Below are 46,033 nucleotides of genomic sequence, written 5' to 3'. Positions count from 1 at the left end.
TTAAGTTGTAATATCGTCACTGGAATTATGCTAGGGTTTGTCACCTTAGTCATTGGCCGAATATGCAGCGGTGAGTGGCGTAAACTTCGAGTGGGCGTTATCGCCATAACCCTTGGTTTAGTTGTTTTCTACATGGGTGGTTGGGCAATTTAATACCCTTGCTTACGATAGCAAGGCCAACTATTGACGTTGGCCTTTTTTTCTTTTTGTTAATGTTCAGCCATAAAAAAGCCTATCCACGCAAGGTGGCGGGCAATTCAATAGCCCCCTCTATCACTTCTGCGCATAACATCACTGTATCACCATTAACCACGACGAAAAGTCGACGACGAATGTGAAAAATACCAAGTGTAAACCAAAGTAAAGTTAGTTGATAAAGTCAATTAACTTAGGGTAAATTGCGCTGATTGCAGCAATCTATTTTCATGTCAGTCAATGAATATGAATCGCTAATTGGGATAATAAAATGTCATCGATGATGGTTAATGGAAACTTGATAAATGAAAACTTGGAAAGACGATTTAGGTAAAACACTCTACGTCATGGATGCACTACTGTTAATTGGATTTATATTAGTTTGCGCCCCTAAAGCCACAGGGGTTTTATTGCACGAATGGTTAAGCTTATTGTTTATAGTCCCTTTGGTTATTCACCTATTACTGCACTGGGACTGGTTAAAGTCACTGCCTAAAAAGTTTGTCAGCCAATTATCTGGTGAAGCCCGTTTTAATGCTGTGTGGGATTTTATTTTCTACCTAGCAATGCTGATGGTTATTTTAAGTGGCTTTTTGGTGTCAGAAGTGATGCTACCTCAGCTAGGGATTCATTTTGACATCCTTCCGGTATGGTCAAAAATACATCACGACCTAGGCAATCTATTGATGCCTATGCTAGGGATCCACTTAGCAATGCACTGGAAATGGATTAAGGGTATGAGTAAAAAGTTTTTCAAAAAACAAACAGCAAAAAAGGCCTAAATTATGAAATACCTTAGCCACAAATGGATAAGCCGTAGTTTTATTATTCTGTCAATTTCACTGCTATTCACCGCTTTATTGTGGACAGTATCCCTGAGTGAGTGGGCGACAACTATCAATATGGTTATTAGTGAACCCCACTCAGAACCGAATATTTCACCATTACTTATCGGTGTTATTTCACTTGTCAAAGTCACCTTGTTAACACTGATACCGGCTGTGTTGTGTTTTGGAATTATGACTTTTGTCAGTTCAATATCGCGCTTTTTAAAGTTTCGTTCCCACAACATGAAGCTAAAATCCTAAGGATTAATACCTTGCGCTGGTAATTAATTGCCACAGCCGAACTGTAACATCCTCAATCCACAACTTACTTAAGCCATAGCAAAAGTAAGTTGTGTTGCTTTTCTCTTTATCGAATCGACCATTCAACTGCACCAGCCCTTATAACTTCCTGCGTCTTTGTTTACCAGAGTACCAATAGCTGATCTTGTCATTTATAACCCGAAAAACTAAAAGCTCCCCCATAGCAACCAAAAACGATTTAAGTTATTGTAGTACAAATAGGTATAACTCGATGATAGTCCCTGTAAACGTTAGTAGTGCAGTGTGAGCTAAGCGCCTGTCAATAAGCTTATTGAAGCGATTATTCAAGATTGAAATATGGTTATTTAGCCTATTATTCAACGTTAACGCCTTCTATAACTTGATTAAATTTACAACTTATTCTGTTTTTAACTGATTTAACTTAACCGCATTTAAGGTCTAGCCGTGCCCTCTCAGTCCTATGTAAAAAAGAACCTTTCCCTTGCTTGGCCATTAGCATTAAATGGACTGCTGATGCAGTCCATGTTGATGATAGATACCTTATTAGTATCGCCTTTAGGCGAAATCCCCTTAGCGGCTATGGGCATAGCCACTGCTATTGTTGCTGCTATTTTGGGTATTCAAATGGCATTGGCCAATGGTACCCAATTGGTGTTGAGTCGCGCCGTTGGCTCTGGCAATAATCAAACACTATCAAAAGCATTCTGGTCTGGGATGATGATTAACTGCTCGGTGGGCTTGCTTTTTTGGATATTGCTAACCCTGTTTGATCGCCCTTTAATTGGCCTGCTGACAGACAATGTGTTGTTACAACAAGAAATTGCCAGTTACTTAGTGATTTCAAAATACATCATACTTTACACTGCACTAACCCAGGTGATGATTGCCCTGTTTAATGGCTTGGGTCGCACTAAAATTCCCTTTAAAGGGTATCTCATTGAGTTGCCCATTAACGCCGTCTTGTCCTATTTACTTATTCATGGTTATCAGTTTAGCGATACGATCGCAATTGAAGCTATGGGCGTTCAAGGCGCCGCACTAGGTAGCATTATTGCCATAAGCGTGCGGCTTATGTATCTGGGATCATATATGAAATTCAGCCCTGTAATCGAAATCACGCTGCCAGATAAAAACACCTCAATGAGCCGCAATATTCGGCTGCATTTTATTGAGATATTCCCGATTGCAGCCAACGTCACTATGCTGATGATAGGGGTGACTGTGTATCAGTTGCTGTACTCACAGCTCGACATTAATGCCTATGTCGCCATCACCTTGGTGATGCCTTGGATTAAAGCGGGAACCCAATTTATTGCGGCTTGGTCGCACTCATCAGCCATTACCATTAGCCAAGCGATTGGTTCTAATAAGATGGATGATTTGAGTAAAAACGTTGATACCAGTATCGATATTGCGGTGGTTATTTCAGTGATTTGCGCAATGCTGTTTGGTCTTATGAGCATTTTTATTGCCGATATTTACCCACATTTAGATGCAGCAACCTATCAAGCGTTAGCTGTCATTGCGCCGCTATATATCTTTTTGCCCATCGTGCGTGGTTACAACACGGTTCATGGCAATATATTACGAGCAGTGGGTAAAACTACCGCTGTATTCAAAATTAACTTTACTGGCCAATGGGTGATTTCAATCCCCTTATGTGCACTGATCATTTTAGTCTTTGATGGGTCAATTTTTTGGGCCTTTGCTATTCAGCCATTTGAAGAAGTCGTTAAAGCCCTGCCGTTTAGGCAACTCGCCAGAAAGTCGCTAAAAGAGTTCGATCATAAAAAAGCCCAAGCATTGATGTATGACTAAAACCTTTGTCTACAAAGTGCTGCTATTGTCAGTGACAAGTAGAGAATTGATACACTCAACAGGTTTAGATTTTTTCAGGCGCTATTGAGCTAGGCAGATTTATTGCCTTTACCAGCTAATCCACCATTTTATGATCTCGGCCAAATTACCAAATGCTAATACTTGCTAGTATCGCGGCAAATTTCACTGAGTAATAAATATGCAATTAGATTTAAATGGTATGACGCCAAAACAGTTTCTTGAACAGTATTGGCAAAAGAAACCACTAGTGATCCGACAAGGCTTTAAACACTTTGAAGACCTACTTTCACCAGAAGAAATGGCAGGGCTTGCTTGCGAAGACGTGGTTGAATCTCGCCGCGTGTTTAAAGCAAACGATGAATGGCAAGCTGAGTTTGGCCCATTTGAATCCTATGAAGAGCTCGGTGAAACTGACTGGACCTTAATTGTCCAAGCCCTTAATAACTGGGTGCCAGAAGCTGAAGAACTGCTCAAATGTTTTGATTTTATCCCTCGCTGGCGCTTAGATGACGTCATGGTCAGTTATGCGACACCGGGTGGCGGAGTTGGTCCTCATATCGATCTCTATGACGTATTTATCTGCCAAGGTTCTGGCCGACGTCGTTGGAGAGTTGGCGATCTTGGGCCGCACAAAGAGTTTGCAGCTCATCCGGCATTACTGCACACCGAAGCATTCGACCCGATCATTGATGTTGAATTACTCCCTGGCGATATCTTGTATCTGCCACCAGGCTACCCTCATGATGGGGTAACCCTTGAGCCATCAATGAGCTTTTCTGTGGGTTACCGCACTGCATCGGCAAAAGATATGATCAGTTCAATGGCCGATCACATTATCGACAAAGATTTGTGCAATGAGCAAATTGCCGATCCTGACCGCGCCTTAAGCGAACACTCAGGTATTGTGAACAGCAGCGATCTTGAGCGAATTAAACAGCAACTTTTTGCCACCCTTGATGACAAGCTAGTCAGTGAATTTAGCGGTCGCTACCTGACTCAGTCTAAGTGCGAACTTGATTTACCCGAAGAGAGTTTAGGGTTTCAAAGTTTAGATGTGACTGAGCAGCTTAAGCTGCAACCTTTAGTAAAGCTTGGCGGCCTGCGCACGCTGTACTTTGAAACCAGCGTTGCTGATGGCGTGCTGTATATCAATGGCGAGCAACTGCAATTATCAGCAGATAAAGAAGCCTTAATCGCACTGCTATGTGATACCCAAGAGCTTAGTGCACAAGACCTAAGTCCATGGTTAAACGATAACGATGTGCTTGAGCAATTAACCGCTTGGGTCAATGCTGGTTACTGGTATTTTGACGACATCGACTAAATCAGATTGGCTCAGATAAGCTGCAGTTGATGACATTAAGTTAGTGATCAACTGAAGAAACAGTCTTTATCATGCAATCAACAAAAATGGTTCAGCGACATCAGTCACTGAACCATTTTTTTACTGTTAGATTTGCAATAATTTAATGCCTAGCCAAATTCAGTAACATGCTAATCGGTATTTAAGTTAATGGCGGTGGCGTTTTTACCGTACGTAATGACACGGATGTATGAAACTTGCGAATGTTAAAATCACAACGCAATGTGCTATCAATAAATTTTCATAGGCTTGTATGTCCGTAACGCAGACAATAAGCATGAAATCGTAACTGCCCGAGATTTGATAGCACTGAGTGACTTCAGGCGCTTTCATGACAATTTGTCGAAATAATCGATAGATATCATCCCGGTCGCGATCCATTTCAATCGACACAATCAAAGTCAACTTATTGCCTGATAACTCAGGGTTAATCAAACAAACATCACCAATAATGATCCCAGCCTCTCGTAAGCGTTTTATCCGCTTCAAACACGCAGGCGGCGACAGCCCCACTTCTGCAGCGAGATCGATATTCTGAATTTTATTATTCGATTGTAACTGCATCAAAATGCGCCGTTCGATCCTGCTGGCTCATGGCTTACCCATAGAAGCGAGCATTGCAAAAAAGCCGGGGGTTCCCTATGGGCAACATTAGTGATCCGTATCGGTGGAAGTTTTGCCCTTGCTTGGCTATAACACCAGTTTTATCGCTATAGCGAATAGGGCCAAGAGGCTGCGGTCATTGTATGGCAACAGGAAGGTAAACAAGGTATTGGCTATCTAGCATGGTTTGTGGAGCAGCTAGAAAATCTAGCGATGACTTTTGTGGTTATCGCAGCACTCATGTTTGTGCTTAAAATATTAAAACTAACAGGTTTTGAACGCCTATTAACCATGCTTCTGAAGCCATTATTCAAATTAATCGGCATCGGCTATTTACCTCAACAATACCTGTTCATTCAATATCCTAACGCAGATAAAATCGGTAAGTTCTGTCAATTTTTTGTTAAAGATGTCCCCGTTACAGTACGAGGTTTAATCGAAGGCCATGAAGCCTCTGTGATTGCTTTTCAAGCAACCATAAAACAAACCCTCAGCACACCTGTAAAAATGTTAGTGCTGAACTTTCCTGACATTATGGTCATTCATAACCTACGTTCTGCGAAAAGAGTATTAACTGAGTTACCTTGCAAGGTTACATTTAAAGACCAACAACTTGAGGCCACCATGACTGATGTGAGGCTGTCAGACTGTCATATCAACATTATCAACGGCGGCTTAGATACATTAGCAGCATCCTCAACAATTACCGTCACAATAAATGATGACGATAATGAAGACAAAGAGGCTTGTTTAAGTGTGACTTGTAAAATTTGTAACCTAAAACCCTTTGTCAGAGGTGTTGAGTTTGGTGGGGAATTTGAAGCAGACCAAGCTTCAATCATTGAATCGATTATTCACATGGCCTTATTGTCAGAAAGATAGCTTTATAAAGGCTGACTTAACATAAATGCGCCCGCACAAAGAAAACATCTCAAGAACAACCAAGAAACAACATTGCTACATGCGCGCAAACTTCGAGCAAACAAACCATTAGTCACATTAAAACAACTATTAACCTCACAGAACAACACAATAATCACTCATAATAACAACCTTCAGGCCGATATAGCTAACAATTACAATTAGGGACAACCTAAGCCACAACACGCTGTCAGTTTGCCAGGGTGTAGGAGTCAATATTCATGAGCTTTCTATCAACATTATCCATTCGCAATAAATTAATCACTGCCATGTTAATTGCGGTAATAGCATCAACCAGCATCGTGGCCTACGTCGGACAAAGCAGTGCTAAAAATGTCCTATCAACAAGGTTAGAGCAATCTGATATGCCAAACCTGGTGCAGCGTATTCGTAATGCTATTGATGGTGAAATCAACCAAATGAAGATAATGACCGAATCAATTGCGTCAAATAGCATGATAAAAATGTGGATCGATCAAGGACAAAGTGCTGAGGGTGAGCAATACCTCATCCAGTTTTTAGCACAAACTGCACGTGATAATGGCTTCAGTAAAGTCTCATTTACTGACAACAACAACCATAAACACTGGAATCAAGATGGTTTTTTACGCGAGCTAAAGCCAGATCATGATACTTGGTTTTTTAACTTCCGAGACAGTAATAAAACCGAATCAACTAGCATCTATAAAGACAGCAAGGGTTTCACTGATATCTATATCAACGCCCAACAACCTAATGGTTTTGGGGTTGCTGGAGTGTCTGAATCATTTGATGAAATGGTTGATTACCTCAACAGCTTCAAAATAGAACAATCTGGTTTTGTGTATCTCGTCGATGGTAACGGCGTCATCAAGGTGCACCCCAGCATCGATTACAAGGCTAAACAAACCATTAGTGACTTATATCCGTCAGTTAATACCCATAAGCTGATAAATAAAAGTGACTATGCCTCCGTTATGGTGGATCAACAATTGATCGCATCGAGTTACATTGCCAGTTTAGACTGGTACATTGTTGCACAAGTCCCTTTAGAAGAGCTTTATGCTGGCTTAGATACGTCGCGCAATAACATTATCATCACCTTTGTCGTGATAGCCGCATTATTTACACTGATCAGTGTTTATTTAGGGAACAGCTTAGTGCGCCCGATAAATCAGCTGGCCGATACATTTAAAGAGTTGGGTGAAGGCGAAGGCGACTTAACCCAACGACTTAATGAAAATGGCAACGAAGAAATGCGCCGACTAGCACAAGGCTTCAATGCTTTCATTAGTAAATTAAACAATGTTATTCAAGAGCTTGCTACCACTACTTTTGATGTTAATAGTGCATCTCAACAAGTCTATACAGATGCGCAGCACTCTAAAAAGCTCACTGATGTTCAGCGTGATGGCGCTCATCAAGTGTCGGTAGCCATTAACGAAATGGGCAGTACTATCGCAGAAATTGCCAATAATGCTTCAGTGGCCGCCCAAGCAACTACTGAAGCAACGCAAAAAGCACAACGCGCACAAACGGTAGTACAAGAGTCAAATTCAACTATTAATGACATGGCCAGCAATATGGAAGGTGTGTCGATGAGTATTGTGACTTTAGCCGAAAAAAGTAATGCCATTTCAAGCGTATTAGATGTGATCAGGGCTATTTCAGAACAAACTAACTTACTGGCCCTTAACGCAGCCATTGAGGCTGCTCGCGCAGGTGAGCAAGGTCGAGGCTTTGCGGTGGTTGCCGATGAAGTGCGTAACCTTGCTAAGCGCACTAGTGATTCTACCGATGAAATTCACCTTATGATTACTGAGTTACAAAATGGCGCGAATGCTGCGGTATCATCAGTTCAAGAAGGTCGTGAGCAAGCTAAACTAGGTGTTCAAGCGTCACAAAGAACCTATCAAGCTCTTGAAGACATCGCCGAAAATGTGATGCAAATTTCAGAGCTAAATATTCAAATTGCCGCTGCCACAGAAGAGCAGTCTGCAGTGATCAATGAGATCAACCAGCATGTGGTAAATATTAGTGACAGCAGTGACAGTAGCGCTCAAGCCTCGACCAGTATCGAAAGCTCTAGCGAAGCATTAAAGTCAATGGCCAATGATTTAGATGGTTTGGTTAAACGCTTTAAACTTTAATCAGCAAAGATGATGGCGAGTAGTGGCAGAATGATTTAAACGCTATCACAGATAATCCTCCTAAATTTGACATTTTAAAAAGCCAAACGATTAAAAAGTTTGGCTTTTTTGTGTCAACAACATACAAGCTGTACTTAAATCAATTAAGTTAAAAACCCGCAATCGTAGCTTTTCGCTGTTTATTTACAATGCAAAAATTACCGCGCTTAGTGCGGCATTTTGAGCAGGTTTCACATAGGGCTTGAGCTCTATCACCATTGTGCCAACGCTTCACTAGATCAGGCTCTGACAATAATGGTCTTGATAGGGCAAAGTATTGAATATTGGTATTCGCGGCAATGGTTTCTATGGCATCAATGTCCGTTAGCCCGCCTACAGTAATAACTGGTATATTCACTTCACGACTTATCACATCGCCATATTTATGAAAATAACCCTGTGGCTGAATGGTATGCCCCTCAAACGACTCACCAATCATGTCATTAGCTTTACCATGAATATTGCCAGAAATGATAATGGCATCAACGCCAATGGCTGCAAGCTTTTTACAAATAACACGGGTTTCAGCAAAGGTTAAACCACCTTCAAAAAAATCACAGGCGGTTAATTTCACCAGTATCGGGTAATCATCACCCACCAGCTTTCTGGTTTCCGTATAGATTTCAACTAAAAAGCGCAGGCGGTTTTCTAGGCTGCCACCATATTGATCATCTCTTTGATTGTAATAAGGGCTTAAAAACTGATTAATTAAATAGCTGTGGGCCCCATGAATTTCAACCCCATCAAAACCTGATTGTTTTGCCCGTAAACTCGCTTTCGCAAATGCCTGCACTATGTAATCTATCTCGGCAATGGTCATGGCTTTACCTAAGGTTTTTGTGCCACGCTCGCAAACCTCACTTGGGGCAAAAATCACTCTTTCACCCACGTTGTAAGTGGTTTTGGTGCCACCATAGGCCAGCTGCATGGCTATTTTGGCGCCATTACGGTGAACTAAATCCGTTAGCTGTTTATATTCCTCGATAAAGGAGTCGTCGTATATGCCCATCATGCCCGCATTGGGTTTTTCTTCTGCGACGATATTGGCATAACCTGTAATGATCAGGCCGACTTCACCTTGAGCAAGCTCTTTGTATATGGCGTATAACTTTTCTGTCATATGGCCATCTTCAGTTGCCATATTTTCCCAAGTCGCACTGCGGATAAAGCGGTTCTTTAACTGCATGCTGCCAATGTGGGTTTCTGTATACAAAGTGCTCAAGTTACATCCTCTAAAAAGCGTCATCGATTAAACGGCGGCATTATAAAGGGCGTTGTTCAACAATCAAACAACTACAAGTCAGAAGTGAGACCTAGCTATATAGTCCAAAAGAGGTAATTAACTAGGGCGATTGAATAAGAATATCCGCTAAGGGGGCGGCTGGTGTACTACATGAGGTTGATCTAAAGCTCTTTTTACGAAAAGCGTTATGAATGATGGCGCTTTGCCGTATTATTCAACATAGCAAACTAAATAGTCAATTAAGCCAAAGCAGCTATCTTTGCGAGCAAAACAGCTAAAAATAAGTATCGCGGTAAAGTGTTAACTATTTAAAAAGGCTAGGCAGTTAACTGCCTAGCCTCAAAACCTTTAGCTAGCATCAAAAGACAAAGTTCACCGTCAAGCTTAATAACTCAACATCGGTACTTTCACCCCAAATAATTGGTGGTGCGGCAAATTGCGCTCGGTTTATTGGATTATCCCCTAAAATGGACTGGTACTCAGCATTAAGTGAAATCGATGAAGTCACATCATAGCGAAGCCCTATAGTCACCCCTTGACTCTCTCTAAGCTCACGACTCTCGGCATAAACCACATAGGGAGTAAAATCATCGATTGCATAACCAACACTGGCGTACCAATTACTTTGCAGCTCATCATGTTCAAATTCAGCCATAAACTGCCAAGCATCTAAACTGTATTCTGCCCCCAAAGTAAATACACTTAACTCATCAGCAATAGGGGCTGGGCGTAAAGTATATTTAGACCGTAAAAATCCAGTATGGATACGATAATTAAACCCAACTAAATCGACATATATTCCGGTGGTATAGTCAGAATCAAATTGCATCAATATCGGCCCTAAATTCACCTCAGTTAAGCGGCCGAAACCATAATAAGGTGAAACGGTAAGTGATATTTCATCAGATAATTCATATTGCCAAGCCAGCGAAACACCATCGTATGAGGTGGTACCTAAAATCGAGTCGTAAATCTCACCCGGCGGCCTTGCCCACGCATAGGCTTGGCCAACAAAATAAAACTCAGAGACTAAAAACAAGGGTAAGCGCAATCGGCCAGCCCTTACTTTAAAGTCACTAAATTCATAACTTAGGTAGGCCCATTCTAACTCAGGTTCGCTCCATTTATCTTGGGTGCGCTTAACCACTTGAGCTGATGCATCAAAGCCCTCAAACACATCTAAATCAAGTTGTATTCCAAATAAAGTATCACAGTCATAACAGGTTTCATCTGTTATTTCCCGGTTAATAAATAATGGCGCTTTATTGTCTGATTTACTGATAGATGTTGAACCAAAACCACTGATGGAAAAGTTGTCAGTCAGCTCTATCGCAGCTTGTGCATTGGTTGCCATGCCAAGGGTTAATAGTAAAATTATGTATTTTCGGTTTAATAACATGGCTACTCTCCTTGTGGCACTGTGATTAAGATATTAACTTCTTCAGGCACCGACTCTATCGGAGCATATGCAATACCATTAGGATTGTCGTTCAGCCATTTGAGGATCTTCTTTATATCATCACTGTCTAACTCTTCTGGTGGCGAGCCTTTGCCGGAGAAAGCCAACCCGGCCCAATAACCATTCATTTGTGAGACCGATTTACCCAGCAACATGCTATAAAACTCTTCGCGGTGCATGGAGGTTTCAGGTAGATCAACTAAGACAATTTTAAAGCTACCTCCGACTTTTTTAGACTTACCTCGATATAACATTCTCGCCTTACTTTTACTTAAAGGCGGCATGTCATCATTAAGGCTAAAAATAGCGAATTCGACCTCAGAGCTTTTGCTGGTATCAGCCTCTAAAGCCCAAGTTGATGGGGATAAAATTAATGCAGTAAGAAAGATAAGCCGCCTTGTGCACAATCGACTCAAAAAAAAATGCTTCAGGCTCAATAAAAAGGCTTTGTGGTTTAATCCATTAATCATATAAAAACCTTCATTCCTAGATAGTTTTTGTACTATGCTAAACATAGTCAGAAGTTTTACTAATCTAAACTTAGCCAAGAACCCTACGATATACAACTTTATAGTTAACTTTTTTATGGCTAATTTTTACTCAAGGAGCTGAGATGAATTTATTGAATCGTATTTCAATAAAAGCAAGGATGTTGGCACTAGTCTTGTTACCATTGGTTTTTGCAGGTTTTTTATCAGCGTTTGAAATCCAAAAACAAACTGATAATGTGCAAGCTTTAAACAGCCTTAACAACAAAGTGACCTTTTTAGAGTTATTTTCCCAGCTTAATCGGCAAATTACTCAAGCGCAAGACGCGCTCAGCGGCCAAGATGAGCCCTTTGTATTATCCAAATTCACATCTATTACGGAGCAACTGTCTGCGTTATTACCCACAAGCTTTAGCGCTCAACACAGTGAAGATATTCAAGCATGGTTTAACAGCACTGAAGAAGCCTTAGCTGAATCGCCAGCCCTTACCAAAGAGGATTTATTTGATTGGTCAATTTGGATGAACGAATTGCAAAACCAAGGGTTGATGACGCTAGAAAAAGATAAGCTTGATGTACCTGAAAAAATTAACCAGAACTTGACGATTTTATTTCAATTGCAATGGCTATCACTGTGGTCTGCAGAAGAAAAATGGCTAATGGATCAACTGATAACGAATCGAGGCGACGAAGATCTGCTGAGTCAATTGAATATGAGCGCTGAAAGACAACAACTGTATGTCGATCGCTTTATTAATATTAGCGCCAAGCCTGAGCAAGTAGACCTGTTATTAACTACCTTTTCAGATCAAGCATTCCAACAAAGTTATCAGCTGCGCAGCCAATTTCTGCAAGGGAATGAAATTGTTGATAATACAGATGCTAACTTGGAGGTGTTTAATCAGCGTTTGAACTTAATTCAATATGTTGTCACTACCATTTCAGAGCAATTATCCACCAATATTCACTCTGAAATAGCAAAGTCTAAACAGCTTATTATTATGTTCTGCGTTGCATTGCTAATATCGCTCGTTACTATTGGCACCATTGGCGCAAACCTTTACCGCCGCATTCTAAAGTATCTGCATCATGTGATTAAAACCATGTCAAAAATTGAAAAAACACATGATTACTCAAATAAGATAAACGAAAGTGGTAAAGATGAATTAAGCTACTTCTCTAAAAAGCTCAATAACCTAATTCATGAACGCTTTTTAAATGATGCCAAAATCTTGCAAGCAAAATCAGATGCAGAAAGAGCTAACCAAGCCAAAAGTTCTTTTTTGGCCAATATGTCCCATGAGATTAGAACACCGTTAAATGGCATTATTGGCATGTCGGAGATAATGTCAGGCACAAGGTTAACTCCTTTGCAAAATGAGTACCTGCAAACCATAGAAACATCCTCACATACCTTATTACTATTGATTAACGATATTCTGGATCTTTCTAAAATTGAGTCGGGTAACCTGTCTATTGCTTACAACGACACCAATATTACCGAGGTCATCTATGACACCCTCACTATGGTGTTAGCTAAAGTCGTTGAAAAGCAACTCGACCTTAAAATTGAAATCCCTGAACATATGCCTCACTTAGTATCACTTGACGAACATAGAATGCGCCAAGTATTAATGAACCTTCTGTCAAATGCAGTTAAATTTACCAATAACGGCTTTATTAAAGTCGCTGTGAGCTGCGATTACGACGAAGCTAACTATGCCAATATGAAAATTAAAATATACGATAGCGGTATTGGTATTAAAGAAGAAAATCACCAACAAATCTTTTCACCTTTTATCCAAGAGGATGGCACCATCACTCGTGAATTTGGTGGTACAGGGCTTGGGCTGGCAATTTGTAAACAGCTAGTGGGGTTAATGGGCGGCGATATAAAAGTTAGCTCAGAAAAAGGTAAAGGCAGTTGTTTCAGCGTTGAACTTAAAGCCCGCATCATTACCAAAGAGCAGCCTAAAAGAGACGAGTTTAAACACCTGACTACGGCAATTATTTCCAGTAATAATGATATTATTGATGCTATTGATGCTGCCTGTAGTAAACATGAATTTAGCATAAATTACCGTTACCCATCACCGTTTGACTTGTTACAGGATAAGCAAAAGTTTGATCTGTTATTTATTGATAATGCCTCAATGAACCGAGAGGCTTTAAAAGCATTACCCGAATTACTCATGCTGCAAGATAGTTTTTCCATTGCCATTAATAGCCCTTCTGAGCAGCGAACATTAGATAACATTGACGCCTCTATCACCATACCACTGCTTGGCAGGCGCTTTAGCGATGCCATTCGTAATGGCATCGAAAGTCGTACTCTGCGCAACAAAGTCACCCCAGCTGAAAAAAAAGCCGCCAATGATGGTATTGATAAGCAAGAACAACCACGCACCATTCACGGCATGATTTTGATTGTCGAAGATAACCTCGTTAATCAAAAGGTCGCCTCAGTGCTAGTCAAGCAAGCGGGCTATAACTTCGTAATTGCTAATAATGGGCTTGAGGCGTTTGATTTTATTAGTGATGGCAAAATATTTGATGCAATCTTAATGGATTGTATGATGCCCATTATGGATGGTTTTACTGCCACCCAAAAAATCAGAGAGTGGGAGCAAATAAACCCATCTGTGCAACGGCTGCCAATCATTGCACTTACCGCCAGTGTACTGGATCAAGATATTGAGAAATGTTATGAATCAGGAATGGATGATTATTTGGCAAAACCATTTGAAAAGCATGTTCTTATCGAGAAAATAAAACAGGTCACCAAGCTTGCAGGTTAGCTGTAAGAGTATTTGCAGTAATTGAATTTAGGCTAACACCAATAAGCTGATTGTATAAATGCCTGATCATATAAATGCCTGATTTGCTGACTGTATAAATATCTGATTATATAATTGGCTGATTACCTGATTGTATGAATGCCTGATTTGCTGATTATCTTGAGATGCAACCAAACATCGAAAAATCACTAATCGCTATCAATTACCTTCATATTAAGCGTTTCTGCTGCAATAATTTTTGTTTTTCCTTTTGTTTTTTATCTCGTGATAAATGTTTTGAACTTTTTAGGCCGACACATTTATCACGCTTAAAGCGTCGCCAGCAGGGCATTTCATTACTGGCAACGCTATATTTTGCGATTAAAATCGCCACTGAATTATAACCTGAGCTATACCTTAACCTTAGCAGCGCCAAAGCTATTTTCAAACTCTTGATCTAGACTGGCATTATCAACTTTATTGCCCTTTAAACGCTCAACCACAAGGTAATTTACCGGAACCAAAATCAAGGTGATAAAGGTGGCAAATATAATCCCAAAGCCCAATGATATCGCCATTGGAATTAAGAACTGCGCTTGGGTCGACTTCTCTAATAATAGCGGCATTAGGCCGATAAACGTGGTTAAACTGGTGAGCATAACCGGTCTAAAGCGTTTGGTACCCGCCGTTAATACCGCCTCCGCTAATGGCATACCATCGGCGCGTTTTTTGTTAATAAAGTCCACCAGCACTAAAGAGTCATTGACCACAACGCCCACTAGCGCCAACATCCCCAATATACTGAAAATGGTCAGTGGCGAGCCCATTAACCAATGACCTAGTACTGCGCCAATTAAGCCAAAGGGGATCACGCTCATCACAATTAATGGCTGAATGTAAGACTTAAACGGAATTGCGAGTAGGCTATAAATCATAAACAACACAAACACTAAGCCCCATTGCAACGACCCAAAGCTGTCTCGCTGTTCACGAGCTTCGCCTTCAAGTGAGTGCCTTACTCCAGGGTATTGCTGCACTAAACCATCAAGGTACACCTTAAGATCTGCTTGTAGCACAGTCATATTGGTATTGTCTTTATCCACGTCGGCAGTGACATTTAACACCCGATAACGATCGATGCGTTGAATACTTGATGGGCTCTTACCTGAGGTCATTTTAGCCACATGACCAAGCGGCACTTGCGCGCCCTGACTGGTGGTAATCAGGACCTTTTTAAGGTCATCTAATGACTGACGTTCATCTAGCGGCAAGCGCAGCATTACTCGCACATCATCACGGCCACGCTGGATGCGCTGCACTTCTGAGCCAAAATAAAAGCTTCTTATTTGACTTGATACTTCCTGTCGAGTGAGCCCTAGCGCTTTACCTTGCTCGGTTAACTCAATTAGCAGCTCTTCTTTACCGTTAGATAAACTGTCGGCAATATCAAATACTGTCGGGTAAGTTTTTAAATGCTGTTTAACCTGATCGGCAATCTCACGTAAGGTATCAAGGGAGTTTGCACTGAGCTGCACATCAATAGGATCAGAGCTTCGGCCAATTTCAGCGCGGTAAGTCACTGACTCAGCCCCAGGAATTTCACCAACACTTTTACGCCATTCAGTTAATAGTTGCCTAGAGGTAATATCTGATTCACGCTTCTCTGCTGGGGTTATTTCAAAACGAACCCCACCTGCATTTGAGCTACCGCCGCGACCACCCGTTGTGGCCAAAATATTGATGATCACGCTTTCACCGGTTTCTTCATCACGATACTTTTCTTGCAGCGCCTCCGCTTTTGCAGCAATGCTAATGATATGGCCATTGGTCACTTCAAATGGGGTACCCGCTGGCATGGTCAAGTTAAGCCTGACGGTTTCACTGGGAATGCGCGGGAAGAAGGTAAACTTAGTCCACCCCGTGGCCAACAGTGCCGCTATCACTAACAACACACTGAGAAATAAGCTCAAGGTGGCGGTTTTATGCTTTAGCGCTATGCGTAAAAATGGTTGATAGAACTGAATGATTGCTCGTTCAAATCCATCAGCAAACTTTTGCTGAAAAATCTCAAACTTATTATAATTTTCCTTCTCGCTGCGCATCTTAATATATTTAAGGTGAGCGGGTAGCACAAACTTAGATTCGATTAACGAAAACAATAATACTGGGATCACCACTATCGCAATTTGACCAAATATCGCCCCGCGAGTGCCTTCGATAAACAACATAGGTAAGAAAGCGGTCACTGTGGTTAAGATGCCAAAGGTCACTGGCGCGGCCACTTCTTGGGTACCAAGAATCGCCGCTTGCTCGCCATTGGGCGCAGTCTTAAGGTGGGTGTAAATATTCTCGCCAGTGACAATGGCGTCATCGACCACAATCCCCAATACCAAGATAAAACCAAACAGGCTGATGACGTTTAACGACACATCAAAAAATGGCATCACAATGAATGCGCCCATAAACGAAACTGGAATACCAATAAATACCCATATGGCAATTGATGGACGTAAAAACAATGTCAGTAATAGCAACACAAGTATGCCGCCCTGCAGCGCACTGCCTGTTAGGGTAGCAATACGGTTTTTAACGATTTCAGAATCGTCATCCCAATAGCTAAGGCCATAGCCTTCAGGCAAGGTTGCCTGACGAGAATCAATGTAGTCTTTCACTTTATCAGCCACATCAATCGCGCTTTGCTGACCAATACGATACACATCGATAAATGCTGCTTGTTGACCATTAAAGCGAGTTCTTACAGGGGTTTCTTCAAAGCCATCAACCACATTTGCAATATCGCCTAAACGAATAATGGTGCCGTCAGCGGCAGATTTAATGGCAATATTGGCAAACTCATCTTTGTAATAAGCTTGGCCTTTAGAGCGCAGTAAAATGTCGCCACCCTGAGTTTTTAAATTACCCGCAGAGATATCAGTACTAGAGGCATTAATCGCCCGTGATACTTCACTCAGAGTTAAGTTGTACTGGCGTAATTTGTTTTGCGATAAGGCTAATGACACTTCATAGTTACGCACCCCGCTTAAATCTAGTTGGGTGACACCCTCTAGGCGCAACAATTCATCGCGCACCACTTCAGCAAACTCGATGGTTTCTTTTTCGCTATATTTGCCGGTTACCGTTACTGCGATGACTTCACGCTTACGCTGGGCAAGGGCAATGACAGGTTTTTCGGCATCAACCGGAAAGGTGTTAATGGCATCGACGCGGCTTTTAATGTCCGCTAGCATTTCTCGGGGGTCGTAACCACTGTCAACTTCAATGGTGACCTGCGATGATGCCTCTGAAGAGCTAGAAGTGATTTTTTCTATACCTTCAAGGTCTTGCACCGCCTCTTCAATACGAATTGTTACCCCCTTTTCAACATCTTCAGGGGTCGCGCCACGAAGCGATACTCGAACAGAGATCCTTTCAGACTCAACTGTCGGAAACACTTCAAGTGGGATCTGCGTTGACAGTGAACCTAAACCTAATACCAGCAGCAACAACATTAATAAATTGGCCGCTACGTGATTTTTAGCAAACCAAGCAATCATGGCTGTGACTCCTCTTTACTAGCAGGTTTGGTTTTACGCTCGCCATCAGGCTTACTGCGAGACTTGCCATCGGCTCTGCCCTCACCTCTTGGGCCTCGCTGTGGTTTAACTTTATTCGTTGCGCCAACAACAGTGACAGGGGTGCCTGAACTCACTTGTCCAAGGGAGGTAATAACCAGTTCATCGCCACTTTTCAAACCTGTTCTAACTACCGAATCTTGGCTGTTTTGCCATCTAATGGTCACTTCTCTGCGTAATAACTTGCCATCATTAACCACATACACATAGCTACCTTGATAGATTGCTTTAGTCGGGATTACGATCGCTTGGCTCAGCTTTTTACCGGCAATATTGGCTGTCAGGTATTGACCAATTTTCAGTGGCATTTGCTGATTAGCTTGATAATCAAATGGATCATCAATTTGCGCCACCACATACAACTGCTGCGAGTTACTATCGATTGCACCTTCGGTGCGAATCAACTGCCCTTCCCATTTTTGCAGGCCTATTAAGTCAGACTCAAAACTCACTTTAGCCACCACAGACTTACCTTGCTCAGGTAGTTCTACCAGTGCTAAATCACTGTTATTGATTGGTAAACGTATTTCCACATAATCGGTGGCGTAAATCGTTGCCAGCTGACTATTGGTCGAAACCACCCGGCCTACATCAACATGTTTTTCTAAAATTCGCCCAGAAAAGGGGGCAACAACTTGGGTACGTTCCAAGGCCAAGTTGGCTTGTTCAAGTTTCGCTTGGTTAGATAGCATTGCCGCTCGCGCTGCAGCTAATTGCGGCTCACGCAACACCAGCGATGTCGGCTCGCGGCCATTACTCAGGCGCTGCCAATCTGCTAAGGCTTGATTAGTACGTGCTTGTTCTTCTAATAATTGTTGCCTAGCCAACATTAACCCAGCTTCAGCAATTTTAACTTCAGCTTGATAATCTCTATCATCAAGCTCAACTAACACTTCGCCAGTTTCAAAAAAACCACCTTCACGAAAGTTGGGGCTAATAGATAGAATTTGACCTGAAGCCTGCGTCACTAACGAGCTTTGGGTGCGCGGTTTTACCACCCCAAAACTGCTCACCTGAATTTGATAATCTTGTGGCTTAAGCACCTGAGTTTCAACCGACATGGCAGCTACAGCCATCGGTTTGCCACGCTTAGTGGTAGGTGGGTTTGAGGTAATCACCATAATAGTGGCAACCGCAACCGCAACAATGCTTACTGGGATCAGGTATTTCTTATTCATCATATTTTTCTTCTTCTGTCACACTGGCATCTAAATCGCCACCTAAAGCAAGGTGTAATCCGATACGGTTGGCAATGATTTGGTTTTTTAAGCTGATAACCGAACTTTGGGCCACAAAGGCACGATTTTGGGCATCCAGTACTGTGGTATAGCTGACAAGGCCGATTTGGTATTGCTCAAATGATAGGGTTTCAGCTTGGAGGGCATTGTCTTGCGCTTGTAAAGTTGAGCGATATTGCTGCTGCAAACTGGCATCAAGATCAAGGTTGTTTTCAACTAGCTCAAAGGCACTAAACAAAGTATTTAAATACTGCTGCTCTTGCTGCTTTAATTTCAGCTTTTGCTGCTCGGTTTGTGACTTTAAGCGACCGGCGTTAAAAATCGGTGCGGTAATACCGGCAAATACTGACCATGAACTGTAATCACCACTTAATAAGTTAGCAATATCATTACTGGCGGTGCCAATATCAGCCCCTAAACGTAAGGCTGGATAACGCTGCTTTTGAGTAAAGGCCACGACGGCATCTTGAGCGAGCAACTGATACCAAGCGGCTTGCAGTTGTGGTTTACGTTTAACGAGCTCGCTGGGGACGCCAATTTTAATCCCTTGTGGCAATAGCGGCAGTGTTTCATCTATCAGTAATTTACCTGCTGGATAGCCGCCTAATAAGCGCTCTAAGGTTCTAATATCTTTATTGCGCTGACTGCGCTGTGCCAACAGGTTTGAGTTTTCACTGTGAAACTCATTTTGAGTTAAATACACATCCAGCGCGGTGTTTAACCCTTGCAGGTAACCCGACTCAATGATGTCAAAATTAAGTTTGGCATTTTCGGTGCGACGCTCAAATAGCTTAACGAGCTCTGTTGAGGTCACTACCTTGTAGTAGGCAATCACCACATCAGCAACCAGTGCATCCCTTGCTTGCTGATAATTGGCCTCAGCAGTGAGTAAATTCAGTTTTGAGGCTTTAGCGCTATCGGATAACTTGCCCCAAATATCTAGCTCATAGCTAACATCAAGACTAAGACTATTGGAGCTAGACGTTGCATCACTATTTCCCCCTCTAGCACTATTAGCCGATAAGCTTAACTCTGGCCAAAAGCTGGCATCACTGACATTAAGCTGCTGCTTGTTAACCTCGACTTCAAGAGCTAACTGAATTAACTGCTGGTTGGTGTTCAGGCCAATACTGATAAGTTCTAATAACTGATCGGTAGCGATTGGTGTTACCCAACTTTGATTGTCTTTTAATGATTTGGCGTCGGTATGCCACGACGCAGGCAGCTCAGGTTTAACCAAAGACTCGTCAAGATAGGATGAACTGCTGCAGGCAGATAAAATGAATAGCGAAGTTGCAACCGCCACTAGCGTATAGCGTGTTTTCATTAACTGGAAATCCATTTTCGTTTATTATTATTTAATATGATTTAATATTATTTAGATGTTACGTGATTGATTTTAATTAGATCACTTTATAAAGAAAACTGCCAAAGGGTAACTTTGCATAGCTTTACATAGGTTATGTGAATAAAAGCAATGTATTGTAGCTAGGGACAAGTTTGTCGGCGGCTGTATCAGGCATTAAAGCAGAGGTTTCACCCAAAGTGGGCAATGATGCAGGCTTATTAAATGTAACAAGCCTGCCGGTTTTTATTAAAAATTGTAATCAAGTTTTACCCAAGCGGTTCGACCCGGCTCATTAACTTGAAATAGTGGTGAACTACCAGGAATGTCATTACCCGCTCCAGAGCGACTAACATGTTCGGCATAGGTAATATCAAATAAGTTCTCAATACCAAAACTCACTAAAATATCATCATGCTTCCAAGAGCCATTGATGGCCAATGTGCCAAAACCACTGCTTTCAGCCAGATCTTGTCCTGAGATATTACCTTGACCAATTGCGACTCTATCTTGCGCCGCAACCATCCGCCAAAATAACCCAGCGGTCCAATTTTCAGCTTCATAATTCACTGAAATACGACCCTCTAAAGGGGATATTTGCCCTAGTGGTGTATTGTCAGTGTCATTCTCACCATGGCTATAACTGACGGTGGTTTGCGCCGACCATTGATCAGTAAATGGATATAGCAGGCCTAATTCGCCGCCCCAAATCGTTGCATCAATATTGTAAGCTGCGGTCTTGGCAGTATTAGCATCAATTAAGATGTAGTCTGCCACTTTGCCGTAATAAAACGCCGTGGATATTTCAATATCGTCTTGATAAATCCAGCCAACATCAAGCTGGGTGGTTTTTTCAGCATCTAAATCAAATGCCTTAAGTGACAAATCATTATTGTCTGCCTTCATGAACTCCCAATAGTCAGGAATACGTTGGGCATGGCCGCCGCCAATATAATATTGGCTTTTATCAGTCTCAAACTCGTAGCGAACAAAGCCACTGAATAAGTCATCATCACGGCTGCCTTGCTGGGCCACATATAAACTGGTTTGCCATTGATCCATTCTTAGCCCCGTCAAGATTTTACCTTGGTTAAGCTGATAACTTGATTCAACAAATAAGCCGGTATTGATATAAGCCATGTCCTGCATAAAGGGTTTTGCTAATAAATCATCTAGGCCATTATCTTCAGCTTGATTGATGCTGCGTCCTTTGTGCTTACTGTCCATATAGTCAAGCCCGACAATGGTTTCCCATTTTTCATTGGCTGAAATATCAAACCATAAATGACCACCTGCGGTTTTTCGTCTGACATTAGTGCCTGCATTTACGCCGCGGTCAAACTGATCCATAACGTGATCGTTTTCATTACTATATAACTGAAAATCAATATTATTCAGCCAGTAAAAATCAACATCCTTTTGCAGCAGAAAGGTGACATTTTCATTATCGATCACACGAGCTTTATTGGTTCTGTCAGCGTACTCAGCCTCACCGCTTGAGCTGCCATAAGCAAGCTCAACCACGGTTGACTCGTCGGGGGTCCAACCTAAAGCAAAATTGTAATTATTACGGTCATAAAGGGATTGAATGGTGGTACCATCACCGTCTTGATAATGATCGCTTTTAGACTTATTAGCATCAAAATCAATGTAATGGGTTTCAGTACCTGCTTTTATTTCGACTAAGTAATCTTCACGGCCAAAACTGCCACCGGTTACGCTGGCGCGACCTTCAAGGCTTTTCTCACTAAAGCTATGGCGATCTTTTTCAAATAATACCGTCCCTGCGGAACCTACTGGGCCATATTTTACTGTTTGTGGGCCTTTAATCACTGTAATGGCATCATAGGCTTCTGGATAAATATAAGCTGTTGGCGGATCCATACGTCCGCCACAGGTGCCATAAACATGCTGGCCATCATCAACAATACTGATGCGTGAACCGCCCATGCCTCTTAAAGAAGGGTCGCCACCTGCGCCGCCTTTTCTGGCGATACTAAAACCGGGGATGGTTTTTAAGTAACCTGCACCGTCATAAGCGGGCAGCGGTAATCTGGGCTTTTTGGGATCGGTGACAACTTTGGCAGGATCGCGCATTAACTCCCCAGTCACCACAAGGTAGTCATCACAGCTTTTATTATCGCAGTGCTGCTTGTGTTTTTTTTCTTGGGTGGTTTCAACAGCCTGAGTGTCTGTGGGATTAGCCTCAGTGGCTTGAACGAAGGAAGTGGGTAAAAAACCTAAAGCGACAGCGATAGAAATCATCAATTTAGAGCGGTACATAAACAGTCCTATGACAAACCTATAATATTTGTGCGGACATTTATAAATTAACCAGAACAGGTTTCAACTTAAAACCAACAAACTGCGACACTATGTCACAGGCTAATTAAAGGGAGGTCAAAAATACTAAACTCTTATAAATAAAAAACCTTTTATTCAAGTAGATAAGTAGGGGTAGCAGCCCATTTGAAATAACATCGCTGCCAAATAATAAACTGAATAAATGGATTTTTGAGCCATGGCGCTTAACCATAATAAGGGTTTTACCTTAATTGAGCTCGTAGTCGTTATCATTATTCTTGCCATTCTAGCGGTTACTGCCGCACCTAAATTCATCAATTTATCAACCGATGCCAGAATTGCGGCATTAAACGGCGCAGCGATAACTCAATAAAGTCACCTCCTCAGCCAAGTACATTAACCACAACTAATAGGGAAAATGTGACTCTGCTTGCTCTATATTCAAACCCACAGACAGATAAAATCATCTGAGTTAAAACTTATCGCCGACTAATTTAAGTGGTTATTAATTATTTCAAAAAATACCCTTTTTCGGCCTTAACAAGGGTCAAAATTTAAGACACAATGGAGATAACATCCATCTAGACGGCTAAACATGAAAAAATCATTAAAACAGCGTTCATCCGATCATCACCGTGGGATCTATTTTATTGGTACAACCCCACCAAAAATCGATACTGATTTTGAATCGGTCAGTATTATCGCTGATAAATTGTTAGCTCGCCTTGATGAGATAAACTTTGATGGTTTGATCATCTACGATATTCAGGATGAAACCAGCCGCATTGATACCCCAAGGCCTTTTCCCTTTAAAGCCACTCATGATTCTGGTACTTACGCTCAGCTAATCAATCAAAAGTCAGGCAAGCCAGTTATTGCTTATAAGAGCGTTGCCGGTCTTGATGAACAGGGCTTTAGTGAGTGGTTGTCCCGCGCTTGGTATCAAAATAATGTCAGAGACTTGGTATTAGTGGGATCGCCATCGACTCAGGTTGCAAGTTCATTACCATTAAATGACGCTTACCGCGTATTAGCGGCGCACTCTCAAGCGTTCTACCTGGGTGGCGTGGCCATTGCAGAGCGCCATTTAAGTAAAAAAAATGAACATATTCGCCTGTTAGGTAAATCAAACCAAGGCTGTGAATACTACATCACTCAGGCGGTGTATAACGCCCAAGCAACCATTGATATGTTAACCAGCTACGCCAAAGAATGTGCGTTAAACAATATCAAGCCTAATCGCATCATCCTGACATTTTCACCTTGCGGCAGTGCTAAAACTCTGGAGTTTATCAACTGGTTAGGTGTGTCGGTACCCGAAGCTACCAGCCAGCGTATTTTGTCGGCAGAAGATCCTCTGTATGAGTCAATTAAGATTAATCACAGTAACCTGCTGCAAATTTTGGCTGCTGTTATACCGCTTAATATCCCATTAGGGCTGAATATTGAAAGTTTAACTAACCGTAAAACTGAGATTGATGCCTCGATTTTGATGTACAAACTGCTAAAGGGCACCATGGATCAAGCCTTAGCCCAAAATCAAATTGATCAATTTGTGCTAAATAAATAGTCCTCAGCGATAAAATCTTGCCCTATGGTGTTAATAGCCGCCATAAGGCAAGCTTTCAGCGTCAAGCGCCAGTAACAAATGGCTTAGCCATAAGCGCTTATATTGACTCTAAAAAATCACATAAACCACAATTAAATATTGAAAAAAACCAATAATATCAGTTATTGTTGAATTAAATATGGGGGGATAACTGTAAATTAGCAGTAATGGTTAAAGGTCAAGTGTTAGCCTATAAGTCAGCAAGGTGCTTGCTAAGTCGAAGCATTAACCAACAGCGCTAAAGGCCCTCAGTTATCTCATCAACGCATTTCAAACAAAGGCACAGTCATCACTTAAACTTGCCTAATTTTTTACTACTTTTGCTTCAAAAAAAACCAGCAATGAGCTTTATTATGACTATAATAGCATTAGGTTTTGTCGACTTTTAACCTCGCGCATAAGTTCAATTTGTATCTGTTCAATTGAGGACTAACTATGGATAGCCAAAAACTCAATACACTACTTGCCACAGTGACTGACAATGCCATTAATGCATATTGTCAATTCGGTGAAGAAATGCTGGTAGAAATTAATCGCTGGATTTCAAAGCCCGAGCAAAGTCGTTTTTTAAATGGCAATTCGCTGGACTTATTAATCAATAATCACCGCAACCACCTTGGGTTTATCTCCCAGGTTATTGAATCCCGTGATGGAACCGCTTTAGTGAAAGCACTTCCCTGGGTCTATCAGGCTTATCATTCTCAAGGGGTGCCATTTCTCTACTTTAAAGAAGAACTAGAAAAATGGCAGCAATTGATTTTAAAGACAATTCCACCAATTGAGGCTGCACAATTAGTGCAAATATACGATTGGATGCTTAGGGCCCATGATGAGTGCTGTAGCCTAATAAAAGGCAACCGAGAAGAAGAGTTTATTGCAATGGATAACCCCTTTCTCCACTATATTATTACAGGTGATCACCGTAACGCCTACAGCTATGCATTCAATAAAGTCACTACATGGGAAGACTTTGAGCGTTTTTTTAATAATGAGGCTCAGCCCGCTCTCTATCAAATAGGTTTGCTTTGGCAAAATGGTGACGTATCAGTATCCACCGAACATTTAGCCACAGCCATTACCAATCGTGTGCTCACTGGGCTGCTAATGCACCTAGACCTTCCAGAAATAACTAAACCAAAGATATTGGTAACTTGCGCGGCATCTGAACAACACCAAATTGGCTCATGGATGGTTGCCACAGCGTTAGAAGCAAATGAATGGGATACAACCTATCTTGGTGCCGACGCACCTAAAGATGCCATTCTTGATTATATTACAAATGAGTCACCTAAAGCCGTAATCATCAGCGTTACCATGCCTTACAATATCAAAAAGGCTCGAGAGATCCTCCAAGAAATCGACGCCTTATACCCACATATTAAAACCATTGTAGGCGGTCAGGCGCTGTCTTTTTTCCATGAACCGCAAGAAGTGCTTAAAGCCGATTTCATCACCAGCGATTACAAAGAAGCGATTCAAAAGCTCAACACCTGGTTAGCTTAATGAATATCCCCAGTGAACTTGCAATAGATATCGCAGAAAATTCGCACGTATTGGCTATCGCTGAGTTTGCTTACGATGGCACATTAATCAGTCACAACCGGGGCTTTCACTTACTGTTTGCTATTTTTCTATCTGAAACAAACAATTGGCATGACTTTTTTGCCGGTGCCCCTCGAGTGACACAAATAAAAGACCTTGACTCAGATCCGCAACTACTTAAAACCACAAAAGGTGAAGGGCTTTTATGTTCGTTTCGTAAAATGGAGTCCTCGTTCTATTGTATTGCTGAAATGTTGGAGCTAAAAGATGAAAAGCTAATTGAAGAAATAAGCAGTCTTAGTAATCTAATGGCGCAACTCAATTTTCAGCTTCGTCGCGAAAAACGGCAACTTATTAAAGCCCAAAAAGACATAGAAAGAATTGCACGTGAAGACCCACTGACATCCTTGCTAAACCGACGAGCATTTTTTGACATCATGAATCCCAGGTTGTCGTCAGCCAAACGACAAAATATGGAGGTAACCCTGTTCTTTATTGATTTAGATTTTTTCAAATCGGTTAATGATAATTGGGGGCATAATATCGGAGATATACTACTTGTGGCGATAGCAAGTATGCTTAAAAAGACCCTTAGACTTGAAGATATTATTTCTCGCTTTGGAGGAGAAGAGTTTGTCGTTGTCCTTACAGGGCAATCGTTAACCGATTCGTTCATATTGGCTAACCGTATCCTAGAAAATTGCAGAGCGCTCAAAATTGCATCACTGGACAGAGTAAATACCCTTTCAATCGGCATTGCCCAGTGGGATAAAAACGAAGATATTAACAAACTGATTAAACGAGCAGATGATGCATGTTACATGGCGAAAAACAGTGGCAGAAATAAATACATTGCCTTAAGCCCTGAAACGGCAACAAGCCATTAATCATGGCTGCCCATGTTATTTTCAGAGACAGACCCAAGTGATTTAGTTCGGGAAATTAAAATATAAAAAAAGCCTGAAGCGATACTTCAGGCTTTTTGGTGTAAACGATAGCGAGTTTAACACTTGCTATCGTTTGTAAAACGAGTCGTTAAAACTGGTTCATTGTGTTGTCTTTACCTGACGCTTTAAGCGCTTGGTCACCAGAGAAGTACTCTTTATGTGCATCACCCATATCAGAACCTGCCATGTTTTGGTGTTTAACACAGGCAATACCTTGACGGATTTCCTTACGTTGAACATTAGCAACATAACCCAACATGCCTTGGTCACCGAAGTACTCTTTAGCCAAGTTATCAGTTGATAGTGCTGCGGTATGATAAGTTGGTAGCGTGATAAGGTGATGGAAAATACCCGCTTCACGTGCAGCATCAGCTTGGAAAGTACGAATTTTTTCATCAGCTTGAATAGCAAGCTCAGTTGTATCGTAATCAACACTCATCAATTGATCGCGGTTGTAAGCTGAAACGTCTTGTCCTGCTGCTTGCATTGCATCAAATACTTGCTGACGGAAGTTAAGTGTCCAGTTAAACGATGGTGAGTTGTTATACACAAGTTTAGCGTTAGGTATCACCTTACGGATTTCGTTAACCATGCCGCCGATTTGAGACACATGAGGCTTTTCAGTCTCAATCCACAATAAGTCAGCGCCATTTTGCAGTGAAGTAATACAATCAAGTACACAACGTTCTTCACCAGTACCCGCTCTAAACTGGAACAAACCATTTGGCAAGCGAGCAGGCTTAACGAGTTTGCCATCTTGCTGGAATACCACATCACCGTTGTTCAGTTTGGCAGCATCAACCGCTTCCACTTCAAGGAAACTATTGTATTTATCACCTAAGTCACCAGCTTCATTGGTTACGGCAATTTTTTGTGTTAGACCAGCACCTAGTGAATCGGTACGGGCAACAATCACACCGTCATCAATACCCAATTCTAAAAAGGCATAACGAACCGCATTAATTTTCGCTAGAAATTCAACATGGGGCACGGTCACTTTACCGTCTTGGTGGCCACACTGTTTAACATCAGACACTTGGTTTTCTAATTGAATACAACAAGCACCGGCTTCAATCATCTGCTTTGCCATCAAGTAAGTGGCTTCTTCGTTACCAAAACCTGCGTCAATATCAGCAATAATCGGTACAACATGGGTTTCGAAGTTATTAATTTTGTCTTGAATCGCCGCTTTTTCTGACTCGCTGGCATTATCTAATTGGCTGAACAGGCCACCCAATTCACGTGCGTCAGCTTGACGTAGAAAAGTGTATAGCTCTTTAATTAACGCAGCGACAGAGGTCTTTTCATGCATTGATTGGTCAGGTAATGGACCAAACTCACTGCGCAGTGCTGCAACCATCCAACCTGAAAGGTATAAGTAACGACGTTTGGTGGTTAAAAGATGCTTTTTAATAGAGATCATTTTTTGTTGGCCAATAAAACCATGCCAGCAACCTAGAGACTGAGTGTACTGCGATGAATCTTTATCGTAGTTATCCATGTCTTCACGCATAATCTTAGCAGTGTACTTTGCGATGTCTAACCCAGTTTTAAAGCGGTTCTGTAGACGCATACGAGCGACTGACTCTGGGTTGATGGCATTCCATGCACTACCTTCTGAATTAATCAAGGTAGCAGCTTCATCGATATTACTTCTATAGTTAGTCATGTGTATATTCCTTTAACAAATTGATTAGCGGCAAATGATTACGTTGAAAATAATAGTTAGATTTGGTTAAATAAGTCTAATTTATACTTACTATTTTCGGTATTCATCTTATGAATGTATCTCGTATCGACTTGAACCTCCTTGTTTATTTAGATGTTTTGCTACGTGAAAGAAATGTAACTAAAGCAGCTGACCAACTTGGTATTAGCCAGCCTGCAATGAGTAACGGCCTAAAACGCTTAAGAACCTTGTTTGATGATCCCTTACTTATTCGCACCAGTCAGGGCATGACGCCGACAGAACGTGCTAAAGAGTTGCAACCCATAATCAGTACCTTGATTATCGGGCTAGAAAAAGCCGTACAGCCTCGCGCCAAATTTGACCCACAAGAAAGTGACAAAGTCTTTCGAGTCATGGCTAGTGATTATGCTGAAGCGACCTTACTACCTCCGCTAATTGCAAAACTTCGGACTCAAGCACCCAACATTATTTTAGACATCATGACCCCAAGTGATGTCAGTTTCCCTGATGTAGAACAAGGAAGAGTCGATATGGTGATCAATCGATTCGACACTATTCCGCAATCATTTCACCAGAAAGTTTTGTGGAATGACGACTTCAGCTGCTTGATTAGTAAGACGAATCCAGTTTTACACAAGTTTTCTTTAGACAGTTATTTGCAAGCCAAACACGTGTGGGTGAGTAAAACCGGAATGGGCGTTGGTGTAGGGATGGATCCTGCTGATGTTCAGCGCTTAGGTTGGGTGGATGAAGCATTAACTCGAATTGGCGTAAAACGGCAAATCACGGTTTTTACTCGCCATTACCAAGCCGCGTGTTTGTTGGCTGAGCAACAGGATTTGATCGCAACCATACCAAGTAAGATGGCTCGTCATCACAACAATAATGATCGGGTGAGTATTGTTCCGCCGCCATTTATTATTCCACCCATTGCATTAACTATGGCTTGGAGCCCCTTGCTTCAACATAATCCAGCACATCAATGGATGCGCCAATTAATCACTAAAACGGCAGATGAAATAAATAGAGGCGACGTTTAATCTTGTTGTTATTTTGATTTTTAATTACTGATACGTTGCAAATTAACCAAAAAAGGGTGATTTACCATAGATTTGATGAATATTGGTGATAACAAGTATAAATTGGATAAATAAGCTTAATTTGATATAGAGTAAAGTCTTGCTGCGAATTAACGATTAATAATAGATTTGAGTGGTTTTTAAGTTCAGCGCACAGGAATTAAAGGTAGGGATAAACATGACAGCACGTATTCAAGTAGGTGGATTACAAGTAGCACAAGCATTGTGGCAACTGGTCGATAGTGACATTTGTCCAGGTACAGGCATTGATTCAGCAACTTTCTGGGCAAAATTTGAGGACATCATTACCGAATTTGCTCCCATTAATGTGGCCTTGTTAGAAAAAAGGCAGCAATTGCAGCAACAAATTGATCAATGGCATACAAAGCACCCAGCTAAAGACGTTAACCCAGACCAATACAAAGCTTTTCTATCCGAAATCGGCTACCTAGTGCCTGAGGGTGACGATTTTCAAATTAGCACTGAAAATGTCGATCATGAAATTGCAGCGCAAGCTGGGCCACAATTAGTTGTGCCAGTAAAAAATGCACGTTTTGCCCTTAACGCCGCCAATGCACGTTGGGGCAGTTTATATGATGCGCTATATGGTACTGATGCCATATCACAACAAGACGGCGCCGAGCTGACCAAACAGTACAACCCCATAAGGGGCAATAAAGTTATCGCATTTGCAAAACATCACTTAGATACCGCAGCCCCATTAGTGCAAGGCAGCCATGCTGATGTAACGCGGTATTATATTGATGCAGGCCAACTACGTATGCAGTTAACTGATGGCACAATCACAAGCTTAACCCAAGCACAAAAGTGTGTCGGTTACCAAGGTAGTGCAGATGCGCCCAGTGCGATTTTGCTGGTTAATAATGGTTTGCATATTGAGATCCAAATTGATCCAGACAGTGTTATTGGCAGCAGCGATAGTGCTGGCGTAAAAGACTTGTTAGTTGAAGCCGCTGTTACCACCATTATGGATTGCGAAGACTCTGTTGCGACGGTTGATGCTGAAGACAAAGTTGAAGTTTATCGCAATTGGTTAGGTTTGATGCAAGGTAACTTAGCTGCCTCACTGACTAAAAATGGTAAACAAATCCTTAGAGAGCTTAATGATGATAGGGTTTATACCGCTGCTAATGTTAATGCTAGTACAGACGCTAACACCGTAACGTTACCCGGCAGAAGCTTACTCTTTGTACGTAATGTTGGCCACTTGATGACGATTGATGCCGTACTAGATAAACATGGCAATGAAGTACCAGAAGGAATATTGGATGGCATGATCACTGTGCTTGCCGCTATGCATGACCTTAAAGGTAACAATAATGGTCGCAGTAATAGCCGCAAAGGATCGGTGAATATTGTCAAACCTAAAATGCATGGCCCAGAAGAAGTGCAATTTACTTGTAACTTATTTACCAAGATAGAAGATGCACTCAACCTCCCCCGTAATACCATTAAAGTCGGCATTATGGATGAAGAGCGCAGAACCACACTCAACTTAAAAGAGTGTATCAGGGTCGCGCAACAGCGCGTTGTCTTTATTAATACCGGCTTTCTTGACCGTACCGGTGACGAACTCCATACCTCAATGTTAGCGGGCGCCTTTGTCCCCAAATCTGTGATGAAGCAGCAAAAATGGATTAAGGCTTATGAAGACTGGAATGTCGATATTGGACTTGAATGTGGCTTACAAGGTCGCTCTCAGATTGGTAAGGGTATGTGGCCGATGCCAGATGAAATGGCTGCCATGCTAGAACAAAAAGTGGCTCACCCAAAAGCGGGGGCAAACACGGCTTGGGTACCATCGCCCAATGGTGCCGTACTGCATTCTATCCATTATCATCAAATAAATGTGGCGGAAGTTCAACAGCAACTTAAGCATCGTAAGCGTGCTAGCATCGATGACTTGTTGACGATTCCATTGCTTGATGACACGACAACATTAACCCAGCAACAAATTACCTTTGAGCTAGAAAATAATGCTCAGGGTATACTGGGCTATGTGGTGCGCTGGATTGACCAAGGCGTCGGTTGCTCGAAAGTACCTGATATTAATAATGTAGGTTTAATGGAAGACAGAGCGACTTTGCGGATCTCGTCGCAATACTTAGCTAATTGGCTTGAACATGGCTTATGCAGTGCAGAAGAAGTGATGGCGGCACTGAAAAAAATGGCTGCAGTGGTAGATGCTCAAAATGCAGGCGATCCACTGTACATTAATATGGCCCCTAATTTTGACGGCATAGCCTTTAAAGCGGCTTGCGACCTTATATTTAAAGGTAAATCGCAACCTTCTGGTTATACAGAGCCTTTGTTACATGCATACAGGATCCAAGCTAAAGCAGGTTAATCTTTAGCGTTAATACTGGCTCTGTGTTTATGTAGTCACTCAATCAATAAGCCCTGATCTTGCAAAGATTAGGGCTTTTTTGAATGTTCAAGTTGGGGGATGAGATTAAGCCTACGCTCACCTTAACGGCACCCACTTAGTGAAAGCCTAGGACAGTGTCAGATATTCAGCCACTTGGAGTAGGTGGCCGCATTGTTCAATATCTTCAACCAGTACAGTTTTTGTTTTAGAACATAAACCTCTTTTGAGTTATCCCCCCAACGGGGGATGCCTCTGTGACTCCCATATCGCATGCTGAACTTAGGCCAATAGAAAGGAGAGAATAATGAAAAACTTTATCAAGCTTAGCGTATCGGCCTTGGCTGTTGCGGGTGTATTAGCACTTAATGGTTGTGGTAGTGATAGTTCTACCACGCCACCAACTCCAGAGCCCCAACCAACCGTGTTGACGGGGATCTTTTCTGATAGTCCTGTGGCAGGCATCGGCTATGAGACAACAGATCACAGTGGGGTAACCGACGCTCAAGGACAGTTTAGTTATAACGAGGGAGAGGCTGTAGAGTTCTATATTGGGGCGACACGCTTCCCGAGTGTTATGGGGCAGGCTGAAGTCACACCGATGGATCTTTATCAAACGGAATCAGCCAATCATACCGGGGTAATTAATACCCTGCGATTACTGCAGTCGCTTGATACAGATAATGATCCCGACAACGGTATTCAGTTGGCAGAAGATATCCATGTAACTTTAGCGGGTCACGAAATAGATCCCACTGCCGACAACTTCGATGAGCAGGCAGAGCAAGCACTTGTCACATCAGGAGGGACAGCAGAAGAATTGGTTGATGCTGATGATGCATTGGCTCATTTTGGTCAGAGTCGTGCTTATCAATTGACAGATTTAACTGGGCAGTGGCATACGGTGTTCTTTACCACCCCTGTTGCTGGTACTTACTCTCAAGATGCCTTTAGTTATGCTGTTGAGGAATGGAGTGTCGATGCTGAGGCTAATGTCACTATGGTTGCCAAAGTCAAAAGTGATGGTGAATTAGACACGGATACTTTTAAAGCCGACCTTAGCAATACAGGGATGTTGAGCTTTGCTGAAGTTGAAAATCTTGATATGGGATTAAGCAGTCAAAAAGATAAGATAGCCAACTACTTTACCGAAGATAATGAGCAGGAGCTTGGGCTTTCAATCAAGTTAGCCGGGGATCAGCAGTTAAGCGACCTTGAAGGTATGTGGTGGGGAACCGGAATAGAAACGCCTGTAAGTGCTAACTTCAATCAGAATGAGTTTGGTGTTTGGCTCGATAAGGTCGTGGTTGATGCGCAAGGTAAAGCTGATATTACCGAGTTGACAGTGGGGAACAAACAAGCGGAATCAGAAGTTGAAACGGTTCAGTTTGCGATGGATGAGCTAGGCAAGATCACTATCGAGGATGACGACGAATCTGCTGTCACTTACCTGTCGCGTGGTAAAGATGTCATTTTACGCCATAGCTATAAAGATACCCGTCAAAATATGTCAGTATTGCTAAAGGCCAATATCGAACCATCTCTTGCTGACTTAGAGGGATTTTGGCGTCTTTATAACCTTCAGATGCCTGATGATGGCAGCATGAATGCCGATGGCTTTGGCTATTGGATTGTTGAATTGGATATTGATGCTGATGGGCTTGCTACTTGGAGTCATGTGGCGACTTCTGAAGATGAGACGTTAACAGAGCAATCTATGCAGATGCAGTTAGTTGATGGTCGATTTGTAGGTGAAGAAGATAACTGGCTGATGAACCAAGATAAAGACCTGATGGTCGTCGTCTCTCAGTGGGCGGAAGGAGATAATCAATTCTCAGCTTATGCGATTGCGATTAAGCAAATTAAACCATAATGCTGTTACTGTTGAAATAGTACTAAGCCTGCAGAGTGAAGCAGGCTTTTTTTATCTTATTTGCCCACTGTTAAAGCCAATGGTGACCAATAGTTGATTATGGTTATAGCGCCATAACAGCTGATTCTGATGTTTAGATCCTGTTTTGTGTAGAACACTTTTAATCTGGCTCTTTATGGTTTCTTTGCTGACTTGGCGTATACCTGCGATATCCGAACCTGAGTGACCGCAAATTAATAGGGTTAAAACTTGGTATTCTGCTGGAGTGAGCTTAACAGGACGTTGTTTAACAGGGATTGGAAAGTGTTCCTGACAACGACACAAGGCTTTATCTTGCTCGATATTCGCTAGTTGGTGAGCATGAAAGGCGCTCACCCATGGCTGCATAGAGTGGCCTAGTTTCTCATGTAATCGCCGAGTGCCTCCACTAAATACTTCATTAAGCGAATGAGCTGTAAACAATAAGTATAAGTGTTGGTTAACAGTCACCAGTAAGCTTAGAGTCGAGCGATAGTGAACATAGGGTAATAAACTCTCACAGCTGACTTCATCCGGAAGTTGATCGGGCTTGATCAGTTTCTCCATTATCTGCGAACTGTTTATCAAGCCTTTTTTTAGATAAGCATTAAAAAAAACATCGTGTCGCCAATGTTGCTGGTAAAACTGAATGTCTTTTTCTGATATTTCTGCTGACCAAGTGTGTAGTCGCTTTAAGCAGCTATCAATAATCGTAATGCTGGTTGCATCGGCCTGTAACGTTTCTGATAGATAGCTAAAGTCTTCGCCTTTAACCCCTGTTGTAGATATGTTTTCGATTAATTGATATTGCCAATTGGAAAACAGATCCCAATTCATAAAGCCTCCTTGCAAAGCTATCAAATATTTTAAATGTTAACGTTAACTTAACAAAGCTCGCAGAAGGTAAGTTGATTAAGATCAAAAAAACGGGTTAAGACCGAAGATAATGAATACAGCAGCTTACAAAATCAAAATCCAAGCCACCCATTATCAATCAATAACATAACGACCTTTTGGTATGCTCGCAAGTGAACTCACCTGATTGAGTAGTCGTTGGCTTTGCGAGTCTATTGCATGAGCAAGATTTGAAACAAATACATAGCCACCCATTATTTTGAAGTTATAACATAACGCCTTTCATTTTGAGTTGCTAACACCAACAATCATTTACTGAAGGGATGAACCCTGCCAAAGGACTGAAAATTTCATAATTAATCGCCAAAATTAAGTCATAAACTAAATTCAATCCAGCAGAAAAGCTTGATATCAATCAAGTGGGGAATACTTTTACTTGAAATTAAGAAATGATTTATTAAGCGCACAACCATCGCTGACAGTTAGCTGCACCTTGTCGCCGCTTGCGCTCTAGATGTTCACAATATTCAGTTAATGCAGGTAACGCCCCTACAGCTCCTTTAAATAATGCACCAAACTCAGTAGTGATTTTTAACCAGTTTTCAGCAGGAATATTCAATCTATTGAGAATATCCTGGCTACTCGCGCTTATGGCACCGCGTTTGTCATCACGAATAATCCGCCCTGTATCTTCAACCAGCACAATGTAATCTTTGACGCTAAACATCAAACCATTAGGCATATCCATACGTTCATTGCCCACAAAAGGCAGTAACTCCGCGGGTTGCTCACCTTTCATGGCTGAGTTGATCCGGCGCTGAATGCTGGTGTAATCGGAGCTTTCAGGGGCTGTAGTCATCTTGGCGCGGATAGGGTTTAAGTCCACATAGGCCATGCACGCAAGTACTGCAGCTTCATCTAATAATGCTTGGGATTTAAAGCGCCCTTCCCAAAATCGACTAGTGCAGTTATCTTCTTTATTGGCCATTCGGGCAATAGGTTCACACAGTGAGCGCATAAACCAACTGATATCAGTCAAGCGTAGGCGATATTGAGTGATACAGTCATTCACAGCCTGTAACTCAAATTCATTAAGCGCTTCACCTTTAACAAACTTATTGGTCAGCAATGTGCCTTTAAAGCCTTTATGCCATTGGATAAGCACTTCTTTATCAGACCATTTTTTGGCGGTATCGATATCCACTTTTAGCACCACATGTAAATGATTACTCATCACCGCATAAGCACAAATATCAATAGCAAAAATCGTCGCAAGCGCCAAGATACGAGAATCGACCCACTCGCGGCGATGCTCATAGTTATCACCAGAACTTGCATCAAAACCACATAGAAAGGCTTTACGCACCACTCTAGAACAGCAGTGGTAGTAAGGCGTATCTTCTAAGCTCACGAGTGTTTCCCTAGGTCTGGCCATCATCAATCACCGATTATTAAGCAATAACTAAAGCCTAGTTCAGTGTTGATAATTTAGCCACTTGGAGTGGGTGGCCATGTTATTATTGTATAAATAACAAGTAAGATTCAAACAATATCAACACTTTAATAAAATTAACCAGCCCACATCTAATATATTTGACTTATTAGGTTCCCAAAACAAAAAAAGCGACCCTAAGGTCGCTTTTTTAATGCTTCAAATTCCTACCAACCCAACAACACCATAATTGCGTCGCTGGCGATGATAAGACAAGGAAGCCGATGCTTTTAGCCACGGAGTTGACTGGTGTCAATGAGTAGCTAAAAGTGTCGGCAGACGCCGTATTATCAAGCCCAAGCAGCAATTATTCGTAGTCGCTAATAGGCACGCAACTACACATTAGGTTACGATCCCCATACACATCATCAATACGGTTAACCGTTGGCCAAAACTTATTCGCCTTAACCGCTGCTGATGGGAACACGGCTTCTTCACGGCTGTAAGGACGTGAATCAAACGCTGGGTCCATAATGTCTGCCATGGTATGTGGCGCATTGTGCAGTGGGTTGTTGTCTTGTGGCCATTCGCCTGACTCGACTTTAGCCACTTCATTGCGGATTGCTATCATGGCTTCAACGAAACGGTCTAGCTCTACTTTTGACTCTGACTCTGTTGGCTCAATCATTAAAGTACCTGCTACAGGGAAGCTCATGGTTGGGGCGTGGAAGCCGTAGTCATTTAGACGCTTAGCAATGTCCATCTCAGTGACGCCAGATGCTTCTTTAAGTGGACGCAAATCGATAATGCACTCGTGGGCTACGCGATCATTACGGCCAGTAAATAATACTGGGTAATGGGCCGACAGCTTCTTCATCACATAGTTAGCGTTAAGTAGCGCCATTTGGGTTGATTGCTTAACCCCTTTTGTGCCTAACAGCTTAATGTACATCCAGCTAATAGGTAGGATGCTAGCACTGCCGTATGGCGCGGCTGATACTGCGCCATTATGGTCGCTTTCGCGGCCTGGTTTGACAACTTTATGGCCTGCAACAAACGGCGCTAAATGCTTTTTAATGCCGATTGGGCCCATTCCTGGTCCGCCGCCGCCATGTGGAATAGCAAAGGTTTTGTGTAGGTTAAGGTGTGATACATCAGCGCCGATAAAGCCCGGTGATGTAAGACCTACTTGTGCGTTCATGTTAGCGCCATCAAGGTAAACTTGACCGCCATGTTGATGAACGATTTCACAGATTTCGCTGATTGATTCTTCATACACACCGTGGGTCGATGGGTAGGTGATCATAATGCACGATAAGTTATCAGCAAGCTCTGCCGCTTTCGCTTTTAAGTCTTCTAAATCAACGTTACCGTCTTTATCACAGGCTGTAACGACTACTTTCATGCCAGCAAGCTGGGCAGAAGCGGGGTTAGTACCGTGAGCAGATTGGGGGATTAAACAGATGTCTCTGTGCCCTTCGCTGCGTGACTCGTGATATTTCTTAATCGCTAACAGGCCAGCGTACTCGCCCTGCGCGCCAGAGTTTGGCTGAATACACACTTCGTCGTAGCCCGTAATGTTAACGAGAAAATCTGACAATTCGTTAATTAACTGAGTGTAACCTTGGGCTTGTTCAAGCGGGCAGAATGGGTGCATGTTGGCAAATTCAGGCCAGCTTACCGGTAGCATTTCAACGGCGGCGTTTAACTTCATGGTGCAAGAACCCAGCGAAATCATTGAGTGATTTAAGGCTAAATCTTTATTCTCAAGACGCTTGATGTAACGCATCATTTCAGTTTCGCTTTGGTAGCTACTAAATGTTGGGTGAGACAATATCTTGTCGTGACGGATGAGATGAGCAGGAATTGATCCCTCGCCTTCGCCAAAAGCAGCGCCGCCAATGATTTCAGCATCGAGTGTTGCTACATCTAGACCGTGGTCAGCACCTAAGATGACATCAAATAACTGAGCGATATCGTCACGGGTGGTGGTTTCGTCAAGGCTGATGCCGACGATACCGTCGTGGTCGATACGTAGGTTCATTTCAGCAGATAATGCACGTGCGTTAACCGCATCAACATCAAGGCCTGATAATGAAAGGGTGTCAAACCAAGTGCTGTTAACTAACTCAACGCCTTTGGCTTTTAGGCCGACGGCTAAGATGTCTGTTAAACGGTTAATACGGCTGGCGATATTTTTAAGGCCAACGGCGCCGTGGAATACCGCGTAAAACGACGCCATATTGGCTAATAAGATTTGCGCAGTACAAATGTTTGAGTTGGCTTTTTCGCGGCGGATATGTTGCTCACGAGTTTGCATCGCCATACGCAGGGCTTTATTACCGCGGGTATCTTTTGATACGCCAATAATACGACCTGGCATTGAACGTTTGTGTGCATCACGTGCAACGAAGAATGCCGCATGTGGTCCGCCGTAGCCCATTGGTACGCCAAAACGCTGAGCGCTACCAAATACGATATCTGCGCCCATTGAACCCGGTGACTTAAGCAGTACCAGTGACATGATGTCAGCAGCAACAGTCACAATCGCTTTCTTTTCAGCAAGCTTAGCGAACAGTTCAGTGTTGTCGGTGATTTCACCAAAACGGTTAGTGTACTGGAATAATGCGCCGAATAGCTCGTAGTTTGCGGCTTCGCTTGCTGGGCCAACGATAACTTCAAAACCAAAGCATTCTGCGCGAGTTTGCACTACGTCTAATGTTTGTGGGAATACGTCGTCTGCCACGAAAAAGATGTTGGCTTTTTTGGCTTTTGATACGCGCTTGGCCATGGCCATTGCTTCAGCGGCGGCGGTTGCTTCATCAAGTAATGATGCTGAGGCGAGATCAAGTCCAGTTAAGTCCATAGACACTTGTTGGAAGTTAAGAATGGCTTCTAAACGGCCTTGGGCGATTTCTGGCTGGTACGGGGTGTACGCTGTATACCAACCCGGATTTTCAAACACGTTTCGTAAAATGACATTGGGTACTTCTGTACCGTAGTAGCCCATACCGATATAGCTTTTAAAGACTTTGTTTTTGTCAGCTATGCCGCGGATGTAAGCGGTGCCTTCTGCTTCGCCACATGAATCACCAATGGTCAATTCTTGCGGTAAACGAATTGAACCAGGCACTGTTTGTGCGGTTAAGTCTTCGAGCGATTCTGCGCCAACAAAATTCAACATTTCTTGCTGTTGAGTTTGGCTTGGGCCGATATGACGGCTTAAAAACAATTCGTGTTGCTCTAATTGAGTTAGGGTCTGCTTTGTCATGAGAAATCGTGTTCCAAATCTGCCAGTATTTTGCGGTAGGGCATCAATAGCTGGTCTAGGAAAAAAATGTTGTAATGCAATACTTATACGCGGGACGTAAGGATCGCTAATGCCTTTAAATATTTAAAGGTAAAACAAAAGAAGCTCCCAAGGGAGCTTCTAGTAGCGTCGACGATTATTCTTCGTCAATCACTTCTTGGTAACCGTCAGCGTCTAACAAGTTAGCCACTTCAGCTTCGTCTGAAGGCTGAACTCGGAAGAACCAACCTTCGCCAAATGCTTCGCTGTTTACTAGCTCTGGTGAGTCTTCTAATGCTTCGTTTACGGCAATTACTTCACCTGAAATCGGTGCATAGATGTCTGATGCAGCTTTTACTGATTCAGCTACGGCGCAATCTTCACCGGCTGTCACTGTGTCGCCAACTTCTGGTAATTCAACGAATACCATGTCACCTAATAGCTCTTGTGCATGCTCAGTGATACCGACAGTGTAAGTGCCGTCTTCTTCTTTGCGGATCCACTCATGAGATGATGCATATTTAAGTTCAGCTGGAATGTTGCTCATTGTCGTAATTCCTATATCTATAAATTTAAAGCGTAATCGTTAGTGTTATTTAAGTGCTGGCTAACAACCTCATTAGCAACACTTTTATTATTCAGTGACTTCAATACAAGCATTTATAACACTTTGGTTAGAATGCCTGTTTACCATTTCTGACAAAGCTTGGCGCTATTACTTTAACAGCTACGCGCTTTTTACGCATTTCCACTTCAGCGGTATCGCTAATGCCTTGGGGTACTCTTGCCATGGCAATTGAGTAGCCTAAGGTTGGCGAGAATGTGCCGCTAGTAATTGAGCCTTGGTGCTCTAGGCCGTCTGCATCAGTAAAGAATACTGGCATGCCGTGACGCAGTACGCCTTTTTGTTCCATGACTAGGCCAACTAATTTGTCAGGTCCAGCGGCTTTAATAGCCGTTAATGCTTCGCGGCCAATAAAGTCGCGCTCGCTTGGTTCCCATGCGATAGTCCAGCCCATGTTAGCGGCTAATGGGTTAACGGTTTCATCCATATCTAAACCATAAAGGTTCATGCCTGCTTCTAAACGCAGGGTGTCACGTGCGCCTAGTCCACAAGGCTGTACGCCTGCTTCGAGTAGTGCTTGCCATAAGTTTTCAGCCTCTGCTTCAGGTACGATAATTTCGTAGCCAACTTCACCGGTGTAACCCGTGGTAGCAATAAACAGTGAACCTGCTTGCACGCCAAAGAATGGCTTCATGCCTTCAACGGCGGCGTTTTGCTCAGCGCTGAATACAGTGGCGGCTTTGGCTTTAGCGTTAGGGCCTTGAACGGCAATCATCGCCAGTTCAGGGCGCTCAGTAATCGTCACCTCAAAGCCTGCAGATTGTTTTTCCATCCATGCTAAATCTTTTACCCGAGTTGCTGAGTTAACCACAACGCGGTAATGGGTATCGCTAAGATAATAAGTGATAAGGTCGTCAATGACGCCAGCATTGTCATCTAACATGCCGCTGTATAGCGCCTTGCCAGCAACTTTAAGCTTAGCAATATCATTTGCTAATAATTTGCGTAGAAATGCACAAGCATCGGTACCCGTCACATCAACCACTGTCATGTGTGATACATCGAACATACCTGCGTTTTGACGCACAGCGTTATGTTCTTCGATTTGTGAACCGTAGTTAAGTGGCATGTCCCAACCGTGGAAGTCTACCATCTTGCCATTTGATTCTAAGTGCTTGTTAAAGAGTACAGTTTTATTAGCCATTATTATCTCTTTTTTATGAACCTTCTGAGGGTAAAACTAATGAAGGTATTTTATAAATGCGCCAAAATTATACCCACAGGGTTAATTTTGTATAGTAGGAAATTTTCTAATCTGAGACTTTGTCATTAGTTTAGCTAATGCGACTATAGGCGTTTTAATATCTTTATTTACGCCAACTCGGCCCATCCCCTGATATATAAGGATTTTTAGGCCGAATTAGCTAAAAAATTTAATCTCGACAAAGCTTAGGAAGTTTCACTTTATTGCCTATAGCCTGTTTGATGAACACTGTTTTTAGTCCTGCGACATTATCAACTAGGTTTAAACCCAGATCTCTAAAGGCTTTTTTAACTGGATTGCTACCGGAAAATAGTCTTTTAAACCCTTCCATTGCGCTAATCATTTCAATGGCATCAGCTTTTCGCCAGCGCTCAAGGGCGCGAAGGTTGGCGTAATCACCGAGATCTTTACCCGCTTCATGTAACTCGCTAACGGTTTCGATAATACTGGCCGCATCTAAAAAGCCTAAGTTAACCCCCTGACCTGCTAACGGATGGATTGTATGGGCGGCGTCACCGGCTAAAATCAAACGATGACGGGCAAAATGACGGGCATAACGCATCCGTAATGGGTGCGATTGGCGCGAGCTGACCAGTTCACAAATGCCTAAACGACCATCTGATGCTGCGGTTAAGGCTTTTGAAAACTCATCACTTGATAGCGCTAATAATTCTTTTGCTTGCTGGGGCGATACTGACCACACGATTGAGCATAAATTGTCTTCATACAATGGCAATAAAGCTAATGGGCCATCGGCTAAAAACACTTGGCGGGCGGTAGCATCGTGGGGCTCACTGGTGCGAATAGTGGCGACAATGGCGTGATGACCATAATCCCAAAAGGTTAATGGGATTTGGCATTGGCTACGCACCCAAGAATTGGCGCCGTCAGCGGCAATCACTAGGGCGGCGCTTAAGTTGTCGCCGTTATCTAGGGTAAGCCATGATTCACGCTCACCAAAGGCGATGCGCTCTAGTCGCTGACCTTCTAGGTGGGTGATGTCCGAGAGTTCAGCGGCGCGTTTTGCTAAGGCAAAGCTGATGGCTTGGTTTTCGATAATCGCCCCAAGGGATGGCTCGCTAATGCTGGCGGCATCAAAGGCAATTTTACCTAAACCGTCTTTGTCCCACACCGCCATTTTTGAATATGGGGTAGCGCGGGCGCTATCAATGTACTGCCAAGCACCTAAGTTGGTAAGTAGTCGCTCACTGGCTTTGTTAATGGCACTCACTCGAAGGCGTGGCTCACCTGACACAGCCTCTGTTTGGCCCGCATCAATCACCACAACGTTTAAGTTTGCCTCGGCTAAACCGATTGCCGTTGCCAAGCCAACCATACCACCGCCAACTATGGCTACATCATAGGTCTGAGTTTGAAACATGTTAATCCTTAATCTTCAATCGGTTTACTGAGATGCTTTATTACTGCACTTGCAATCTTTAGACGCTTTTCCAGCCCATGGCTTTATGGGCAATCGGCGCTTTAAGCGGCGGACACCATGACAATAATCTTAACCCTAAACTGCGCCCAGCCACTAGCGGCCAATACTGATTTGAGAAGCCACGCACTAAAAACTCAACATTGTTGATGGTGGCCATTCTATCTTGCTGTCTTGATGCAAGATAATGATGAATAAGCGAGCTGTGGCCAAGATCTAAACTTTCAATGCCAGCATCAATACTTGTATCAATACTGCTTTTAATGCTGGTTTCAATACTTGTTTCGACAGCATCAATTAATCCAACCACATCACGTAGACCTAGGTTAAAGCCTTGACCTGCAATGGGATGTAAAGTTTGCGCCGCATTGCCAATAAACACAGTGCGATGATAAATCGGTCTTGGCATGTAAGATAAGATTAATGGATAACTGACCCGTAAGCCGACATCAGTAAAGCGCCCGGCGCGATTGCCAAAAGCCTGTTGCAACGCGGCTAAAAAGTCGGCTTTGTCACAGTGTTTAAACTGCTGGGCTTGCTCAGCATCTAGCGCCCACACTAATGACAGCCGAGTTTTACCATTTATTGGCGCCATGGGTAATAAGGCTAATGGGCCAGTATCAGTGAAACGCTCATAGGCCCAACTATTGTGAGGTTTATCAGTTTGGACATTGGCCACCAGCGCCACTTGTTCAAATTCAACTTGAGTCACATCTTGTTTTAACGCTTGGCGCACTTTGGAGTGAGCACCATCTGCAGCCACTAACAACTTGCTGCGAATTTGCTGGCCGTTATCAAGGGTTATCGTGTGACCATCCATATCGGTTTCAAGCTGAGTTAGGCTTGCTGGGCAGTGCAATTTAATATCCGCTTGTTGAAGTTGATCAAACAAGACTTTACCGACTTTCGCTAGCTCAACCACTTGCCCCATTGATGGCAGGCCAAATTGCTCAGCGTTAAGCTCGGTCATGCCAAAGTGACCGCGATCTGAGATATGAATATTTTCAATATCGCTGCCAAGGCTGGCGATACTTGGCCAGATCCCTAACTGAGTTAACTCAAATACTGAGCCATGGGCAATGGCGATTGAACGCGAGTCAAACCCTGGGTGATTATCATCAGTTTTTTGCGCTTCAATTAAGGCGATAGATAAAGGACGATTTAAAAGACCTGCATGTTTAGCGGATAATTTTTCTGATAATTTTGCTAAACCCAGCGCTAAACTGGCACCAGCCATAGCGCCGCCAACAATAGTGATATCCACCTGTTGTGGTGGCTGTTGTGGTGGCTGTGGTAATTGGGCACTTGCCTGTTTGCTATCTGTCTTCGCGTTTAACTCAGTCATAAAGCCTGTTCTTATTGTTTTTGTTAATTATGATATGAATTGAATATTGTTATGATGGTATTGCTATTGGCCATGTAGCTAGTTCAGCTCTGGTTCGTGTTCTGGCTGAGCTCAAGTATCTGTGATGCCAGAGGACTTTTCACCCCGAGCCAACACGGCCCAAGGCGAAAGCTACATTCTAATTAGTGCAGCGGCGCTAATGGGGATTCTTCATCTAATGGCATTTCAGGGCCAAACTCTGAGTAACATAAAATAGCCGCCATTCTGACAAACTCGTGCAACTCGATAAATGCAGCTTCTGATTCATCATCATCGCTGACATCAAATTCCACTTGAGCAATAGCGCCTAAATCTTGGATAATTTCGCGCACATCAGTTGATGCGCCGTTAAGCTTTGGCTGAATAAGCGCAATAGCGGTTAAGTAGCTTTGTACCCATAGGGCTAAGCACTCTAAGCGCAAGCTGAGTAGCTCTTCTTCTTCTGGTAATAACGGCGTAAAACCAAATTCAGCATCGCTTAAGCGAGTCGCTGTGTCTTGGAATAATTCATTAATAAGTTGTTGCAGTTCAGTGCTGACTGCTTGACCGTCATTCATCAATTCAAGTAATGGCTTTTGCCAAGCTAATTTTGCTTGATCTACCCCACCACAAATTAAACCAACTAATGCGCCATGCACCTCAACAGGATGCTGACCAATTTCAGCTGAATCTAACGCTTGTTTTAGTTTTTCAATACATAAAGAAGGAGGGGTTGCCATGATATTGTTCCAGTTATATTCGATCAGATGCAATGCTAGCAGAGTTAATAACTGCCACCAAATTGTTCATTGCGATTTGCTAAGTATAATAGCAAATTGACCAAAGCTTCACTAACCCCGCCGCTATAAAGCTAAAGCTGATATAAACTGTCTTGTCTATAACGCAATCAACTAAGCGTTTTGCACCAAAGCGAGTATTCTTAAACGGTAAACTGTTCGATGCCATTAATTTGTAAAAATAGAAATGACGATTGTAACGCCTATTGCAATGACGGCTTGTATTAGCCTTGAGCTAGGCGCTTAACGAGTTATCCTGCCTGACGTGTAGGGAACGTGTAGAGAGTTTAGCCATAATTATGTTTTAAGATTAATTATGCTCAGACAACAAGCAAATAATCGTAAAGGCGGCGAGTTACCTTGCACTTTTAATAGTAGCGCTATATAGTCCGCAAATAGACTAATACCGTTATCAACTGTGGTAAAAGCGTAATGCTAAGGCGTTATCGCGAGGTAAGTCGTTAACCTGCTACAATTTTTATTTTTCGACAAATAAGGATCTTCAGCGAAGCATGAGTAATAGTGCTATTGATATCTCCCTGTTAGGGCGCACCTACTCGATTAATTGTCCTAAGGGACAAGAGGATGCTTTGCGTGCGATTGCCAAGGGTGTCGAGCAGCAGCTTTCTACATTAAAAACACGTACCAACAATTTGAGTCGCGAAGAATTAGCCATTATGGCCGCGTTAAATATTGGTCATGAGTTGTATGAAGAGCAGCAAAAAAATCAGCAGTATATGGCGCAAATGGATGAGCGTATCTCGTTATTACAATCAACGTTAGAAAACTCGTTGCTTGAACGAACCACCAAGAAAGGTTAACAATTTTAGAATTATGTACTGCCGCTAGTAATGGCTAACGGTACCTGGTTCAACCCTGTTTTGCTCCCTGGGATATTCGCTTGTAGGTTATGTCCCTGTGCCGATATTTACAAACCCAGGGTGAATGCTTTCATTGACATTGCGTATGCTCGGCTCGTATCGAGAAACCTTAGGATATGAACATTTTCCCGCCTTGAACCTACGGTTCAAGGGCTGCACCGACGGTCGGTATTCTGGGGAGCAATTTAATTTAAAACAAACCACCTCAATGGTGGTTTTTTTATGGCCAAAATTAGCGCTTAGCTACTCACCCGCCAAGCCCTTAATCATCCAAGCAATTAACCATCCAAGCCCTTAACCATCCAAGCCCTTAACCATCCA

General features: G+C 42.6%; 30 protein-coding genes, 1 other RNA gene and 2 pseudogenes. 16 read left to right on the top strand and 17 right to left on the bottom strand.

Annotated elements, in window-relative coordinates:
• The 4 genes and pseudogenes from AB4160_RS17795 to AB4160_RS17780 form a co-directional block, all read left to right on the top strand.
• Nucleotides 1-153, top strand: a pseudogene (locus AB4160_RS17795) (permease); the annotation flags it as partial.
• Between the two features lie 347 nt (nt 154-500).
• Complete coding sequence (locus AB4160_RS17790; RefSeq protein ID WP_303459077.1) at nt 501-977, top strand: cytochrome b/b6 domain-containing protein; 477 nt, start codon at nt 501-503, stop codon at nt 975-977.
• A 771-nt stretch (nt 978-1,748) separates the two neighbouring features.
• On the top strand, nt 1,749-3,122 hold the full coding sequence (locus AB4160_RS17785) for an MATE family efflux transporter (RefSeq protein WP_102435658.1): 1,374 nt from the start codon (nt 1,749-1,751) through the stop codon (nt 3,120-3,122).
• 199 nt (nt 3,123-3,321) lie between these two features.
• On the top strand, nt 3,322-4,467 hold the full coding sequence (locus tag AB4160_RS17780; RefSeq protein ID WP_372005744.1) for a JmjC domain-containing protein: 1,146 nt from the start codon (nt 3,322-3,324) through the stop codon (nt 4,465-4,467).
• A 204-nt stretch (nt 4,468-4,671) separates the two neighbouring features.
• Here the strand turns inward: AB4160_RS17780 and AB4160_RS17775 are convergent, their stop codons facing one another.
• Nucleotides 4,672-5,070, bottom strand: coding sequence for an Lrp/AsnC family transcriptional regulator (locus tag AB4160_RS17775; protein WP_372005741.1), 399 nt, complete (start codon nt 5,068-5,070; stop codon nt 4,672-4,674).
• 228 nt (nt 5,071-5,298) lie between these two features.
• Here AB4160_RS17775 and AB4160_RS17770 point away from each other — a divergent pair, with 228 nt between their 5' ends.
• Nucleotides 5,299-5,991, top strand: a complete 693-nt coding sequence (locus tag AB4160_RS17770; RefSeq protein ID WP_372005738.1) for a PilZ domain-containing protein — start codon at nt 5,299-5,301, stop codon at nt 5,989-5,991.
• A 260-nt stretch (nt 5,992-6,251) separates the two neighbouring features.
• A complete protein-coding gene (locus tag AB4160_RS17765; protein WP_372005735.1) occupies nt 6,252-8,159 on the top strand; it encodes a methyl-accepting chemotaxis protein in 1,908 nt (635 codons plus the stop codon).
• Nucleotides 8,160-8,307: 148 nt separating this feature from the next.
• On the opposite strand, the gene AB4160_RS17760 is transcribed toward AB4160_RS17765, so the two are convergent.
• The 3 genes from AB4160_RS17760 to AB4160_RS17750 all read right to left on the bottom strand — a co-directional run bounded on the left by AB4160_RS17760 (nt 8,308) and on the right by AB4160_RS17750 (nt 11,316).
• Entirely contained in the window at nt 8,308-9,420 is a 1,113-nt protein-coding gene (locus AB4160_RS17760) for an NADH:flavin oxidoreductase (protein ID WP_372005732.1), read from the bottom strand.
• Nucleotides 9,421-9,799: 379 nt separating this feature from the next.
• On the bottom strand, nt 9,800-10,840 hold the full coding sequence (locus tag AB4160_RS17755; protein WP_372005730.1) for a porin: 1,041 nt from the start codon (nt 10,838-10,840) through the stop codon (nt 9,800-9,802).
• Between the two features lie 2 nt (nt 10,841-10,842).
• Nucleotides 10,843-11,316, bottom strand: a complete 474-nt coding sequence (locus AB4160_RS17750) for a hypothetical protein (protein ID WP_241901131.1) — start codon at nt 11,314-11,316, stop codon at nt 10,843-10,845.
• 197 nt (nt 11,317-11,513) lie between these two features.
• On the opposite strand from AB4160_RS17750, the gene AB4160_RS17745 reads away from it, so the two are divergent.
• On the top strand, nt 11,514-14,186 hold the full coding sequence (locus AB4160_RS17745; RefSeq protein ID WP_372005728.1) for an ATP-binding protein: 2,673 nt from the start codon (nt 11,514-11,516) through the stop codon (nt 14,184-14,186).
• A 389-nt stretch (nt 14,187-14,575) separates the two neighbouring features.
• Here AB4160_RS17745 and AB4160_RS17740 read toward each other — a convergent pair whose 3' ends face one another.
• The 4 genes from AB4160_RS17740 to AB4160_RS17725 form a co-directional block, all read right to left on the bottom strand.
• Nucleotides 14,576-17,719 carry an efflux RND transporter permease subunit gene (locus AB4160_RS17740; RefSeq protein ID WP_102520871.1) on the bottom strand — a complete coding sequence of 1,048 codons (3,144 nt, stop codon included), beginning with the start codon at nt 17,717-17,719 and terminating at the stop codon, nt 14,576-14,578.
• Nucleotides 17,716-18,978 carry an efflux RND transporter periplasmic adaptor subunit gene (locus AB4160_RS17735; protein ID WP_102435672.1) on the bottom strand — a complete coding sequence of 421 codons (1,263 nt, stop codon included), beginning with the start codon at nt 18,976-18,978 and terminating at the stop codon, nt 17,716-17,718. Before AB4160_RS17735 ends, AB4160_RS17740 begins: the two co-directional genes overlap by 4 nt.
• Nucleotides 18,968-20,362, bottom strand: a complete 1,395-nt coding sequence (locus tag AB4160_RS17730; RefSeq protein ID WP_241901130.1) for an efflux transporter outer membrane subunit — start codon at nt 20,360-20,362, stop codon at nt 18,968-18,970. The genes AB4160_RS17735 and AB4160_RS17730 overlap by 11 nt, the downstream gene beginning before the upstream one ends.
• Nucleotides 20,363-20,629: 267 nt before the next feature.
• Nucleotides 20,630-22,663 (bottom strand): TonB-dependent copper receptor, encoded by a 2,034-nt coding sequence (locus AB4160_RS17725; protein WP_303445499.1) that lies wholly within the window; start codon nt 22,661-22,663, stop codon nt 20,630-20,632.
• Nucleotides 22,664-22,901: 238 nt separating this feature from the next.
• On the opposite strand from AB4160_RS17725, the pseudogene AB4160_RS17720 reads away from it, so the two are divergent.
• The 4 genes and pseudogenes from AB4160_RS17720 to AB4160_RS17705 all read left to right on the top strand — a co-directional run.
• Nucleotides 22,902-23,039: pseudogene (locus tag AB4160_RS17720) on the top strand (type IV pilin protein); the annotation flags it as partial.
• Between the two features lie 240 nt (nt 23,040-23,279).
• On the top strand, nt 23,280-24,254 hold the full coding sequence (locus AB4160_RS17715; RefSeq protein WP_102520870.1) for a methylenetetrahydrofolate reductase: 975 nt from the start codon (nt 23,280-23,282) through the stop codon (nt 24,252-24,254).
• Between the two features lie 474 nt (nt 24,255-24,728).
• Nucleotides 24,729-25,796 carry a B12-binding domain-containing protein gene (locus tag AB4160_RS17710; RefSeq protein WP_102476666.1) on the top strand — a complete coding sequence of 356 codons (1,068 nt, stop codon included), beginning with the start codon at nt 24,729-24,731 and terminating at the stop codon, nt 25,794-25,796.
• The gene (locus AB4160_RS17705; protein ID WP_372005724.1) at nt 25,796-26,722 is read left to right on the top strand and encodes a GGDEF domain-containing protein; all 927 of its coding nucleotides are present in this window, start codon (nt 25,796-25,798) and stop codon (nt 26,720-26,722) included. The genes AB4160_RS17710 and AB4160_RS17705 overlap by 1 nt, the downstream gene beginning before the upstream one ends.
• A gap of 148 nt (nt 26,723-26,870) precedes the next feature.
• Here the strand turns inward: AB4160_RS17705 and AB4160_RS17700 are convergent, their stop codons facing one another.
• Nucleotides 26,871-28,451, bottom strand: coding sequence for an isocitrate lyase (locus tag AB4160_RS17700; RefSeq protein WP_372005721.1), 1,581 nt, complete (start codon nt 28,449-28,451; stop codon nt 26,871-26,873).
• Nucleotides 28,452-28,561: 110 nt separating this feature from the next.
• On the opposite strand from AB4160_RS17700, the gene AB4160_RS17695 reads away from it, so the two are divergent.
• The 3 genes from AB4160_RS17695 to AB4160_RS17685 all read left to right on the top strand — a co-directional run bounded on the left by AB4160_RS17695 (nt 28,562) and on the right by AB4160_RS17685 (nt 33,810).
• Nucleotides 28,562-29,512, top strand: a complete 951-nt coding sequence (locus tag AB4160_RS17695) for a LysR family transcriptional regulator (RefSeq protein ID WP_102435682.1) — start codon at nt 28,562-28,564, stop codon at nt 29,510-29,512.
• Nucleotides 29,513-29,729: 217 nt separating this feature from the next.
• Nucleotides 29,730-31,919: a malate synthase G gene (locus AB4160_RS17690; RefSeq protein WP_372005719.1), complete on the top strand. Its 2,190-nt coding sequence runs from the start codon at nt 29,730-29,732 to the stop codon at nt 31,917-31,919.
• A gap of 325 nt (nt 31,920-32,244) precedes the next feature.
• Nucleotides 32,245-33,810: a hypothetical protein gene (locus AB4160_RS17685; protein WP_372005716.1), complete on the top strand. Its 1,566-nt coding sequence runs from the start codon at nt 32,245-32,247 to the stop codon at nt 33,808-33,810.
• 51 nt (nt 33,811-33,861) lie between these two features.
• On the opposite strand, the gene AB4160_RS17680 is transcribed toward AB4160_RS17685, so the two are convergent.
• The 8 genes from AB4160_RS17680 to AB4160_RS17645 form a co-directional block, all read right to left on the bottom strand.
• Nucleotides 33,862-34,665 (bottom strand): helix-turn-helix transcriptional regulator, encoded by an 804-nt coding sequence (locus AB4160_RS17680; RefSeq protein ID WP_372001761.1) that lies wholly within the window; start codon nt 34,663-34,665, stop codon nt 33,862-33,864.
• Between the two features lie 475 nt (nt 34,666-35,140).
• Nucleotides 35,141-36,118 (bottom strand): transposase, encoded by a 978-nt coding sequence (locus AB4160_RS17675; RefSeq protein ID WP_372005749.1) that lies wholly within the window; start codon nt 36,116-36,118, stop codon nt 35,141-35,143.
• A 364-nt stretch (nt 36,119-36,482) separates the two neighbouring features.
• On the bottom strand, nt 36,483-39,386 hold the full coding sequence (gcvP, locus tag AB4160_RS17670) for an aminomethyl-transferring glycine dehydrogenase (RefSeq protein WP_372005714.1): 2,904 nt from the start codon (nt 39,384-39,386) through the stop codon (nt 36,483-36,485).
• 175 nt (nt 39,387-39,561) lie between these two features.
• Nucleotides 39,562-39,951, bottom strand: coding sequence for a glycine cleavage system protein GcvH (gene gcvH, locus AB4160_RS17665; RefSeq protein WP_076539644.1), 390 nt, complete (start codon nt 39,949-39,951; stop codon nt 39,562-39,564).
• Between the two features lie 127 nt (nt 39,952-40,078).
• Nucleotides 40,079-41,173: a glycine cleavage system aminomethyltransferase GcvT gene (gcvT, locus tag AB4160_RS17660; protein ID WP_372005712.1), complete on the bottom strand. Its 1,095-nt coding sequence runs from the start codon at nt 41,171-41,173 to the stop codon at nt 40,079-40,081.
• Nucleotides 41,174-41,402: 229 nt separating this feature from the next.
• Nucleotides 41,403-42,614: an FAD-dependent oxidoreductase gene (locus AB4160_RS17655; RefSeq protein ID WP_372005710.1), complete on the bottom strand. Its 1,212-nt coding sequence runs from the start codon at nt 42,612-42,614 to the stop codon at nt 41,403-41,405.
• Nucleotides 42,615-42,672: 58 nt separating this feature from the next.
• Nucleotides 42,673-43,908 carry a 2-octaprenyl-6-methoxyphenyl hydroxylase gene (ubiH, locus tag AB4160_RS17650; RefSeq protein ID WP_372005747.1) on the bottom strand — a complete coding sequence of 412 codons (1,236 nt, stop codon included), beginning with the start codon at nt 43,906-43,908 and terminating at the stop codon, nt 42,673-42,675.
• A gap of 290 nt (nt 43,909-44,198) precedes the next feature.
• Nucleotides 44,199-44,774: a UPF0149 family protein gene (locus AB4160_RS17645; protein WP_102435706.1), complete on the bottom strand. Its 576-nt coding sequence runs from the start codon at nt 44,772-44,774 to the stop codon at nt 44,199-44,201.
• Between the two features lie 569 nt (nt 44,775-45,343).
• On the opposite strand from AB4160_RS17645, the gene zapA reads away from it, so the two are divergent.
• Together zapA and ssrS are read left to right on the top strand one after the other, a co-directional pair.
• Nucleotides 45,344-45,652, top strand: a complete 309-nt coding sequence (zapA, locus tag AB4160_RS17640) for a cell division protein ZapA (RefSeq protein ID WP_076539654.1) — start codon at nt 45,344-45,346, stop codon at nt 45,650-45,652.
• A gap of 61 nt (nt 45,653-45,713) precedes the next feature.
• Nucleotides 45,714-45,896, top strand: a non-coding RNA gene (gene ssrS, locus AB4160_RS17635) — 6S RNA.
• The last annotated feature ends 137 nt before the right edge of the window (nt 45,897-46,033 follow it).

Origin of the sequence: Shewanella sp. 10N.286.51.B8 (genome assembly GCF_041469325.1) — a bacterium.
In the GTDB taxonomy this organism is placed as follows: domain Bacteria; phylum Pseudomonadota; class Gammaproteobacteria; order Enterobacterales; family Shewanellaceae; genus Shewanella.
Note: the sequence above shows the minus strand (reverse complement) of the source record. Positions and strands in the feature narration are given on the sequence as shown.

Bases quoted from the DNA above. Each gene is read 5' to 3' on its own strand.
- AB4160_RS17745 (WP_372005728.1), top strand. From the start codon at position 11,514: ATGAATTTATTGAATCGTATTTCAATAAAAGCAAGGATGTTGGCACTA.
- AB4160_RS17725 (WP_303445499.1), bottom strand. From the start codon at position 22,663: ATGTACCGCTCTAAATTGATGATTTCTATCGCTGTCGCTTTAGGTTTT.
- ubiH (WP_372005747.1), bottom strand. From the start codon at position 43,908: ATGGCTGGTGCCAGTTTAGCGCTGGGTTTAGCAAAATTATCAGAAAAA.
- AB4160_RS17735 (WP_102435672.1), bottom strand. From the start codon at position 18,978: ATGATGAATAAGAAATACCTGATCCCAGTAAGCATTGTTGCGGTTGCG.
- AB4160_RS17755 (WP_372005730.1), bottom strand. From the start codon at position 10,840: ATGTTATTAAACCGAAAATACATAATTTTACTATTAACCCTTGGCATG.
- gcvT (WP_372005712.1), bottom strand. From the start codon at position 41,173: ATGGCTAATAAAACTGTACTCTTTAACAAGCACTTAGAATCAAATGGC.
- AB4160_RS17740 (WP_102520871.1), bottom strand. From the start codon at position 17,719: ATGATTGCTTGGTTTGCTAAAAATCACGTAGCGGCCAATTTATTAATG.
- gcvP (WP_372005714.1), bottom strand. From the start codon at position 39,386: ATGACAAAGCAGACCCTAACTCAATTAGAGCAACACGAATTGTTTTTA.
- gcvH (WP_076539644.1), bottom strand. From the start codon at position 39,951: ATGAGCAACATTCCAGCTGAACTTAAATATGCATCATCTCATGAGTGG.
- AB4160_RS17685 (WP_372005716.1), top strand. From the start codon at position 32,245: ATGAAAAACTTTATCAAGCTTAGCGTATCGGCCTTGGCTGTTGCGGGT.
- AB4160_RS17705 (WP_372005724.1), top strand. From the start codon at position 25,796: ATGAATATCCCCAGTGAACTTGCAATAGATATCGCAGAAAATTCGCAC.
- AB4160_RS17765 (WP_372005735.1), top strand. From the start codon at position 6,252: ATGAGCTTTCTATCAACATTATCCATTCGCAATAAATTAATCACTGCC.
- AB4160_RS17710 (WP_102476666.1), top strand. From the start codon at position 24,729: ATGGATAGCCAAAAACTCAATACACTACTTGCCACAGTGACTGACAAT.
- AB4160_RS17790 (WP_303459077.1), top strand. From the start codon at position 501: ATGAAAACTTGGAAAGACGATTTAGGTAAAACACTCTACGTCATGGAT.
- AB4160_RS17700 (WP_372005721.1), bottom strand. From the start codon at position 28,451: ATGACTAACTATAGAAGTAATATCGATGAAGCTGCTACCTTGATTAAT.
- AB4160_RS17655 (WP_372005710.1), bottom strand. From the start codon at position 42,614: ATGTTTCAAACTCAGACCTATGATGTAGCCATAGTTGGCGGTGGTATG.
- AB4160_RS17780 (WP_372005744.1), top strand. From the start codon at position 3,322: ATGCAATTAGATTTAAATGGTATGACGCCAAAACAGTTTCTTGAACAG.
- AB4160_RS17680 (WP_372001761.1), bottom strand. From the start codon at position 34,665: ATGAATTGGGATCTGTTTTCCAATTGGCAATATCAATTAATCGAAAAC.
- AB4160_RS17775 (WP_372005741.1), bottom strand. From the start codon at position 5,070: ATGCAGTTACAATCGAATAATAAAATTCAGAATATCGATCTCGCTGCA.
- AB4160_RS17690 (WP_372005719.1), top strand. From the start codon at position 29,730: ATGACAGCACGTATTCAAGTAGGTGGATTACAAGTAGCACAAGCATTG.
- AB4160_RS17730 (WP_241901130.1), bottom strand. From the start codon at position 20,362: ATGAAAACACGCTATACGCTAGTGGCGGTTGCAACTTCGCTATTCATT.
- AB4160_RS17645 (WP_102435706.1), bottom strand. From the start codon at position 44,774: ATGGCAACCCCTCCTTCTTTATGTATTGAAAAACTAAAACAAGCGTTA.
- AB4160_RS17675 (WP_372005749.1), bottom strand. From the start codon at position 36,118: ATGGCCAGACCTAGGGAAACACTCGTGAGCTTAGAAGATACGCCTTAC.
- AB4160_RS17695 (WP_102435682.1), top strand. From the start codon at position 28,562: ATGAATGTATCTCGTATCGACTTGAACCTCCTTGTTTATTTAGATGTT.
- AB4160_RS17715 (WP_102520870.1), top strand. From the start codon at position 23,280: ATGAAAAAATCATTAAAACAGCGTTCATCCGATCATCACCGTGGGATC.
- zapA (WP_076539654.1), top strand. From the start codon at position 45,344: ATGAGTAATAGTGCTATTGATATCTCCCTGTTAGGGCGCACCTACTCG.